Source organism: Pseudomonas sp. Lb2C2 (assembly GCF_052112205.1).
Lineage (GTDB): Bacteria > Pseudomonadota > Gammaproteobacteria > Pseudomonadales > Pseudomonadaceae > Aquipseudomonas > Aquipseudomonas kilonensis.
The window spans coordinates 516,069-560,406 of record NZ_JAUTYW010000006.1; the positions used below are offsets into that span (position 1 = coordinate 516,069).

30 protein-coding genes and 1 pseudogene (1 of these 31 running past the window's edge) are annotated in these 44,338 nt (G+C 62.4%); 8 read left to right on the top strand and 23 right to left on the bottom strand.

From position 1 onward, the window contains the following. Positions 1–124, top strand: the end of a protein-coding gene (locus Q7F16_RS20935; protein WP_046065239.1) for an AAA family ATPase. The gene continues 1,037 nt to the left of window position 1, outside the view; the window shows 124 of its 1,161 coding nt (coding positions 1,038–1,161); the start codon falls outside the window, past its left edge; the stop codon is at positions 122–124. Positions 125–232: 108 nt separating this feature from the next. Here the strand turns inward: Q7F16_RS20935 and Q7F16_RS20940 are convergent, their stop codons facing one another. From Q7F16_RS20940 to Q7F16_RS20955, 4 genes are all read right to left on the bottom strand, one after another. Then, positions 233–1,015, bottom strand: coding sequence for a MetQ/NlpA family ABC transporter substrate-binding protein (locus tag Q7F16_RS20940; RefSeq protein ID WP_046065238.1), 783 nt, complete (start codon positions 1,013–1,015; stop codon positions 233–235). A 189-nt stretch (positions 1,016–1,204) separates the two neighbouring features. Then, positions 1,205–2,140: a sigma 54-interacting transcriptional regulator gene (locus tag Q7F16_RS20945; protein WP_046065237.1), complete on the bottom strand. Its 936-nt coding sequence runs from the start codon at positions 2,138–2,140 to the stop codon at positions 1,205–1,207. A gap of 46 nt (positions 2,141–2,186) precedes the next feature. Further along, complete coding sequence (locus tag Q7F16_RS20950) at positions 2,187–2,768, bottom strand: alpha/beta hydrolase (protein WP_003196600.1); 582 nt, start codon at positions 2,766–2,768, stop codon at positions 2,187–2,189. A gap of 124 nt (positions 2,769–2,892) precedes the next feature. Next, positions 2,893–3,138, bottom strand: a complete 246-nt coding sequence (locus tag Q7F16_RS20955) for a DUF2789 domain-containing protein (protein WP_079301497.1) — start codon at positions 3,136–3,138, stop codon at positions 2,893–2,895. 147 nt (positions 3,139–3,285) lie between these two features. Here Q7F16_RS20955 and Q7F16_RS20960 point away from each other — a divergent pair, with 147 nt between their 5' ends. Together Q7F16_RS20960 and Q7F16_RS20965 are read left to right on the top strand one after the other, a co-directional pair. Next, positions 3,286–3,810, top strand: a complete 525-nt coding sequence (locus tag Q7F16_RS20960) for an NfeD family protein (protein ID WP_046065235.1) — start codon at positions 3,286–3,288, stop codon at positions 3,808–3,810. Between the two features lies 1 nt (position 3,811). Then, positions 3,812–4,573 carry a slipin family protein gene (locus tag Q7F16_RS20965; protein WP_003196596.1) on the top strand — a complete coding sequence of 254 codons (762 nt, stop codon included), beginning with the start codon at positions 3,812–3,814 and terminating at the stop codon, positions 4,571–4,573. Positions 4,574–4,696: 123 nt separating this feature from the next. Here Q7F16_RS20965 and Q7F16_RS20970 read toward each other — a convergent pair whose 3' ends face one another. From Q7F16_RS20970 to Q7F16_RS20990, 5 genes are read right to left on the bottom strand one after another with little or no spacing between them, the layout of a single operon-like run. Then, positions 4,697–5,638, bottom strand: coding sequence for a sulfotransferase family protein (locus Q7F16_RS20970; protein ID WP_409556857.1), 942 nt, complete (start codon positions 5,636–5,638; stop codon positions 4,697–4,699). Beyond that, entirely contained in the window at positions 5,626–6,411 is a 786-nt protein-coding gene (locus Q7F16_RS20975; protein WP_409556856.1) for an aspartyl/asparaginyl beta-hydroxylase domain-containing protein, read from the bottom strand. Before Q7F16_RS20975 ends, Q7F16_RS20970 begins: the two co-directional genes overlap by 13 nt. Positions 6,412–6,423: 12 nt before the next feature. Next, the gene (locus Q7F16_RS20980) at positions 6,424–7,938 is read right to left on the bottom strand and encodes a TolC family protein (protein ID WP_079301500.1); all 1,515 of its coding nucleotides are present in this window, start codon (positions 7,936–7,938) and stop codon (positions 6,424–6,426) included. 40 nt (positions 7,939–7,978) lie between these two features. Then, positions 7,979–15,217: an Ig-like domain-containing protein gene (locus Q7F16_RS20985; RefSeq protein WP_409556855.1), complete on the bottom strand. Its 7,239-nt coding sequence runs from the start codon at positions 15,215–15,217 to the stop codon at positions 7,979–7,981. A gap of 50 nt (positions 15,218–15,267) precedes the next feature. Continuing rightward, positions 15,268–16,113 (bottom strand): sulfotransferase family protein, encoded by an 846-nt coding sequence (locus Q7F16_RS20990; protein WP_014335982.1) that lies wholly within the window; start codon positions 16,111–16,113, stop codon positions 15,268–15,270. 301 nt (positions 16,114–16,414) lie between these two features. On the opposite strand from Q7F16_RS20990, the gene Q7F16_RS20995 reads away from it, so the two are divergent. Both Q7F16_RS20995 and Q7F16_RS21000 read left to right on the top strand, forming a co-directional pair. Then, complete coding sequence (locus Q7F16_RS20995; protein WP_046065230.1) at positions 16,415–17,002, top strand: phage tail protein; 588 nt, start codon at positions 16,415–16,417, stop codon at positions 17,000–17,002. A gap of 46 nt (positions 17,003–17,048) precedes the next feature. Further along, positions 17,049–17,360, top strand: a complete 312-nt coding sequence (locus Q7F16_RS21000) for a DUF6916 family protein (RefSeq protein WP_046065229.1) — start codon at positions 17,049–17,051, stop codon at positions 17,358–17,360. A 131-nt stretch (positions 17,361–17,491) separates the two neighbouring features. Here Q7F16_RS21000 and Q7F16_RS21005 read toward each other — a convergent pair whose 3' ends face one another. The 7 genes from Q7F16_RS21005 to Q7F16_RS21035 form a co-directional block, all read right to left on the bottom strand. After that, positions 17,492–17,983 carry a GNAT family N-acetyltransferase gene (locus Q7F16_RS21005; protein ID WP_041475653.1) on the bottom strand — a complete coding sequence of 164 codons (492 nt, stop codon included), beginning with the start codon at positions 17,981–17,983 and terminating at the stop codon, positions 17,492–17,494. 9 nt (positions 17,984–17,992) lie between these two features. After that, a complete protein-coding gene (locus Q7F16_RS21010; RefSeq protein ID WP_256454037.1) occupies positions 17,993–20,089 on the bottom strand; it encodes a biotin/lipoyl-binding protein in 2,097 nt (698 codons plus the stop codon). Position 20,090: 1 nt separating this feature from the next. Beyond that, entirely contained in the window at positions 20,091–21,410 is a 1,320-nt protein-coding gene (locus Q7F16_RS21015) for an efflux RND transporter periplasmic adaptor subunit (RefSeq protein WP_014335977.1), read from the bottom strand. After that, the gene (locus Q7F16_RS21020) at positions 21,407–22,183 is read right to left on the bottom strand and encodes an efflux RND transporter periplasmic adaptor subunit (protein WP_186652541.1); all 777 of its coding nucleotides are present in this window, start codon (positions 22,181–22,183) and stop codon (positions 21,407–21,409) included. Before Q7F16_RS21020 ends, Q7F16_RS21015 begins: the two co-directional genes overlap by 4 nt. 261 nt (positions 22,184–22,444) lie before the next feature. After that, positions 22,445–24,880, bottom strand: coding sequence for an alpha/beta hydrolase (locus Q7F16_RS21025; protein WP_409556854.1), 2,436 nt, complete (start codon positions 24,878–24,880; stop codon positions 22,445–22,447). Positions 24,881–24,889: 9 nt separating this feature from the next. Then, positions 24,890–26,332 carry a TIGR01777 family oxidoreductase gene (locus Q7F16_RS21030; RefSeq protein ID WP_409556853.1) on the bottom strand — a complete coding sequence of 481 codons (1,443 nt, stop codon included), beginning with the start codon at positions 26,330–26,332 and terminating at the stop codon, positions 24,890–24,892. Further along, positions 26,325–26,813, bottom strand: a complete 489-nt coding sequence (locus tag Q7F16_RS21035) for a cell division protein (protein ID WP_409556852.1) — start codon at positions 26,811–26,813, stop codon at positions 26,325–26,327. The genes Q7F16_RS21030 and Q7F16_RS21035 overlap by 8 nt, the downstream gene beginning before the upstream one ends. A 613-nt stretch (positions 26,814–27,426) precedes the next feature. On the opposite strand from Q7F16_RS21035, the gene Q7F16_RS21040 reads away from it, so the two are divergent. Then, complete coding sequence (locus tag Q7F16_RS21040) at positions 27,427–27,795, top strand: DUF6124 family protein (protein ID WP_409556851.1); 369 nt, start codon at positions 27,427–27,429, stop codon at positions 27,793–27,795. Between the two features lie 296 nt (positions 27,796–28,091). Here the strand turns inward: Q7F16_RS21040 and Q7F16_RS21045 are convergent, their stop codons facing one another. From Q7F16_RS21045 to Q7F16_RS21075, 7 genes are all read right to left on the bottom strand, one after another. Beyond that, entirely contained in the window at positions 28,092–28,958 is an 867-nt protein-coding gene (locus Q7F16_RS21045; protein WP_046065221.1) for an ABC transporter permease, read from the bottom strand. A gap of 12 nt (positions 28,959–28,970) precedes the next feature. Further along, entirely contained in the window at positions 28,971–29,831 is an 861-nt protein-coding gene (locus tag Q7F16_RS21050) for an ABC transporter ATP-binding protein (RefSeq protein WP_046065220.1), read from the bottom strand. Between the two features lie 5 nt (positions 29,832–29,836). Beyond that, positions 29,837–30,862, bottom strand: a complete 1,026-nt coding sequence (locus Q7F16_RS21055; RefSeq protein WP_409556850.1) for an ABC transporter substrate-binding protein — start codon at positions 30,860–30,862, stop codon at positions 29,837–29,839. A gap of 37 nt (positions 30,863–30,899) precedes the next feature. Then, complete coding sequence (locus tag Q7F16_RS21060; RefSeq protein WP_095974133.1) at positions 30,900–31,802, bottom strand: TauD/TfdA dioxygenase family protein; 903 nt, start codon at positions 31,800–31,802, stop codon at positions 30,900–30,902. A gap of 304 nt (positions 31,803–32,106) precedes the next feature. Beyond that, positions 32,107–33,474, bottom strand: a complete 1,368-nt coding sequence (locus Q7F16_RS21065; protein WP_409556849.1) for an HlyD family type I secretion periplasmic adaptor subunit — start codon at positions 33,472–33,474, stop codon at positions 32,107–32,109. Beyond that, complete coding sequence (locus Q7F16_RS21070; protein ID WP_079301425.1) at positions 33,464–35,620, bottom strand: type I secretion system permease/ATPase; 2,157 nt, start codon at positions 35,618–35,620, stop codon at positions 33,464–33,466. The genes Q7F16_RS21065 and Q7F16_RS21070 overlap by 11 nt, the downstream gene beginning before the upstream one ends. A gap of 37 nt (positions 35,621–35,657) precedes the next feature. Further along, on the bottom strand, positions 35,658–37,007 hold the full coding sequence (locus Q7F16_RS21075; protein WP_014335966.1) for a TolC family outer membrane protein: 1,350 nt from the start codon (positions 37,005–37,007) through the stop codon (positions 35,658–35,660). On the opposite strand from Q7F16_RS21075, the gene Q7F16_RS21080 reads away from it, so the two are divergent. Continuing rightward, positions 37,006–37,149 (top strand): hypothetical protein, encoded by a 144-nt coding sequence (locus Q7F16_RS21080; protein WP_018613208.1) that lies wholly within the window; start codon positions 37,006–37,008, stop codon positions 37,147–37,149. The two genes, Q7F16_RS21075 and Q7F16_RS21080, sit on opposite strands and share 2 nt — an antisense overlap. Before the next feature lie 216 nt (positions 37,150–37,365). Beyond that, positions 37,366–44,338 (top strand): annotated as a pseudogene (locus Q7F16_RS21085) (LapA family giant adhesin); the annotation flags it as partial.

The window sequence follows — 44,338 nt, forward strand, 5'->3', positions numbered from 1 at the left end:
CCTGATCGCCGCCCTGGAGCAGGATGAGCAGTGCAATTGCATCGTGCTGGAAAAGGAGCTTGGGCAGACCGGGATTGTCGGGCAGCGGGTGCTGGATGAACCGGCGTGGCATTGGCCGGATTAATCAGCGCCTGATCAACCGAATCGCGAGCAAGCTCGCTCCCACAATAAAAAACGCCGACGCTGTATCAGCCATCGGCGTTTGAAACCGTGAAAGGGTTTAGCGTGCGAATCAGAACGCTGGCAGTACCGCGCCGCTGTATTTCTTCTCGATGAACGCCTTCACTTCAGGGCTGGTCAGGGCCTTGGCCAGTTTCTGGATGGCCGGGCTGTCCTTGTTGTCCGGACGGGCCACCAGGAAGTTGACGTAAGGCGAGTCCGCGCCTTCGATCACCAGTGCATCCCTGGCCGGGTTAAGGCCCGCTTCCAGGGCATAGTTGGTGTTGATCAGGTCCAGGTCGACCTGGTCCAGCACGCGCGGCAGCATGGCCGATTCCAGTTCCTTGAACTTGAAGTTGTGCGGGTTCTTGGCGATATCTTTCGGGGTTGCCAACGCATTTTTCGGGTCTTTCAACTCGATCAGGCCCGCCTTCTGCAGCAGGATCAGGGCACGGCCGCTGTTGCTACCTTCGTTGGGCAACGCGATGGTTGCGCCGTTTGGCAGATCAGCCAATTTTTTGTACTTCTTCGAGTAGCCGCCGAATGGTTCGACGTGAACGCCGATCACGGTCACCAGATGGGTGCCTTTGCCTTCGTTGAAGTTCGTCAGGTACGGCAGGGTCTGGAAGTAGTTGGCGTCCAGGCGCTTCTGATCAACCTGCACGTTGGGTTGGACGTAGTCGGTGAAGACCTTGATTTCCAGGTCCACGCCTTCTTTGGCCAGGGCCGGCTTGATCAGCTCGAGGATTTCAGCGTGGGGCACCGGGGTGGCCGCCACGACCAGTTTCTCCGCGGCCTGGGCCAGGCCAGAGGCCAGGGCTGCCGCCAATGCGGTGAACAACAGAACCTTTTTCATGCAGTGTCCTTATCGAAAATCACGGTCGTCATGGACGACGGCCAAATGTGGAGTGCCAGTGAAGTGCTATCGCTGGCGTGATGCGGACAATACCGATATTTTTTATTCCTTAACAATATCTTTTCTTCAAGTTCATATTCATTTTACTCATATAGAAAATCCCGCTTTTTGTGGCGAGGGAGTCCTGATCTATAGCGTTTGCTCCAGTCGATTGAGCAGCGCCTTGAGGGCTATGCGCTCGGCTTGCGAACCCTGTGCAATGACGTGCGCCACCTGCTGATCAATCAGCTCCAGGGCTGAAGGTTGGGGCGGCAGATTCAAGTGCTCCGGCAAAATCTCATCCCCCGTGCTCACCAGCAACGCGAAGTGAATGACGTTTTCCAGCTCGCGGGTGTTGCCCGGCCAACTGTGCTGTTCAAGGGCTTGCTGCGCCGCGTCACTGATCAGCGGCACGCTGAGGCCGAGTCGCTGGCTGTAGATGCCCAGGAAATATTCGGCCAGGGACAGGATGTCGCCTACCCGCTCGCGCAGGGCCGGCAGTTCCAGTTGGCCTTCGCTCAAGTAGTGGTAGAGCCGTTCGTGGAATTTCCCGGCCGTCACCGCTTGCGCCAGGTCGATGCTGGTCGCTGCCACCAGGCGAACATCCACCGGGCTGGGCTGATGCGCACCCACACGGGTGACTTCATGGTTTTCCAGGGCCGCCAGCAATTTGATCTGGATCGGCAGCGGCAGATCACCAATCTCATCCAAGTAGAGGGTGCCGCCATTGGCCGAACCAAACCAACCGGCCCGGCTGCTGGCAGAACCGCTATAGCTGCCGGCGGCATAACCGAACAGTTCGGCGTCGGCATAGGTCGGGCTGATCGCGCCGCAGTTGACCGAGACAAACAACCCGCCGCGCTCACTTTCACGGTGGATATGCCGGGCCAGCAATTCCTTGCCGCTACCGGTTTCACCGCGTATCAGCACCGAGACCGCACGGGGCGCCAGTTGCTCCAATGCCTGGCGCAATTGCCGCGAACGAGGGTCGACGAACACCAGCGCCTTGGCGCGAATGCTCAGGGGGCTTTTTTCCGCATCGGGAAAGGTCAGCAAGGGCTGACCGAAGGTTTCATGCAAACTCATGGCAGGCTCCCGCCCCAGACCGCCGGGAGACGGGGGGCGCTAAAATTCAGGCGCGGCGCAGGGCGTGATGCTCCATGCGGTTTTGCAGACGATAGAGGTAAGCGAAACCCTGCTCCCAGCGCTGGTGGCCGGACTTCACGTTGATATGCCCCGCTCCCGCCAGGATCCCGGCCTCGGCGCCCCAGTTGCGCGCCAGCTCCAGGGCGCGCGGGGCACTCACGGCGGCGTCGTTGTCGGAGCTGACCACTTGGCTTGGGAACGGCAACAGATCAGTGGGAATCGGCGCGAAGTTGCGCAGCGCCGGGGCGCAGGCCGGCCGTTCGACATCCGCCGGCGCCACCAGCAACGCCCCACGCACCTGCCGCAGAAACTGCACAGGCGCGGTGGCGGCCCAATGGGCCACCGTGATGCAACCCAGGCTATGGGCAATCAGGATCACTGGTGTGCTGTCGGCGGCCACGGCCTCGGCCAGCGCCGCGACCCAGTCTTCACGTCGAGGCGTGACCCAGTCGGCCTGCTCGACCCTGGCACTGTTGGGCAGGCTGTTCTGCCAGTGGGTTTGCCAATGATTTTCCGGCGATCCTTGCCAGCCCGGCACAATCAGGTAGCGAATCGATTCGTTGCGCATGGGTGCTCTCCTGCGTGTCTGTTCCCGGAGGAGTATAGGGAGGAGAGCTATATTATTTAAGGAATAAGAAGCTATTTATTAATAACCATAAAGAATAATAGTTTATCCCCAAAGGTCTTGTGCATCACTCGCTACGCCCCTTGCGCAACAACACATCCAACTGGTCTATCACTTCCGCCCAGTCCGCATCTTCGAGGATCTCGTCGCGCAGCATTTGCCGCTGGCCCTCATTCCAGAAGTACGCATCAGCCAAGTGAAGTTCAGGCTTGAGAGGGGAATGAGTCGCGATGAATTTGTCGATATCAACGGCGGCATCAGACAGGCCCAATTGTTTGAACAGCGCGGGCAGGCTGTGGATCGGGGATTCCATGGGAGGCTCCTGAGGATAAGACGGGTGATTGGGTGCTTTCCCGCAGTCTAGCCCTGAATGACCGCCAGACTGATCAAAATTCAATCAACCCACGACTCGACTAGACTTTGAATAACGTCCCGACGAATACACGTTGCGGAGGGTCCTGTGAACATTCACTGGTTGACGGTTGCGCTGCTGGCGATCAGCGGGCCTGCGTTCGGCGCCGATGGCCTCGTGCTGCCAGGCACCGATCCCCTGGGTTTCTGGCTGGTTGCCGTTGGCGTGGCCTTGCTGGTCTTCGAGGCGGCCCTGCCCAATTATGGCGTCGCGGGGCTGGGTGGGATTGTCCTGTGTGTGATTGGCGCGGTCATCTTGACCAACGCCGATGTACCGGCTCCGCTGATGCTCGGCCTGGGCCTGGTCAGTGCCGTGCTGCTGATCGTCCTGTTGGTCCGTGCGTTGAAAACACGACCGCGCCAACCGGTCAGCGGCGATGCCGCGCTGTTGGGTAGCGTCACGACGGTGACCGCGTTGCAGGCCGGCAATCATCATCATGGCTGGGTCCAGTTGGAAGGCGAACGCTGGCAGGTGGCAAGCGCGACGCCGCTGCGGTCTGGGCAAGCGGTGCGTGTCATCACCCGCAAGGGTCTGCTGCTGGAAGTGGCCCCCGCTGATTCGCAAGGAGTCTGAGATGGGTATGCAAATCGGTTTTACGATGCTGTTGTTGCTGTTGATCGCGTTGGCGGCTTCGACATTCCGGATCCTGCGTGAATACGAACGGGCGGTGGTGTTCCAGCTCGGTCGGTTCTGGCAGGTCAAGGGGCCTGGGTTGATCCTGCTGATCCCAGTGGTTCAGCAGATGATCCGTGTCGACCTGCGCACCATTGTCCTCGATGTACCGCCCCAGGACGTGATCACCCGCGACAACGTCTCGGTGAAGGTCAACGCGGTGCTGTATTTCCGCGTGCTCGATCCACAGAAAGCCATCATCCAGGTCGAAAATTTCCTCATGGCCACCAGCCAACTGGCCCAGACCACCTTGCGCGCGGTCCTCGGCAAGCATGACCTGGACCAACTGCTGGCCGAGCGCGAGCAATTGAACGGCGACATCCAGCAGGTGCTCGACGCCCAGACCGACGCCTGGGGCATCAAGGTGGCGAACGTCGAGATCAAGCACGTGGACCTCAACGAATCGATGATCCGCGCCATCGCCCGCCAAGCCGAAGCCGAGCGGGAACGCCGGGCCAAGGTAATCCACGCCGAAGGCGAGCTGCAAGCCTCGGAAAAACTCATGCAGGCCGCCGAAATGCTCGGCCGCCAGCCAGGTGCCATGCAGTTGCGCTACATGCAGACACTGGGCTCGATTGCCGGGGATAAAAGCTCCACCATCGTCTTCCCCTTGCCGATTGAATTGCTCAAGGGGATGGCGGAGTTGTCGCCCAACAAGGCTTGATCCGCGGAGCGAGCATTTCCCTGTGGCGAGGGAGCTTGCTCCCGCTCGGTTGCGCAGCAACCGCAAAAGCTTGGGGCCGCTGCGCAGCCCAGCGGGAGCAAGCTCCCTCGCCACAAAAGCGTGTTACAGCGGCAATGACTTCAACGCGTCATAAGGCCCCTGCGCCCAGCGCAGCACCCGTTCACGCAACAACGCCGAAGCCTCCCGGCGTTTGTCCTCGCTATCGCCAACAAACGCCTGCGCCGGTTGCTTGGCATGCTGCCCCACTGCCGCGAACACTTGCCTGCCTTGCTCCTCATCGAGCCGGAAAAACGCCGCCAGCCGGCCCGCCATCGCCTCGGGCAGTTCGGTGTAGTTGACCGCCATTGCACCCAATACCTGACAGTGTTCCAAACCCGTCGCCAACAACCGCCCCACCCGGCGCGAGATGAAATCTTCCGGGCTACTGAAGGGCAAATCATCGTCCAGGACACTCGTCCCGATCATCCCCGGCACCATGTGCATGCCGGGACGCCGCAGGTGGGAGACGGCGATTTCCAAGGGGTCGCGGTACAGGAACAGCCAGGGCGTGTCGGGAAAACATTCTCGCAACAGCGCCAGCTCACCGATGTTCCAGGCATCGAGCTTGACCACCAGCCGTTGCTCCACGCCTCGGCGGCGCTGCCCATAGGCCGACATCAAGCCCTTGAGCGCCACGCACCGCTCGGCAGGCGGCAGATCACTGCGCAGCAACGTATCCAGGGGCGGTGGTTCCGAAATGACGATGTGATCGTCCAGTCGGGCGAGCATCTGGCTGATCAAGGTCGAGCCGCAGCGGGAGGCATGGAAAATGAACGCACTGGGCGCCAGGCCCGGGCTTTGTCGTTGCCACTGACCGAGCACGTCCAAGGGTGTCTGCCGACGGAACGCCTGGTTGAAGGGCAAGCGCAGGGCGTCTTCCACGGCGTCGCCGAAGAATGGCTGCGACAGTCGCGCGTCGCCAAACCAGCACCAATCGACCCGCCATTGCCCGGCCTCCTGCCACACGCGGATCGGCAGCCAGCCGTGCAGGTTCAGGTCTTCCACTGGTCTCTCCACTGCTGGCGGCCAGTGCGCATCGCAGCCCGCAATTCTTCCCGGGTGAAATGAAGCCCTTGTTCGGCCCCCAGCGCCAGGGCGGAGTCAATGAAAGCGTCCGGCGCATGCAGGTTCTGCAAGGTTCGGGCGAGATGCGGATCCCTTTCAACGTACTGCTGAAAACGGACAAAGTCGCTTGGCCCGACGCCCGCGGCGGGTGTGGTCGGCAGACCATCGGCAATCTGCTGGGCCAGCCACGGCCCGGGACGACAATCGAGTACCAGATGAACCCGCGAATGAGCACTTCGATTCACAACCCGATGAGGCCGCGCCAGGTCGAGGAACCAGCACTCGCCCGCCGCCATCGGAATGATTTGCCCGTCCAGGAAGAAGTCCACGCCAGGCGAACTGAGCAACGGCACGTGCAGGCGCAGGTCAGCGTCCGGCCCGCCCAGGTCATAATCGCGATGTTCGTGGATGCACCCGCCGGGCCCTAGCCGCAGCAGCCGGGCCGAGACGATTTCCAGGGGCCAGTCGCGCAACGCTTCATGCCAGCGGCCATCCGTCGACCAAGGCGCGCGGTGCAGCGGCTGGCCGTACCCGGGCGACAGCTCGGTGACGGCATCGGCCGCCGAAATCAGCGCCACTCCGCTCCAGTCGCCGCTGTAATAGGCACTGTTGAAATGCCCCTGCCAACGCTCGTCTTCAATGGCCGCCAGTGCCTGCAGCAGCAACGGCAGGTTCACCGCCGCCGGCAGCCGGGAAAACGCCGGGCGCGTCATGCCAACGCCCGGTTATTGAGTCACCGCGGCCGTCGTCGGCACCGTGATATCGCCCTGGGCCCAGGCCGCTTCGCGGTTGGCCAGTGCCGTGGCGATCGACTGGACTTCGGTCGATTGCACTTCGTTTGGCAGCGGATCGAGACCGGCACTGGCAAAAATCTGCCCGTAAGCGTTGCGCAGGTCGGCGTAGGCCAGGTCCCGGCGCAGATCGGCCTGCAGGGTGTTCAGTTCGCCCTGAATCAGGTCCAGCTCACCGATGCCGGCAGCCTGGTGACGGCTGCGCAGCTGACCGACAATCTGCCCGTCGATGTCTGACAGTTGCTGGCTGGTCTTGAACTGGCGCAACGCTTCGCGATAGTTGGCATTGGCGACGTACAACTGCGCCAGCACAGCAATCGACATCGCCTGGCGCCGCGCCGACGCCACTTCTTCACCGGCCTTGGCCACGTCGATGGCCGCCGGGGCGGAAATCACGTTGAACAGGTTCCAGGTGACTTTCACGCCATAGTCGGCCCAGCCCTGCTCCACCAGGAACGAGTTGCTGTCGTAATGCCCGCCGGCGGAAAACTCCAGCCCCGGCAGCAGGCGCAGCATGGCTTTGCGGGTTTCGGCGGCGGTGATGCGGGTCTGGTAATCCTGCTCGCGCAGTTCCGGACGGCTGGCCAGGGCTTCCTGTTCGAGACGGGCCAGGTCGACCTTGAGTTCCGGGATGGTGTATTCATCCTGGGTCGCCAGGGTCAGCTCGGTACCCAAGGGCAGGTTGATCAAGGTCGCCAGTTCGGTCTTGGCCAGGGACAGCGCCCGGCGCTGCTCTTCCAGCTGGCGGGTGGCCTGGATCAGCGAGCGCTGGTAACCCAACGCCTGCACCGGGTCACCGATGCGCTGTTCGCTCATGCTCTGGCTGTTGTCACGCGCCGCTTCGACCCGAACCATCAGGCTATCGATCTGCTTGAGCAGGCGCTCGGCTGCCATGGCGCGCCAGTAGGCCGAACGCACGTCCTGGACGATGGTGTTGATCACCTTGCGCCGGCGCTCCTGCACGATCAACCGCTGGTCCCCGGCCTGCTTGGCGCTGATGTAGCTCACGCCGAAATCGAGCACGTTCCAGACCATGGTCAGGTCCGCCACCTCGCGGTCGCGGTCCTGGGAGGTCGACGGCTCCAGGGACTGGGTACCGGTTTCCACGCTCTGGCTGCTGGAAGCACTGACGTTGTTACGGCCCACGTAGCCGGCGTCCAGGGCCATGCGCGGCAGCATGTCGAAACTGGCCAGGTCCAACTGACGCTTGGCCAGGGCTTCCTCCATGATCTTCAAGCGGCCTTCGAGGTTGTACTTCACTGCCCGGGCCATGGCCTGGTGCAGGGTCAGTGGGCCGCTGAGCGGCTCCTGATCCTTGTACATATTCTGCAGGTCGGTTCGAGCGCGCTGTTCGCTGATGCTACGCTCGATCGGATCACTGGTGACCGCGCATCCACTCACCACCAACGCCAGCACACTCATACCGAATAACTTCTGACTTCTATTCATTCCCTGGATTGCCCCTGGCTGCCCCAATATTTTTTAGAATTCAGGCCTGCACTTGGCTGATGCCGACCTGTCGTAACGCGGTTGCCAGGTTATCGACCTGACGTTGTTCAGTGTCCTTGAGCTGTTGCAGCTGCTGACCCAGGGTGGGCGCCCCGAACATCCCGCGCAGCCCTTGGGACGCATCGCCGCCCTGCATCGACTGGTTGCCGAAGGCCTCCATCGATTCGCCCTCGGAAGCAGAGTCCTGGCCGAACAGGGTCGAAAGCGTGCTGCTGCCGAACACCCCGCCATCGCCCCCACCAAAGCCCAGGAACCCTTGGCCACTGCCATCGCCGGCGGCGTCACTGCTGAAAACCTGGGCGATATAGCTCGGTGCCAATGCGCCATGGTTGATGAAAATATCCCCAATCGGCCGCAGGCCCCCGCCCACGTCCCGTTGCTCGAACAGCGGTGGGAAGCCCAGCGGCGAGCCCAGGTTGCCGGTCGGCGGGGTAAAGACGATCGGTTGCAGCGGCACCTCGGACGGCGGGATAACCGTGACCGGGTCGGAAGTCAGGAACTCCGGCGGCGGCTTCACATCGTTGGGCACCACGGTGTCGATCGCATAGTTGTTGGACACCGCCACGCTGGCCCCGGCGTTGCCCGTCAGGTCGCTGACGTTGCTGGTGTCCAGGGCAATGAAGTTGCTCGGGTCGGTGAGGTTTACCGTCGGTGTAAACGTTGCGGTCCAGGTCTTGCCGCCATCGCTGGTGGTCAGGTTGCTCAGTTCACCGTTGGTGACGCTGAGGTCCGACAGGTCAAAATCCGTCACCGCTTCGCTGAAAGTGAAAGTCACCTGGGTCGTCTCGCCCACTGTCAGGTTCGGGTCAGCGACCACGATGGTTGCCGTCGGCCGGGTGGCGTCGAGTGCATAGTTGGCGGAAATCGCGATGCCCACGCCGGCGTTGCCGGCCAGGTCCTGCACATTGCTGGCGTCGAGCAGGATCAGGTTGGTGGCATCGTTGACGCCGGCAGTCGGCGTCAGGGTCGCGGTCCAGGTCAGGCCACCGTCGCTGCTGGCAAGGTTGGACAACACGCCATTGGCGACACTGAGATCCGACAAGTCGAAACCGGACACCGCCTCGGTGAAGCTGATGGTCACGGTGGTGCTCTGGCCGATGCCCAGGCTGGTATCGCCCACGGTGATGGTGGCGCCAGGGCGAACCGTGTCGATCGCGTAGTTGTTGGAGTCCACCACGCCGACACCGCTGTTGCCCGAGGCGTTTACCACGCCGCTGGTGTCCAGGCTGATCAGATTGCTGGTGTCGGAAATGCTCGCGCTCGGCGTGAACGTGGCCGTCCAGGTGACGCCGCCGTCGGTGGACGACACATTGCTGAGCGTGCCGTTGCTGATGGTCAAGTCGCTGTTGTCGAAACCGCTCACCGCTTCCGAGAACGTAATAGTGACCTGCGAGGTTTCCCCTATCTGCAGCGCACTGTCGGCCACCACGATCGTGGCCGTCGGTACCTGCGTCTCGACCACATAATTGGCCGAATCGGTGGTGCCTGTCCCGGTATTGCCGGCCGCGTCGCTCACGCCGGTATTGTCCAGGGTGATCAGGTTGGTGGTGTCGGTCACTCCCAGGGTCGGCGTGAAGGTCGCGGTCCAGGTCAGGCCGCCATCGCTGCTGCTGACGGCGCTCAGAGTGCCGTTGGCAACGCTCAGGTCAGCGTTGCTGAAACCGGTCACTGCCTCGCTGAAGGTGATGGTCACCTGCGCGGTTTCACCCGGTTTCAACACCGAATCGCTCAGCACGATGGTGGCGGTCGGACGCTGGCTGTCGACGCTGTAGTTGTTCGAATCGGTGGTGCCGCTGCCGGCGTTGCCCGCCAGGTCGGCGACGCCGCTGTTGGCAAGGGTAATGACATTGCTGGTGTCGGTGATGCCAGCGGCAGGCGTGAAAGTAGCTGTCCAGGTGATGCCGCCGTCACTGCTGCTCAACCCGCTGAGCGTACCGTTGGCGACAGTCAGGTCGGCGGCGGTGAAGCCGGTCACGGCCTCGTTGAAGGTGATGGTCACCAGCGAAGTTTCACCCGCGGCAATGGCGGTGTCGGCCACGACGATGGTCGCCGTTGGGCGCACGGTGTCGATGGCGTAGTTGTTCGAATCGGTGGTGCCGACGCCGGCGTTGCCTGAGACGTTGATGACACCGGTATTGTCCAGGGTAATCAGGTTGCTGGTATCGGCAATGCTCGCACTCGGTGTGAACGTGGCCGTCCAGGTGACGCCGCCGTCGGAGGACGACACGTTGCTCAGTGTACCGTTGCTTATGCTCAGGTCGCTGTTGTCGAAACCGCTCACCGCTTCGTTGAAGGTGATGGTCACCTGGCTGGTTTCACCGATGCTCAGGGACGTATCGGCCACCACGATGGTGGCCGTCGGCACCTGGGTGTCGATCGCGTAGTTGGCCGAGTTGGTCGTGCCGGTGCCGGTATTGCCCGCCGCGTCATTCACGCCGGTGTTGTTCAGGGTGATCAGGTTGGTCGCGTCTCGCACGCCAAGGGTCGGGGTAAACACCGCCGTCCAGGTCAGGCCACCATCGCTGCTGCTGACAGCGCTGAGTGTGCCGTTGGCAACGCTCAGGTCCGAATTGTCGAAACCGCTGACCGCCTCGCTGAAGGTGATGGTCACCAACGAGGTCTCACCGACACTGAGGTTGGAGTCGGCCAGCACGATCGTTGCGGTCGGACGTTCGGTGTCCAGCGCGTAGTTGTTGGAGTCGGTGCCGCCGACATTGAGGTTGCCCGCCAGGTCAACGATGCTGCCGCTGTTGAGCGAGATGACGTTGCTGGTGTCCGTGACGCCACCGGTCGGCGTGAAGGTCGCGGTCCAGGTGATGCCGCCGTCGCTGCTGCTCAGCCCGGAGATCACGCCGTTGGCGACCGTCAGATCAGCACTGGTGAACGCCGTCACCGCCTCGCTGAAGGTGATGGTCACCAGCGAGGTCTCGCCGGCGGCGATGGCGGTGTCGGCCACGACGATGGTCGCGGTTGGGCGCACCGTATCGACGGCGTAGTTGTTGGAATCGGTGGTGCCAACACCCGCGTTGCCCGCGCCGTTGATCAAGCCGGTGTTGTCCAGGGTGATCACGTTGCTGGTATCGGAAATGCTAACGCTCGGCGTGAATGTGGCCGTCCAGGTGACGCCACCGTCGGTGCTGCTCATGGTGCTGAGCGTACCGTTGCTGACGGTCAAGTCCGCGTTGTCGAACCCGCTGACCGCCGAGTTGAACGCCACGGTGACCACCGAGGTTTCGCCGATGCTCAACGTGGTATCGGCAATCACGATGGTCGCCGTCGGCACGTTGGTGTCGACCTGGTAGTTGTTGGAGTTGGTGGTGCCGCTGCCGGTGTTGCCCGCCCCATCGTTGACCCCGGTGTTGTTCAGGACAATGAGGTTGGACGTGTCGCTGACCCCGAGGGCCGGGGTGAAGGTGGCGGTCCAGGTGATGCCGCCATCACTGCTGCTGACCGCACTCAGCGTGCCGTTGGCGATGCTCAGGTCCGAATTGTCGAAGCCGCTGACCGCCTCGGAGAAGGTAATGGTCACCAGCGAGGTTTCGCCGACGCTCAGCGCCGTGTCGGCGACCACGATGGTGGCGGTAGGACGCAGGGTGTCGACGGCGTAGTTGTTGGAATCGGTGGTGCCGCTGCCGGTATTGCCCGCGCCGTCCACTACGCCCGTGTTATTGAGCGTGATCAGGTTGGTGGCATCGCTGACACCCGCGCTCGGTGTGAAGGTCGCGGTGTAGGTGATGTTGTCACTGGTGCTCAGGCCGCTCAGGCTGCCGTTGGTGACGCTCAGGTCCGCCAGGGTAAAACCGGTCACCGCCTCGCTGAAGGTGATCGTCACCACCGATGTTTCGCCAATGGCGATGGCCGTGTCGGCGACCACGATGGTGGCGGTCGGACGTGCGGTGTCGATGGCGTAGTTATTGGAATCGGTGGTGCCGCTGCCAGCGTTGCCCGCCGCGTCAGCCACGCCGGTGTTATCCAGGGTGATGAGGTTGCTGGTGTCGCTGGTGCTGGCGCTTGGCGTGAGCGTCCCGGTCCAGGTGATGCCGCCGTCGCCGCTGCTCAGGCCGGTGACCGTGCCGTTGGCGACCGTCAGGTCGGCGGTGGTAAAGCCTGTCACCGCTTCGTTGAAAGTGATGGTCACCAGGGAGGTTTCGCCGACGCTCAGGGCATTGTCGGCCACGACGATAGTCGCCGTCGGACGCTGCGTGTCGACCGCATAGTTGTTGGAGCTGGTGGTGCCGCTGCCGGTGTTGCCCGCCGCGTCCGCCACACCGGTATTGGCCAGGATGATCAGGTTGGTAGCGTCGGTGACGCTGGCGCTCGGGGTGAGCGTCGCGGTCCAGGTGATGCCGCCGTCGCTGCTGCTCAGGCCGCTCAAGGAGCCGTTGGCAACGGTCAGGTCCGCCAAGGTGAAACCCGTGACGGCCTCGCTGAAGGTAATCGTCACCAGCGAGGTTTCGCCGATGTTCAGCGCGGTATCGGCCACCACGATGGTGGCGGTCGGACGCAACGTGTCGACGGCGTAATTGTTGGAGTCGGTGGTCCCACTACCGGCGTTGCCCGCCGAGTCCGCAATGCCGGTGTTATCCAGGGTGATCAGGTTGCTGGTGTCGCTGACGCTGGCACTGGGTGTGAGCGTCCCGGTCCAGGTGATACCACCGTCGCTGCTGCTCAGGCCGGTGACCGTGCCATTGGCGACCGTCAGGTCGGCGGTGGTGAAACCACTCACGGCCTCGGTGAAGGTGATGGTCACCACGGAGGTTTCACCGACGCGCAGCGCGGTGTCAGACACCACGATGGTGGCGGTCGGGCGTTGCGTGTCGACGGCGTAGTTGTTGGAGTTGGTCGTCCCAACGCCTGCATTGCCATTGAGGTCCGCCACGCCAGTGTTATTCAGGACAATGAGATTGGAGGTATCGGTGATCGCCGCATCCGGTGTCAGCGTGGCCGTCCAGGTGATGCCACCGTCGCTGCTGCTCAGGCCGCTGAGCGTACCGTTGGCCACCGTCATGTCGGCCGTGGTAAAGCCGGAAACGGCCTCGGAGAAGGTGATGGTGACCGTGGAGGTTTCGCCGATCCTGAGGGCGGTGTCGCTCACCACGATGGACGCCGTGGGCGCCACGGTGTCGTTGACGATGTAGTTGTTCGAGTCGGTGGTGCCCACGCCGGCATTGCCGGCCAGGTCGGCCACGCCGGTATTGTTCAGGGTGATGATGTTGGTGGTGTCGGCGATGTCACTGGCCGCAGTCAACGTCCCCGTCCAGGTGATGCCACCGTCGCCACTGGTCAAGGTGCCGACGCTGCCGTTCTGCACCGTCAGGTCCGCCGCGGTAAGGCCGGTCACGGCTTCGGAGAAGGTGATGGTGACCGTCGATGTACCACCGGAGTTGAGGTTGGTATTGGCCACCACAACGGTCGCGGTGGGCGGCGTTTCGTCCGGCACATAGTTGGTGTTGATAGTACCGCCATCGCCGTAGACGTTGGCCACCGACGCCGGCGAAACACCCGCGGTGCCCGCACTCGTCCCACCCACGCCGCTGCCGCCGACGTTACCGGCCAGGGCGGCGAAGTTGGCAGCGGTGATAAGGATCGAACCTTTGTTCCAGATGGCACCGACACCGACACCGCCCGCACCACCCGCCTGGAGATAGCTACCGCCAGCCCCGCCGCCGCCACCGCCACCGCCGGCGCCGACGTTGTTGGAAATGGTCGAGTTGCCGATGATCCGCAGGGTCGCGCCGGTATCGTTGTAGATACCCCCCACCGCGCCGCCGCCAGCGCCGCCGATGTCGTCATAACCATCGCCACCGCCGCCACCGCCGATGGACAAGCCTCCGCTGGTGGCCGTGCCGCCGGCCGAACCGGTGCTGTAGCCTGGATAAGCCGCACCGCCCGCACCACCCGTGGTGGAACCGCCACGCCCGCCAATGTTGAAGAAGCCGCCGCCCGCGCCACCTTGTCCGGCCGTGCCGTTGGAACCCGTGGAGTTGAGCGTGTCGCCGCCCTTGCCACCGGTACCGCCGGTGATCGCGCCACCGCCGCCACCGGCACCACCGGCGTACTGCGGCGTCACACCGCCGCCACCACCACCGCCCGAAGCGGCGTTCGCGGTCACCGTGACGTTTCTCAGGGTCAAGGTGCCGGCGTTGTAGATGCCGCCGCCCTGGGACACCAGCGCATCGTCGCCGCCGTTACCACCGTTGCCTGCCACCATGCCCCGGGTGATCACCAGGCCATCGAGGGTGGCCGTGGTGCCGGACGTCACTTGCATGATCTGGGTGCGGTACTGACCGTCGAGGGTCACGTCGGCGACGTTGTCGTTATTGAGGTCGCCATCGATGGTGATGTTGTTGTCGACCACCAGCACCTGGGTCAGGGCGACGGTCATGCTGGTATTGAAAGTGACGATGTCGCCGTTCTGGGCAGAATCCAGAGCAGCGCGCAAAGAACCGATACCCGAATTGAGGTTGTTGGTGGCAGTCCAGGTGGCCAGGCCCCATTGGTACTCGCTCATGGCATTGGCCGAGAGCACGTTGGCGCTTTCGATGGTGCCGGTGGCGATTTCCAGGTTCCAGTCGCCGCCCAGGCCAGTGCGGTCGTCGGAGGCGGCCACGTCTCGGCCGGTGAGCTGCGCCAGCGAGTTGACCAGGCTCAGGCCACGGTCGCCCTCAGCGGTGTAGCAACCGTAGATCAGGATGTCGCCGCCAGCGTTCATGTCCTGGCCGATCTGCGCGAGCACGTCGCTGCGGGCCTGGACGTTGTCCGCCGACAGGTAGCTGTTGCCCAGCCACAAATCACCGGCGTTACCGTGGGCGATGATCTGCACTGAGCTAACGCCCTGGTGGGTGTCCAGGTAATCGGCGATCTGTTGCAAACCGTCTTTGGTGGCATCCAGTTGCACCACATCGGTACCAGGAGCCACACCTTGTAGAAGGCTGCTGGCATCCTTGACCCGGGAGTCGACGAACACCACAGACTTGCCTGGGACGGCAGCCTCGGTGGCGTCAGCCTGACCCTGAGGTGCATGGTTGTCGGAAGTCTGGTCGGCCGTCGGCGCCTTCGCGGCATCAGCGGTCGGCTGCGCGTCCGGTTGCGCGGCGTCGGCCACGGTTGCCGCCACCGCGCCGTCGAACAGCATTCGCGGCTCCAGGGACATGATCATTGGCGATGCCAGGGCCTGTGCGCCCTCGGTTACCCGCGATTTGCCTTTGCTCCACCACATGACGATCACCTGGACTCGAACTTTTTGAACGCAAATGAAAAAAACCGCAATCAGCTGACCGCGGCGTCGGTTTTCATACGAATGACATTGGCGGCGCTTGCGGACCCATCGCGCCAGAACGACAACTCGGCATACTTTTCAAACAGATCCGGCGGCAACAAGGTCCGCCGGGCTTGCGGCGCGACCTTGGGCTTGACCTTGTGCAAGCCGGCAACGCCCAGGGCCTGGTCGAAGGCCGGCGCGTCGTAGGTCAAGTGATTGAAATCGTGTTCGAACCAGGGTTCGCCGATGAACTCGTACACCAGGCGCATCACCCGCTCCGGGGCCTGGCTCAACAAATCGTAATCAACGATCAGCAGCGACTCGGCGTTCTCACCGTAGTAGGCCTCTTTGAGCGCGGTCCAGGCGAACCCCACCAGGCGGTTGCGCTGGGCCAGGGTTTCGCAGCGGCTGTAGACGGTGTTGCGCTCGTCATCGTCGTTGAACAGCTTGGTGTTTTCGAACGGATTGGCGCGGTAGAGCCGCTCCAGGCTGTCGAGCACCCAGGCGACGTTGCGCACACAGGCGATGGTCTTGGCTTGGGGAAACAGATCCTGCAGGGCAGGCAAGCGAGCACACCACTGGCGGTTTGTATCGAAGATGACCGGCTTGTCGGATTTGTCGGCGTAGTAGGAATCGAAGAGACCACGCAAAAGGCGGCGGCGCAGATCGGTGTCGATGACCGAACCGAACTCGCTGCCGGCGCTGCATTGCTGCAGGACGCTGCTGAACAGCGTGCCGACGGGACTGGTCATGCCGGCATGAAAACGCGGGTTCTGCAACAAAATGGCAGAAAGCAGGGTCGAGCCTGAGCGCGGTAAACCGGAGATAAAGTGAAACTGCGGCAATCCCTTCACCTGTTTGTAGTCCCTTTGTACCGCGAAGCGTAGCCGAGGAAACAATCTTCGCCTAGTAGTACTTTGATATCAGTTTCATTCCAAGCTATAAAAAAGATGGACGGTAGAGACGCTCGGGAACCTGAATCGATTAAGCCGTGTCGCGACATTTTTCCGCCCGCTTCGCCCGGCAAAATCAAACATCCCGGTCTACGCTCAGCCGTGCGTGACCAGGCCAGGGAATCAAGGAGTCGGGCTGATCGCACTCTTGTCCTTCACGTCCGGGCACTGCAAGACCAATAACCTGAAGGATGAGGAATCTATGGAAGTATTCATCGGCACTATCCAGTCATTTGCCTTTAACTTTGCTCCCGCTAATTGGGCGTTGTGCAACGGGCAGACCCTTGCCCTTTCTCAATACCAGACCTTGTTCGCCCTGATCGGCGTGACATACGGAGGCAATGGCCAGACCACCTTCATGCTGCCCAACCTGCAAGGGCGCCTGCCCTTGGGCCAAGGCAATGGCCTGGGCCTGACCCCGCGCGTCATCGGTGAAATCTCCGGCACCGAAAACGTCACCGCCACGATCAACAACCTGCCCAACCACACCCACGCCCTCACCGGCATCACCGCCTCAACCACCCTGCAGTTGGCCAACCCGGCCAGCAATCCGGTGAATACGCCCACGGCCACCAACTCGTTCATCGGCACCTCGGGCACCGGGCCGGGCTCGGCGGCAATCTATTCCGACCAGATAGGCGCTTCGCCAGTGCCGCTGCAAGGCGTGACCACCACGGTCAACGGCACGGTCGCCCCCACGGGCGGCAACATGCCCATGGCGGTCATGAATCCGTTCCTGGCAATCAACTTCAGCATCGCCCTTCAAGGCTACTTCCCGTCCCGTAACTGATGAACCGCCGGAGGGCTGCGGTCCTCCGGCCTTTTGGAGTGTCGACATGCTGCAACAGGTTCATAGCCGCCATTTCCAACCGCTGCTGGGCCAGACCAGCAGCCTGACCCTGCCCGACGGCAGTTGCCTGCCGGTGCGCTTCGAAACCCTCGAAGAAACACCTCGGGCCAAGATGCCGAACACCGAGCGCATGCCCTTCAGCGTGGAATTCAACAGCCTGGAAAGCACGGCGTTCGTGGATGGCCTCTGCGGGCTGGAAGTCCCGGAGCTGGGCAAGATAGAAGGGGTGTTCGTGTCGCGGATACCGCCCATGGGACGGGATCCGGCGCTGGGGTATTTCTACATCGCGTTTAACTGAAATCGATGATCTCTTGTGGGAGCGAGCTTGCTCGCGATGGCGGCAGCACATTCAACACTTATGCTGGCTGAGCCTCCGTCATCGCGAGCAAGCTCGCTCCCACATTGAACATGTGCCAAGTCAGAAACTGTTTAGTTGCCTTTCGGATACCAGACCAACCGCTCCGCCGCCGGGTTGCGCTCTTGCACTTCGAAACCCAGCGCCAGGTAGTGCCGGCGCGCATGGGGGTTGCTGGCCCAGACCACGGTCGCCACCGGACAACGGATCTGTTGCGCGGCTTTCTGCACCCCCTGCAACACCGTCCGGCCATAACCTTGCCCACGTGCCTGGGGGATGAAGGCCAGGTACAGCACGCGGATCTCATTGGGGCCAAAATCCGTGCTCAAGGCACCGATGGCGGTGCCGAGTTTTTCCACGACGTAATGCATGGCGTTGGGAAAGTTCTCGCCCAACCCTTGCTCCTGCACCTGGAACTGCTGGGCAATCACCTGCTGCACCTGCTCAGGCTCGCCATCGATCCATTGCAGGTCCGGTCGCGCCGCCTGGTACAGGCTCTGCAGGAACGGCCCATCGCTGACCCGCGATGGACGCACCACCAATCCCTCTGCCGCCACTGAATCCATGCTCACCCCTTAGAACCCGCTTTCCCTGACACCCAACGCCGCCAACCGACGCCAGGCCGCTCCCAATACCGACTCGCCCTTGCCCTGCAACACCGCCACGCCGCGCAGCGGTTGCACCGGAGCCGACGCCTCGTCGACCGCACTCAGGCGCACGCCGTATTGCGCCTGCACCGGCTCGGCCCGTTGCTGCGAGTCGCGGCGCACCGCAATCGGCCCGTGATGGTCGGACGTCAACGCTTGCTGTTCGACCCAAGCCACGCCGTTGGTGTCGATTTCATTCAACTGCACAGCAATCGAGGTGTGCATCGGATCGTCAGCAATGAACCGTCCCGTGGCACCCGGCTCGACCCGCCAAAGCTCGGCTTCGGTCAAGTACCCGCGCAGCCGCGAATCGGTCTGCACCACCCGCGCCAGCGCCTGCGTGGGCGACAACCAGCGCCCTACCGACAGTTGCGGCAACAAGTCGCGCACCTGGCCCGCATGGGGCGCACGCAACAACAAGCGTTCACGCTGGGCGATCAGGCCCCGGTACTCGGCCACCGCTTCGGCCAGTTGCTGTTCGATGATGCCAGCATCGGCGGCGGTTTCGCTGCGCCCGGCCTGACGACGCATCTGCAACTGCTGGATCTGGATTTCCCGACGCACGATCGTCAGGCGTGACGCCATGTCCGGCGACTCCAACTCAATCAACACATCGCCCTGGGCCACGGTCTGACCGTCGCGCACATTCACTTGCTTGACCCGCGCCGCCACCGGCGCGTGCAAGGCACTGGCGCGCCCGGCCTCGAGCATGGCCGGCACTTCCACCGCGCTGCGCCAGGGCAGCAACAGCACCAACAGCACAGCCAGCACGACCAGGCCGCTCAGGAGCACCCGAGCACCATGGGCCTGCTCACGGCGACTCCACCATTGCCGCCATTCATTCACGATGGGCATAAAAATGAACCACACCAATTCCACCATCATCAGAAAAATGCCCAGCACCTTGAAGAACAGGTGATAGACCGCCAGGGCAATCCCGAAAAACAACAATGCCCGCCACAGCCAGGAGCCATAGCCCCACACCAGCAAACGCCGGCGCATCTTCGGCGACCAGGGTTCCGGTGCCGCTGCGCCATAACCGAACAAGGCTTCGCGCAGGCGCCAGCGGCACAGGGCGAACGCACGGCCCTGAAGGTTATCCACCGCCCAGAAATCACTGAGCAGGAAATACCCATCGAAGCGCATGAAGGGGTTCAGGTTGATGATCAACGTCGTGATCCAGGTGGCGCTGGCCAGCATGAACGCAGCGGTGCGTGCCGGCCCGTCGGGCAGCAGCGACCAGGCCAGCAACGCGATGCACGCCAGCAGCAGTTCGGCCAAGACCCCGCCGGCACCGATCAGCAACCGCGCGCGACGATCATTGATCCGCCAGGCGTCGCTGACGTCGGTGTAGAACATCGGCAACAGCACCATGAACGCCACGCCCATGCTTTGCACACGACAACCGGCGCGCTTGGCCATGAACGCATGGCCGAATTCGTGGCACAGCTTGGCGAAGAGCAATGCCGTCCCGAACGCCAGCGCACCACCCAGGCTGAACAGGTGCGGAAACGTCGCGATGAATCGCTGCCAGTCCCGCGACACCAGGAAGATGCCGAGGCCCAGGGTCAGCGGCAAGCCATAGCGCAGGATCCCGGGGCCGAACCGGGCCAACCAGGGCCAGGCCCGATTGAGAAAGGCGTCCGGGCGCCACAGCGGAATGCGAAAAAACAGGTATTGGTGCAGCAGGATCTGCCACAGGCTCTGGCGCTGCGCGGCGGTCTTGAAGAGATAGCTGTCGCGCTGTTGCGGGTCCATTGCGCTGATCAGATCATGGCCGCGCAAGAAACCCAGCAACTGCTCCAGCGATTCGCCATTGAGCGGCAGGCCCGGCTCGCGGTTCGCCGCCTGCAACACCTGTTCCGGATCGCCCAGGGACCAGTGTCGCAACATGCGCATCGCCGCCGCGCCAAGCTTGAAATAGCGTCCGCGCACCGGATCGGCCAAGGTCCACTGCGGCGAACCGTCCGGGTCCGGCGCCGCCGGGGACAATTGCAGGTCCGGCCGCAGGCTCGGCAGGTCCATGCTACAGGCCTACGCTCTGGCGCAGGCCGGCCAGTGGTCGACGCAGCAGGTACAACGCCAGCGGCGCGCGGTCGCCGAAGACCTTCGCTGTACCTCGCAGGCCGATACGCGGCGCTTGAGCATCGAAACGTGCATCCAACCGATACGCCAGTTGCCCGGCGGCGGTCGGCTGCGCTTCATAGGCCGAACGTTCGAGCCAGGCCAGGTGTCGCTGCAACGGGTCGCTGTCGAGAAACAACGCCACTTGCGCACCGGGCTCCAGGGCAATCGCGTCGCCCACCGCCAACTCAATACGCAACTCGGCCTGGTTCGGATCGGCGATTTCCATCAGCCGCTCGCCGGTCTGCACGGGCTTGCCGAGCCAGCGCTCGGCGTCGGCAAACACCGCGATGCCGTCCCGCTCGGCGCGTACTTCACTGCGCTTGAGCAGTTCAAGGGCGTAGTTGCGCTCGGCGCGTTTCTGTTCGACGCGGGCGGCCAGCAAGTCAATCTTCGAACTCGACTCCGCGTCGGCAAACGAGCGCTGGGAGTTGGCCTTGAGTTCCGCCTCGGCCACGCCCAACGCACGCTCGGCCACATCGGCCTGGGCCTTGAGGCTGGTGCTTTCGAAACGCAACAGCAGGTCGCCGTTCTTGACGGCCTGGTTGGGCTTGACCAGGAATTCGGCGATCACCCCATCCAACGGCGCCGCCACCACCTGCCCGCCCAGCGGCACCACTTCGGCCGGGGCCAACACCGACTGGCGCACAGGGATCAGCAAGCCCAGCAGCAACACCGCCACCAGGGCAACCTGGCGCTTGCGTGTCCAGCGCAGGCGCCACGGCTTGCGCGGTTGCAACGCCAGCCACGCATGGCTGTAGGTGTCGCCCAGTTGCGACAGCAGCACTTGTTCGGGCGGGGTCCAGGGCAGGTCGCGGGCCAGCCACAAACCACCGAACACCTGGCCCTGATGATCGATCAACGGCAGCCAGAACACTTGCCCGGCCGACAGGCTTCGCCAATCTGCCCGGATGGACTCGCTCACCCCATCGGCGGCAATCACCCGGGCCTGCTTCAGCACCCCCTGCTTGAACAACTGCGCCACGGCCTGCTCGACAAACGCCACGAACGGCGCATTCGGCTCCACGGTGCTGACGCCAGTCACGGCCTGGACCTTGCCGGCGATCAATAACGCGGCGTGGCGAAACCCGAACAGCGCCTGGCCGTCGTTGACCAGGCTGTAGCTCAATTGCGCCGGCGTTCGTGCGGCCCGGGTCTGGCGTTCAAGGTCGAGGAAGCGGGCAAACACCTGCTCGGCGCTGCCCGATATCGGCGCGTTCACTTAGGCTCCGCGAAACGCGCTGTGCCGCTCATGCCCGACAGCAGGCCGCTGGCATCCGGCACGTTCGCCACCAGCAGCAAGGTCTGGCTGCCCTCGTCAATGCGCGCGCCCAAGCGCTTGACCGTCGCCTGCAACGGCTTGCCGGTCTCATCGGGAACAAAGGTAAAGGGTTGACCGGGCTTGAGCCTGTCCATCCAGCGTGAAGGCACCAGCAGGTGAATCTCCAGAGTGCGGTTGTCGACCACATCCAGCAACGGCGCGCCGGCTGCGACGCTTTCATAACGCTGGACCTTGCGCGCCACCACTTGCCCGTCGAAGGGTGCGATCACGCTGCAGCGCTTGACCTGGACCTGATACACCTGGGACTGCGCCTGGGCCTCGCTGAGCCGGGCCTCGGCCCGCGACACTTCAAACCGCCCGACAGACTTCAACGCCGCCAACTGTCGGTTATGCGCCAGCTCTTCGCCGGCCCCACGGCTGGCCGCCTGGGCCGCATTGAGCTGGGCCTGATAGGCCGAGCAATCGAAACGCGCCAGGGTGTCGCCCTTCTTGAACGACTCGCCCTCACTGAACGGCAACTCGACAATCCGCCCGGCCAACTCACTGGCCAGCACCGCCTGATCCCGCGCCCGAAGCACCCCTCGCGCCTCGTTGCCAGACGCACTGGCCGAAACGTTGCTCTCAAGCAACGGATCGTCGGAAGCCGGCGTTTGCGCCTGGACCCCGCACGTTACAAAGGCCAATCCCACAACCCAACTACTTAAACGTCGCATGACCGTTACTCCCTGACGGATGGGCGGAGTCTACGACAGCGGTGGGGGGCGTCAAGGGAGTAACCGTGAGAGGTATGAAATCTGCTGGTCATACACACCCTGTGGCGAGGGGATTTATCCCCGCTGGGGCGCGAAGCGGCCCTGAAAACAGTCATCTCGGTGTATCAGGGTGTTGGTCTTTAACCATTTAGGTCTGCTGCGCAGCCCAACGAGGATAAATCCCCTCGCCACAGGTTATGTGGTTGGCAGACATCGCGCTGCCTACTCCACCAACCTCAACTTCCCATCGCAATACACCACCTCACGCCCCAACCAACCCACATCCACCTGAGGCAATACCGCCGAAGGTTTGCGCAATTCACGCAGCAACGTCGAGCCATGTGAAAGACGTCCACCCATCCGCGCGATCACAGCCCGGGCGCTTTGATAGTGGGCATGGCGGCCAGGGTCCAGGGTGTCTTCCAGCAGGATGTCCTCGCCCAAAATACCTTGGGCCTGCCCTGGGTAGATCAAGAACCCACTCGCCTGTTCGGTGCCTTCACGACCGTCCTGCCAGAAGCTGCCGTCGCGGCTGCGGATATCCGGGTGCGGCGCGAACCAATGCGCCCGGTCCATCGTCGGCATGGCGTGGTGCAGACGGAAGAAAATCCGCATCAGGTTGTCGCGATACCATTCGCGCACTTGCAAGTAGTAACCGCGCAAGCCTGGCAGACCGGTCGAATGGGCCAGGCGAATCGTCAGGGGCCATTGTGGGAAGGCCTGCAGCGGCAGCTCGGTCGGTGCCGGGCGTGGCGTCGCTGGGTCGGTTTCCCAGGGCAGCCGATGGGGGCTGTGTTCAAGATTGTCATAGGCGGTTGGTGGCCGGCCCAGCCAGTCACCGCCGCTGCTGGCCAAGGCACTGGCGATGCACAGATTGCCTTGCACCACGAACACGTAGAAACGGGTAAACCAGTCGGCCAGTTGCTGGCCGTCTGCGCCTTGTTCGGTCAGTTCGTGCAGCTCTCGGTCAAAACGTCGCAAGCCGTTTTCCAGCGTCAGCAAATGCCCGCGGGCAATGCGTTGCATACGCAGGAACAACGGCAGCGAACGCAGCAGACGTAGCGGCCGCCAAGGCAGGTGCGGTGTCGCGCCGCCGACCTCGCCGGCGTAGCTGCTGGCGCTGATGCCCCAGTCGGCCAGCCGGGCGAGAAACAGGTCGTTGTTGATATACGAAGCACCGCCAAACACCGCCGTGAAAGGCTCGTTGTCTTGCAGTACCCGCGGATCCCAACGCGCCATGATCGCCGGAATGCTCGCCGCCGCGCGGCGCTGGGCGTACTCCACCAACACGCTGGGTTGCGGCGGCAGGATCTCGGCGATGTTGGCGGCGGTCAGGTGGCGGCGCCAGCCGTAGTCGCTGATCGGCCGGTACTGCAGCAGCCAGAGTTGCGTGCCGTCCCAGGCCCATTCAACGTCGCCGGGTACGTAATGAAAGACCCGCAATACGCCTTGGAGAAACCGCCACAGCAGGTCCGCAGTCAGGCCGTGGGCTGGCTTGAATGTATCGCTGTTCCACGCCGCGCCAAGACGGGAAATGATCGCCCGCTCCGGGCTCACCTTACCATCGGCCAACGATTCCAGATGCCCTTCGACCCATTCCAGTTCGACTGACAGGTGACGCACGAAGGCAATCCCGGACAGCCGTGGCGTGATGAAGCGCTGCACCACCACTTCCTCGACACCTGCCGCACTCAACTCGGCAATGCGCGCCGGCACGTTATGCGTCGGCTCGCGCAGGAACGTGGTACTCAAGCCGGCATTGGCCGCATCGGCCTGATCCTCCCCATAACTGGAGGAGCGCACTGCCCAGATAGCGTCCGGCTGGCTCTCCAGAAAGTTTGGCAAGCGCGGGTCAGCGCAATCGTTGAGCGACAGCGCCGCAGGCACCGGCTGCCCAGCCAGCGCCGCCAGGCGCAAGCGACCGCCTTTGGTGTGCGCGACGAAACCACGTTCGCCCGACTCCAGCCACGCCGCGAATTCAGCGGGTGAGTCGATCCACGGGTAATGGCCCCAACCAGGTTTCAGGCTGATGGTCAAATCGGCACGGGCGAGAATGGCCGACCAGGCCGCCGCTTGGGCGACGCCCAGTACCTTGTCCTGATCGCCCCACACCAGTTCGACCGGGTCGGTGATCCACTCCAACAATGGCAAGGCGGTGTCGGCACGCACCAAGTCCCAGTGCGGCACAAAGGCGCGGCAGCGAGCATAGCCGGCGCCCATGCGCTGGTACTGCGCGGGCGTCCAGGCCTGGCTGGAAAACTTGTGGGCAAACAGCGTCGGTTTGTTCGCCAGCAGCCAGTGAATGGTCTTGCGAATCGGCAGCGGCGACATCAACGCCGGCAGCCGTCGTTGCCACAAAAACGCACCCACCGGCGCCAGCAACACACTGCGGCAAAAGTGCCCCGGCTGACGTTGCAAGGCGTGCAGCACCAGCAAGGCGTTGACCCCGACCGCCATGATCGCGCTGCCCTTGTCCGTTGCCGCCAGCAATGCCTGGGCGTAGGCCGCCAGGTCTTCGCAGGGAGCCTGAGGGTTGCTGCCAAAGCCAGGCAGCTCCAGCGGCACCACGTCGTGGTGTTGAAAATGCGGCAACGCGTCGTCCCACCAATCCGCGGCGCTTCCGTTGCCGGCCAGCAGGTACATCCGGGGCTTGCTCATGGGCGCTCCTCAGGCCAAGTCGCGCAGGGCAGCGTCGAGCGTCGGGTAACGGAACGTATAGCCCGCCTCGACGAGACGACTTGGCAGCACACGTTGGCCGTCGAAAAACAACTGGGCCATTTCGCCTGCCAAGGCACGCACCGGCGCGGCGGGAATGTGGAACCACACCGGGCGCTTGAGCACCTTGCCAACGCTTTCGGCGAACAGCGCCTGACTGACCGTTTCTGGCGCCACCAGGTTGTAGGTGCCGCTCAGGCTTTGGTCATCGAAGGCCCGGGCGATCACCTGGATCACGTCGTCGCGGTGCACCCAACTCATGATTTGCCGACCATCACCCATCCGCCCGCCAAACCCCAGGCGAAATGGAATCAGCAACGGCAACAAAGCACCGCCCGGGCCAAACACCACGCCCAGGCGCATCACCACCTGGCGCACACCCAACTCCGTGGCAGGCCGAGCCGAGGCTTCCCAACGCACACAGAGTTCAGCCATGAAACCATCGCCCTGGGCGGCACTTTCATCGAGGCTTTCGCTGGCGTCACGCACGCCATAAAAACCGACGGCCGAGGCCTGTATCCACAACGCCGGTTTGTGCCGGGCGTTTTTCAACCAGGTCATCAAGGCTTCAGTGGTATTGACCCGACTGGCGATGAGTTGCGCCTGGCGCGCGGGGCTCCAGCGCGGCCCGGCCACCGGTGCGCCTGCCAGATTGATCACCACATCAAAGGTTTCGTCATGACCCAACTTGCCCAGGGAGCGCAAGCAACGGGCGCGGCCATCAAACAGATAGGCCGCTTTCAACGGATCACGGGCCAGCACGCTGACCGTGTGCCCGGCGTCGAGCAGTTGATTGACCAGGGTCTCGCCAATAAACCCAGTGCCCCCGGTCACCAGCACGCGCTTGTAGGCACCACCGGCAAACGGGTTGGCGGGCTTGCCCGCGCGTTGCATGCGCAGGGCCGCCAAGCCGTCGCGAATCCCCGAGGCCGTAACCCCGATGGCGAACAAGGTCAGCAGCCAACCGCGCCAGCCCAGGTCGATCGCGCTCAGGCCGGTGGGCAAACTCGCCCACTGCGCCAGTTGCACGCCGTACAGCGCGAAGAAGGCCCCGCCGTTGACCGCCAGCACCGTGTGCATGATGCGCTCGATGGCGGGCAGCTTGCGGCTACGGTCCTCGACCACAAAATCCCAGAGCGTCAGGCCGATCTCCAAGGCGAACAGCAGCGCGATGACGATCGCCCAGGTGCCTTCGAAGGCCAAGTGCGCCATGCCCAGGAACAGGATCCCGTAGAAGCACGAGCGCAGGGCGTGGATAGAGAGTTCCAGCCGAGCACTGTGGCGATAGGGCAAGGCGACGGTGAGTTCGTGGTGATACAGGGTATCCAGCGCACCGAGGATCGCCTGGGCAATCAGCAGGGTGATGGCCCAGTCCAGCAGTGAAAAGTCAGGCATGGTTTGAATCACTCGACGCGTTGTCAGTCAGGGAGGTGCGGCGGTCGTGGCGATAGAGCCAGAACAGCGGCGGCAATAAAACGAGCAGGGCGACGCTGTCGAACCACAGGTGCGACCAGACCTGGGCCTGGGCGGAAATCAGCATGTCCTGGGGCGCCCACAGCAGGATGCCGGCGATTAACCACCCCCACGGCATGGCGCGCTTCAATCGATTGCCGATATGGACGAGGGCGAGCATATACAGCCCATAGCTCTGCAATGTGGCGCCGAACAAGGCCAGCCACCAGACCTGTTGCGCGCGGGCCGTGACGGGCACTGAGTCGGCTCCCCAGAACGCCTGTTCGATATTCTGCAGATAACCGTCGAGCAAGCCCGAATGACCGGCCCAGGTCAGCGTGACGCCAGCGAGCAGATGCATCAGAGCGGCGGCATATAACCAAACGACCAGGGCTTTGCGAAAGGGACTGTGAGGGGGTGGCATTCCATGTCCTGAAGGCTTGCTTGAGGGCGGCCAGTCTAAAGGAAATGGAGAGGGCTTTACTTGGCTAATGGGCCGGGCAGCGATAAATAAAATCCGCCGTCTGGAGCGCCCGAGACCTAAGCCAAACACAGTTGTGGCGAGGGGATTTATCCCCGCTGGGCTGCGCAGCAGCCCTAAAGCCAGTCAACTCGGTGTGTCAGGTTGTTGGTCTTCAGCCCATTTGGGGGTTGCTTCGCAGCCCAGCGGGGATAAATCCCCTCGCCACAGGTTTGGTGTGCTGCTTGCGTACAGCAGCGTCCTAGGAGATTTCCTTCAAGTTGCGGCGATGTTGGTGAACTTGTCCGGCTCGGGGCTCACCGCTAGTCTGGGTTTGTCACTGAAAAAACGGTGACACGGACGTGCAAGTCCGGGTAAAAGAACGCCAAATAATGCCACCAGCCATTTAATGAGCATTCGTGCCCGTGTTTTATGGCGGCTGTGTGTGGGGAGACCTTCGGGTCTGCCGAGGTTTTTTTGGAGTTCCTACTCGGTCTTGCACACCCTCACATAGCTGCCACCCTTATATCGCGTGCAAGCGAGCTAGGGCGGCTCTGATTGAATAGGAAGCCAAAACATGTTCAAGGTAACTCCGAATCCGCCAGGAAGCCCTGGCAACTCCGACAAGTCCTCAAAAACCAAAAAACTCGACGAAGCCGCCGAGCGCGTCCTCGACTACTACCTAAATCCCAAACCCACCGATGAAGCCTCGGGCAAAACCCAAACCGCCCAACTCTTCATGGTCGCCCCGGACATCGACACCGAAACCCTGTTGGCCAATGCCTCCGAAGATCTGCTGTCCATCAGCGCCATCGCCGCCGACCTGGCCGATGATATCGACGGTTCGCGCCGCAGCGTCATCCTGGCAATCAGCCGGATGGCCGATGGGGTGCATTTGTTGGTGGAAAGGGCGATGGATCGGCTGGAGGTTCAAGCAGCTGGCTGACAGGCCTGTGGTGAATTGAGGATTGCCATCGCGAGCAAGCTCGCTCCCACACTGGATCTGTGTCGAACAGAAATATCGAGATCAACGCCGATCAACTGTGGGAGCGAGCTTGCTCGCGATGACGTCAGCCCAGACAACCCAAAACCCTGTGGCGAGGGAGCTTGCTCCCGCTGGCCTGCGAAGCAGGCCCCCAGCATTCCTTCAGGCAAACCGCATGGCCCGGTTTTGCGACTGCTGCGCAGCCGAGCGGGAGCAAGCTCCCTCGCCACGGGTTCGGCGTATTACTTCAGAACGGTTCACCGCTGCATCCCCCAGCGCTTCACCGTCACCCGCTCCAAACTGTCGAACACCAGGTTCTCCACCAGCAACCCGATCAGAATCACCACCGCTAACCCGGCAAACACCTTGTCGGTGTACAGCTCGTTGCGGTTCTGGAAGATGTACCAGCCCAGGCCGCCCTTGCCGCTGGTGGCACCGAACACCAGTTCGGCGGCGATCAGGGTGCGCCAGGCGAAGGCCCAGCCGATTTTCAGCCCGGCGAGGATCGACGGCAGCGCCGCCGGGATCAGGATGAACAACACAAACCGCAGGCCCTTGAGCCCGTAGTTGCGCCCGGCCATGCGCAGCGTTTCCGACACGCCGAGAAAACCCGCATACATGTTCAACGCCAGTGCCCACAGCACCGAATGCACCAGCACGAAAATCAGGCTGTTCTGCCCCAGGCCGAACCACAGCAGCGCCAACGGCAACAGGGCGATGGCCGGCAACGGGTTGAACATCGACGTCAGGGTGCTGAGCAAGTCGCGACCGAACTGGGTCGACACGGCCAGTGTGGTCAAGCCAAACGCCAGGACGATCCCCAGCAGGTAGCCCTTGAGCAGCACTACCAGGGAAATCCACACCTTGCCCAGCAGCTCGCCGCTGAGCAAACCGTCGTACAACGCGCTGGCGGTCTGCAGGAAGCTCGGCAGCAGCAGGTCGTTGTTCTGGTATCGGGCCACACCCTCCCACACCAGCGCCAGCAACAACAGGATCAGACTTTTGCGCAGCCAACCCTGTTGCCAGAGGCGCTGGCCCAAGGGCAACTCGCGCTCCAGTGGCACATGGGTCAAGGGTTGTAATTGGACTTCGTATTCTTCGCGCGCAGGCGATAACTGGCTCATGGAACGCTCCCCTTAATACGCGATACGGATATCGGCGAAATCCAGCTCACGCTCGGTGTCCGGCGACTGGTTTTCATCGAACAGCAACCGATGAATCCGCCGCGCCGTGTGCTGGAACCCCACGCCGCCGAGGCTGTGCAGATCGTATTGATGGCTGTGGATTTCCGCCCGTACCCTTCCTGGGTGCGGCGACAGCAGCAGGATGCGATTACCCACCACCAGCGCTTCTTCGATGGAGTGAGTGACGAACAACAACGTGAAACGCACCTCCTCCCAAAGCAGCAGCAACTCTTCCTGCATCTTGCGTCGGGTCAGGGCATCGAGGGCGGCAAAGGGCTCGTCCATCAGCAGGATCTTCGGCTGCATCGCCAGCGCTCGGGCAATCGCAACGCGGGCCTTCATCCCACCGGACAAGGTATGGGGGTAGGCATCGGCAAACGCCGCCAGGCCGACTTTGTCGAGGTAGTGCAACGCCCGCTCCTCGGCCTCGCGACGCTTGAGCGTGCCGGATGCCAGCAGCGCGAACATCACGTTCTGCTTCACGGTTTTCCAGGGCGGCAGTTGATCGAACTCCTGGAACACCACGATCCGGTCCGGGCCCGGGGCGTTGACGGTCTGGCCTTGCAAGCGAATCTCGCCTTCGCACGGCGTGATGAAGCCGCCAATGGCCTTGAGCAAGGTGGACTTGCCGCAGCCCGATGGGCCGAGCAATACGAAACGGTCCGCCGGGTCGACTTCGAAACTGACCTCGTGGGTGGCGCGCACCACGCGTTGCGGGGTGCGGTATTCCAGGCTGACGTTATCCACCGACAACAACGCCGTGCCAGTGGAGGTGGGGTTGCTGGCCGCGTGGCCTTGCAAAAGCGCGTTCATGACAATCAGCTCCCCTGCAACGGTTTGGCGTCCTGGAAGAAATAGTCTTCCCACGACGCCGGCTTGTTCTTGATGGCGCCGACGCGGTAGAGGAATTCCGCCAGCGGGTAGGTGTTTTTTGGGCTGACGGTGAATTCGATCTGCGGGTTGTCGATGATCTTCAGCAACGTCGCCCGGTCGATCTTGGCCTTGGTTACCCGTAGGTAGGTGTCCGCCGCCTCACCTCTGTCCTTCTGGGCGAACTCGGCCGCTTCGGTCAGCGCCTCGACGAATGCCTTGTAGGTTTTCGGGTTTTCATCGCGGAATTTCTCGGTGGCGAACAGCACCGTGGGTGAATTCGGTCCGAGCACGTCATAGGAATTGAGTACCACGTGGACGTTGGGGTTTTGCAGGGCCTGGTCCTGGAACGGCGGGTTGGAAAAGTGCCCGGTCAACTCGGTGCCGCCGGCAATCAACGCCGCCGTGGCGTCCGGATGCGGCACCGCCAGGGTGTACTTGTCGAGGCGGTTGAATTCCTTGTCGCCCCACTGTTTCGCAGCGGCGTATTGCAGGAAACGCGACTGCACCGAAACACCCACCGCCGGCACCGCGATGCGGTCCTTCTCGGTGAAGTCGGCGATGGTCTTGACGTTCGGGTTGTTGCTCAACAGGTAATAGGGAAAGTTGCCCAGGGAGGCCACGGCCTTGACGTTCTGCTTGCCACGGGTGCGGTCCCAGGCCGTCAACAACGGCCCGACGCCGGCCCCGGCAATGTCGATGGAGCCCGACAGCAACGCATCGTTGACCGCCGCGCCGCCGGACAACTGGGTCCAATCGACCTTGATCTCGATGCCCTCCTGTTTGCCGTATTTTTCGATCAATTGTTGATCGCGGACCACGTTCAGCAGCAAGTAAACAATGCCGAACTGTTCGGCGATACGAATCTCGCCCTCGGCGTGGGCGCTGGCCGGCGTGACCAGGCTGCCGGCCAGCAAACTCAATCCCAGGCCGATGGCGGCGGCCAGCGGTGCAAAAGCAATGCGTTTGGACATGGTGATACTCCGGGCTCTTTGCGCGAGGCGCAGCCGATCAGAAAGGGGCGTCGCCCTGGATGGTGGTGCGATACAGCTTGCGGCGCAGATGACTCGGGCAACCGGCGGCCAAGTGGATCAACGAGCGGTTGTCCCAGAACACCAGGTCATGGGGCTGCCATTGATGGCGATAGATGTTCTGCGGCAGCACGCTGTAGGCATACAACTCGGCCAGGATGGCTCTGCTTTCGTCCTCCGGCAGACCGACGATGCGGGTGGTAAACCCCTCGCTGATGAACAACGCCTTGCGCCCGTTTTCCGGGTGCGTACGCACGATCGGATGCACGACTTCGGCAACCTGGGCCAGTTGCTCTGGTGTGAGCGTCGGGCGCCAGTTGCCTTCGAATTTGGTCTCGCTGTAGCGCGCCGTGTAGGAATGCGCCGCCGAACGGCCTTCCACGGCTTTACGCAGCGTTTCGGGCAGACCGTCCCAGGCTTTGTGCATGTCGGCAAACAACGTGTCGCCGCCTTCGCTCGGCAGCTCCTGGGCGTGAAGCATCGAGCCGAGGCTGGGCAGTTCCTTATACGAAAGGTCCGAATGCCAGAACTTGCCGGCATCGCCGAGGCCGATGGATTGGCCGTTTTCGATGATGTTGGAGACGATGAGGATTTCCGGATGCCCGGCCAACAGGAACTGCTTGAGCACATGGATCTGCAGCACGCCAAAACGGCGGCTGAAGGCGATCTGTTGTTCCGGGGTGATGCGTTGGTCGCGGAACACCACGACGTGATAGTCCAGATGCGCGCGATGGATGCGGGCGAAATCCTGGTCGTTGATCGGTCGGGACAGGTCCAGCCCGACGATTTCGGCGCCTACGGCATCGCGCAACGGACGGACGTCGAACGACTGCGATGCAATGTTCGCGATAGGTGAATCTGGAGAATAAGAGACGGCTGACATACATCACTCCCACGCACGACGCGCTTGAACAGGCGCGCAATCGATCAAAACTCACGGCGTTACCGTGTTGGTTTATGTCGTGCGGCGCGCCGATTGGTCGGCAGGTACGCAGGGGGATGACTTTAAAGGTATAAGAACAGTAATTTAAATACCGTTAACGAATAACGATATGACCTGGAGTTTTGCACCGCACCGCTGTGGGAGCAAGGCTTGCCCGCGATGAAGACAACGCGATCTTTCAGGAACCGAGGCGCCTGTTTCGCGAGCAAGCTTTGCTCCCACACATGGGAATGTAGCCAGGGTGCTACCGCTCGTGCAATGCCTCGGCCCGGGCCTTGATGATTGGCTTGAGCAGGTAGCTGAGCACGGTTTTCTTGCCGGTGATGATGTCCACCGACGCCACCATGCCCGGAATGATCAGCAGGGGTTTGTCATCAGTGCCCAGGTGGCTGCGTTCGGTGCGCAGCTTGATGATGTAGTAGGTGGTTTTCTTGTCTTCATCGGTGATGGTATCGGCGCCGATCTGTTCCAGCTTGGCTTTCATCCCGCCGTAGATGGTGTAGTCGTACGCGGTGAACTTCACCGTGGCGTCCTGGCCTGGGTGCAGGAAGGCGATGTCCTGGGGACGGATTTTCGCTTCCACCAGGATGGTGTCGTCCAGCGGCACGATTTCCACCAGGTCGCTGCCGGGCTGGATCACGCCGCCGATGGTGTTCACCAGCAACTTGTTGACGATGCCACGCACGGGCGATGTCACCAGGGTCCGGCTCACCCGGTCTTCCAGGGCTTTGCCGGTGGCCTGGGCCTTGTTCAAGTCGGTGCGAGCTTCGTTGAGCTGGGTCAGGGCGTCGCTGCGGAACTTGCCGCGGGTCTCGTCGATCTTGCGCTGCACTTCCTTGATCGCCGATTCGGCACGCGGGATCGCCAGCGTCGTGGCGTCCAGTTGCCCACGGGTCTCGACCTCGGCGCGCTTGAGCCGCAGCACTTCCACCGGCGATACCGCGCCCTGGGCCACCAACGGCTCGGACATGTTGATTTCCTGGCGTTGCAGCGCCAGGCCGGAGCGGTACTGCGCCTGCTTGGACACGAATTCGCGCAGTTCCTGCTGGCGCTGGATCAACTGCTCCTGCAAGCCGCCGATTTCATCGTGCAACTGCTGGCGGCGGCTGATGTACAGCGACTCCTCGCTGGCGGCCTGGCCCGGCACCGCCTTGAGCACATCGGCCGGGAAGTTCAGCGGCCGGTCATCGACCTCGGCACTCAAGCGCTCGACCCGCAACAGCATGGACTGGCGGTCAGCCTCGGTTTCGCCGACATTGGAGACAAACCGGGTGTCATCCAGGCGAATCAACGGCGCGCCGGCATCGACGATCTGCCCTTCCGTGACGAACAACTCAGCGACGATGCCGCCTTCCAGGTTCTGGATTTTCTGGACCTTGGACGAGGGAATCGCCTTGCCGTCGCCCTTGGTCACTTCGTCGATCACGGCGAAGTTGGCCCACAACATCAGGAACACAAAGAAACCGATGATGCCCCAGATCGTCAAGCGCACCACCCGGGGAGCATCCTCGATCAGGGCTTTGTTGACCTCGGGCAGCGGTTGGCCGTGCAGCGAGTCGGAACCTTTGAAATAACGGCCCACCGCGCCCTTTAAACCGGATTTAAGCAACACTGATCTGCCCCTTCTTCAACGCTTCCATGACAGCGGCTTTCGGGCCGTCGGCGAGGATCTGTCCACGGTCGATCACCAGCAGGCGGTCCACCAGCGACAGCAAGGAGGCCCGGTGCGTCACCAGCAGCACAGTCTTGTTTTCCACCACGGCAGCCAGGCGCTGTTTCAAGCGTTCTTCACCGGTGTTGTCCATGGCGCTGGTGGGTTCGTCCAGCAACAGGATGGGCGGGTTGAGCAGCAGCGCGCGGGCCAGGGCGACGTTCTGGCGCTGACCACCGGACAGGTTCTGTCCACGCTCACCGACTTGCAGTTCATAGCCTTGTGGATGCAGGCGGGCAAACTCATGCACGCCTGCCAGTTCTGCGGCCTGGAGCACCAACTCATCTTCGACGTACCGGGCGCCGGAAGTCAGGTTGTCGCGCAGCGTACCGGCCAGCAGCTGGATGTCCTGGGGCACGTAGCCTATGTTGTAACGCAGCTCGCTGACGTCGATCTGGCGGATGTCCACACCGTCCACCAGCAAGGCACCGTCATCGGGTTGGTAAAGCCCCACCAGCAACTTGGCCAGGGAACTCTTGCCCGAGCCGCTGCGGCCAATGATGCCGATTTTCTCGCCCGGCTTGATCACCAGATTGATGTTCTTCAGCGCGGCGTTCTGCTGGTTCGGGTAAGTGAAATTCAACTGGCGGCATTCAATGGCGCCCTGCAGGACCTTACGGCTCAGCGGGCGCTCGTCGAAATTACGCTCCTGGGGCAGCTCCATCATCTCGTCGACCGAGGTCATGGTCACCCGCGCCTGCTGGTAGCGGGTCAGCAAACCCGACAACGACGCCAATGGGCTGAGGGCGCGACCGCTGAGCATGTAGCAGGCGATCAGCCCGCCCATGCTCAAGCTGCCAGCGATGATCTGGTAAACGCCGAAGACGATCATGATCACCCCGGCCAATTGCTGGATCAGCAAGGTGATGTTCATCGCCAGGCCGGACAACATCTTCACCCGCAGTTCGAGGCGACTGAGGGTGCCGATGGTCTGCTCCCACTGATACTGGCGCTCGCTCTCGGCATTGTTGACCTTCACCGCGTCCAGGCCGGACAGGGTTTCGATCAGGCTGGATTGGCGCTCGGCGCCCAAGGCCATGGTTCGCTCCATGGTCGCCACCAAAGGCTTCTGCAACGCATAACCGATCAGCAGGGCAATCGGGAACGCCAGCACCGGAATCCACACCAGGTGCCCGCCGAGGATCGCGATGACCGCGAAGATCAGCAGGGTGAACGGCAGGTCGATCAGGCTGGTGAGGGTCAGCGAGGCGAGGAAGTCCCGCAGGCTCTGGAATTCATGGATGTTCTGGGCAAAGCTGCCGACCCGCGCCGGGCGGTATTTCATGGCCATGCCGACGATGCGCTCGAACAGCGTCGCCGAAATGATCAGGTCGGTTTTCTTGCCGGCCAGGTCCAGGCACAGGCTGCGCAGCATCTTCAGGATCAAGTCGAACACATAGGCGCCAGTGATACCGACAGCCAGCACCCACAGGGTCGCTTCGGCCTGGTTCGGCACCACGCGGTCGTAGACGTTCATCACGAACAGCGGCGCGGCCATGGCAATGATGTTGATCAGCAGGCTTGCCGCGATAGCATCGGCATACAACCAGCGGGACCGCTTGAGGGTGTCGCGAAACCACGAACGCGCCCGGGGAATCAGCGTGCCGTGGTTCACGTCAAATTTATGCTGCGGCTGGGCGAAGAACACCTTGCCGCTGTAGTCATCGGCCAGCAGGTCACGACTGACCGTGACTTCACCACCATCGCTTTCGCTGAGCAGCAGCCGCGCCTGGTCATCGCCGACCCAGCCCAGCAGCACGGCGCTGCGGCCGTCCTTGAGCAGCAACAGCGCCGGCATGGCGATGGCCGGGATTTGCTCGAGCTTGCGTTGCAGCACCCGGCCTTGCAGACCGGCGCGGGCCGCCGCGCGCGACAATAATTCGACGCTCAGCCGTTGCTTGGGCAGCGGCAGGCCGGTGGTGAGCATTGCCGCGCTGGCCGGCTTCTGATGCAGCATGCAGAGCGCCAGCAGGCCGTCCAGCAGCGGGTCGTCGTGCAGCGTGCGCGGGTCATGAACTAGTTCAACTGGACTGACTTCTGATTCCACGCTCGGCACTCTGACTGATTAAAACGGGTGGTAAAACTCAATTCATCCCAGGCAACTGGACCTTGGGTTTCACGTCGGTTTGCACAACCGATGCCAACGGTGCGACCACACCCTGGCTTTTCAACAGTTGGCCCATGGTTGCCTTGATACGGTATTGGGTGAACAACTGCACGTTCTTGATTTCCGCCAGGCGTCGGGAAGCGCTGAACAGCTCGTTTTCGCTGTCGAGCAAGTCGAGCAGGGTACGCTCGCCGAGGCTGAACTGCTTCTGGTAGGCGGTGCGCACATTGGCGCTGCGATCTACGTATTGCTGGGCGATCGGCACCTGGGCGTTGGCGTTGTTCAAGGCGTTCCAGGCCAGGCCCAGTTCTTCATTGAGCTGGCGCAGCGCGTTGTTGCGGATATCCAGGGCCTGATTGGACAGGTATGACTTGGATTCCAGGTCCGCCTTGTTGCTGCCCCCGGCATACAGGTTGAAACGCATGCGCAGCATGGCTTGCCATTCATTGTTGTGGCCGTTCTGGCCGTCCAGGTCGTTGTCGGCGGTGCGGCCCAGCTCGGCGTCGAAGCGTGGGTAGAAGCTCGACTTGGCGGCTTCGTACTGTTGCTCGGCCGCGGCGATGTCGGCTTCGGCCGAACGCAGCACCGGGCTGTTCTCCAGCATCTGGGCGCGGGCTTCGGTCAGGTTGGCCGGCAGCAACGCCAGAAAATCGGCAGGACGCTCCAGTTGATCGGGCAGTTGGCCAACGGCGCTGAGGTAGTTGGTCTCGGCATCGGCCAGGTTGGTTTGTTCGGTGATCAGGTTGTTGCGAGCCTGGGCCATGCGCGCTTCGGCCTGGTCCAGGTCGGCGCCGCTGCCCACGCCACGGGAAGTGCGCAGTTTGATCTGGTCGAAGATGCGCTCGTGGCTCTTGAGGTTTTCCTCGGCCAGACGCACGAACTCGCGACGGGTCAGCACGTCCAGGTAGACCTGCGCCACCGTCAACCCGGTACGCTCGGAGGCGTCCAGCAACGAGTAGGCACGGGCATTGACGGTGGCTTGTTGACGCCCCACTTCGCTGGACGTCGCAAAACCGTCAAAAACCATTTGCGACAGGCGCAGGCTCGACTCGCTGCGGTTCAGGGTTTCCCAATGATTGGTACCGCCCGACCGGGTGGTGACGCTGTCGGTGCCTTCACGGCCGTATCCGGCTGCAAGGTCCACTCTAGGCAGGTAGCCGCCCTTGGCCGCCTTGAGCTGGTAATCCGCCGCGAAGCGGCTGTTCACGCCGGCCTGGATTTCAGGATGGACATCCAGCGCCTGTTGCATGGCCTGCGGCAAGGTTTGTGCTTGTACGAAACTGGCGGCGAGGGCAAAGGGTAAAGCCTTGAACAGGTGCAGACGCATGGTGGATTTCTTCCTGAAACACTTGTCTTGGATCACAGCGAAACGTGGCGCTGCATCGGATGATGGCAACCGGAATGACCGTATGTCGGAAAGTTCAAAACAGGAGCTGGAACACGCACTGAAAGAACAGGTCGCCGCTTAAATATCAATGTGACATTACCTCGGCGATTGTTTAGGATGGCCGGCAGAAGGTCAATAGTTTGGCACAAACAAAATAATCGAGAAGACACAGCCAAAATATTGACATGGTAAAGCGTCAAATAACCTTACTTTGTGAACATGTACGTCCAGACCGCTGCGGCCTACAAGCTGCCGGGTCCATGGAAGTCTACTGAGCGTGGCACCCGGAGAGTCTTCAATGAGCAGTGTTATTGCCGTTGTCAAAAGCATTGTTGGTCAGGTTTTCGTCGTATCCCCAGAAGGCATCCGACGCGTACTCATTGAAGGTGATCGCCTGTACACGGGCGACCAGTTGGACACGGGCCCGTCCGGCGCCGTCACATTGGATCTGGCCGATGGCCGCACCCTGGACCTGGGCCGCGACACCCAGTGGAGCGCCAATGCCCCGGACTCTTCCACCGACCTGGCACAAGCCACTGCCCAGGCCGCGCCGTCGGTAGAAGAGCTGCAGCAAGCCATCGCCGCGGGCGTCGACCCGACGACCGCCCTGGAAGCCACCGCCGCCGGCGCCACTGCCGCGGGCACGGGGGGTGCCGCCGGTGGCGGCCACAGCTTTGTGGTGCTGGATGCCACCGCTGGTAGCGTTGACCCTACTGTCGGTTTCCCAACGGAAGGTTTGAGCACGGCCGCGGCAACCGACACAGACATCACTGCTCTCGACACCGATACCACAGCCAACGCAGTGCTCGACGCGACGCTGACCCTGAGCGCCACCCCGACCCTGACCGAGGCCGGTGGCGTGCTGGTGTATACCGCGACGGTCACCCAGGCGCCCCAGACCGACCTGACCGTGACCCTGTCCAACGGCTCCGTGATCGTGATTGCTGCCGGACAAACCACCGGCAGCGTCAACGTACCACTGGCACCGAACGACACCGTCTACAACGACGCCACCCAAATCAGCGTGACCGTAACCGGCACTACCGGCGGCACCGGCATCGCCGTGACCTTGCCCACCACGCCGGCCGTGACCCAGATCACCGACACCGTCGACACCACCACCGTCACGCTGAGCGCGGGCAATACTGTCACCGAAGGCGGCCAGATCACCTATACCGCGACGCTGACCAACCCGGCTCAAACTCCAGTGACCGTGACCTTGAGCAATGGCTCGGTCATTACCATCGCTGCTGGCCAGACCACTGGGACCGTCAACGTCGATACCCCGGCTAACGACGTCTACAACAACGGCAGCACGGTCAGCACCACCATTACCGGTGCGACAGGTGGCAACTTCGAGAGTCTGGTGCCGAGCACTGCGCCTGCGGTCACCACAATCACTGATTCGGCCGACACTACTGGCCTGACCCTGACCGCCAGCAACACCATCACCGAAGGCGGTTCGATTGTTTACACCGCGACGCTGACCAACCCGGCCCAGACTCCGGTGACGGTGACCTTGAGCAATGGCTCGGTCATCACCATCGCCGCGGGGCAGACTACCGGCACCGTTAACGTCGAGACGCCGGCCAATGACGTCTACAACAACGGCAGCACGGTCAGCACCACCATTACCGGTGCGACCGGTGGCAACTTTGAAAACCTGGTGCCGAGCACCGCGCCTGCGGTCACCACAATCACTGATTCGGCCGACACTACTGGCCTGACCCTGACCGCCAGCAACACCATCACCGAAGGCGGTTCGATTGTTTACACCGCGACGCTGACCAACCCGGCTCAAACTCCGGTGACAGTGACCTTGAGCAATGGCTCGGTCATCACCATTGCCGCCGGCCAGACTACCGGCACCGTCAACGTCGAGACGCCGGCCAATGACGTCTACAACAACGGCAGCACGGTCAGCACCACCATTACCGGTGCGACCGGTGGCAACTTTGAAAACCTGGTGCCGAGCACTGCGCCTGCGGTCACCACAATCACTGATTCGGCCGACACTACTGGCCTGACCCTGACCGCCAGCAACACCATCACCGAAGGCGGTTCGATTGTTTACACCGCGACGCTGACCAACCCGGCTCAAACTCCGGTGACAGTGACCTTGAGCAATGGCTCAGTCATCACCATTGCCGCCGGCCAGACTACCGGCACCGTCAACGTCGAGACGCCGGCCAATGACGTCTACAACAACGGCAGCACGGTCAGCACTACCATTACGGGCGCGACGGGTGGCAATTTTGAGAATCTGGTCCCGAGCACTGCACCTGCGGTTACTACGATTACCGACTCGATAGACACCACCACGGTGACGCTGACTGCCACACCGACCGTAAATGAAAACGGCACGATCACTTACACCGCCACGCTGACTGATGCCAACGGCAACCCGGTCACCGCGCAGAATGGTCCGGTCACTGTGACCCTGGACAGCGGCAAAACCATTACCATCGCAGCGGGCGCAAGCTCGGGTGTATTGGACGTAGCCGTCGGCAACGACGTCTACCAAGGTCCGACCACCGTCACCGAAAGCATCAGTACCGCCACTGGTGGCAACCTTGAAGCCATCGCGCCTAACACCGCGCCGGTCAGCACCGTCGTCAGCGACGTCAACGACACCACTACCGTGACGTTGACCGCGACACCGACCGTGAATGAAAACGGCACCATCACTTACACCGCCACGCTGACTGATGCCAACGGCAATCCGGTCACCGCGCAGAATGGTCCGGTTACCGTGACCTTGGACAGCGGTAAAACCATCACCATCGCTGCGGGCGCAAGCTCGGGCGTGTTGGACGTGGCTGTCGGCAACGACGTTTACCAGGGGCCTACGACTGTCACCGAGTCGATTGCTTCGGCATCCGGCGGCAATCTGGAAGCCATCACACCGAACACGGCTCCAGTCAGCACCATCGTCAGCGATGTCAACGACACCACCACCGTGACGCTCACTGCCACACCGACAGTGAACGAAAACGGCACCATCACTTACACCGCGACCCTGACCGATGCCAACGGCAATCCAGTCACCGCGCAGAATGGTCCGGTCACTGTGACCCTGGACAGCGGCAAAACCATTACCATCGCAGCGGGCGCAAGCTCGGGTGTATTGGACGTAGCCGTCGGCAACGACGTCTACCAAGGTCCGACCACCGTCACCGAAAGCATCAGTACCGCCACTGGTGGCAACCTCGAAGCCATCGCGCCTAACACCGCTCCGGTCAGCACCATCATCAGCGACGTCAACGACACCACCACCGTGACGTTGACTGCTACTCCGACCGTGAACGAAAACGGCACCATCACCTACACCGCCACGCTGACCGACGCCAACGGCAACCCGGTCACCGCGCAGAACGGTCCAGTCACCGTGACTCTGGACAGCGGCAAGACCATCACCATCGCGGCGGGCGCAAGCTCGGGTGTATTGGACGTAGCCGTCGGCAACGACGTGTATCAAGGTCCGACGACGGTGACTGAGTCGATTGCCTCGGCATCCGGCGGCAACCTCGAAGCCATCGCGCCAAACACCGCTCCGGTCAGCACCATCATAAGCGACGTCAACGACACCACCACCGTGACGTTGACTGCTACTCCGACCGTGAACGAAAACGGCACCATCACCTACACCGCCACGCTGACCGACGCCAACGGCAACCCGGTCACCGCGCAAAATGGTCCGGTCACTGTGACCTTGGACAGCGGCAAGACCATCACCATCGCCGCGGGCGCAAGCTCGGGTGTATTGGATGTCGCTGTGGGTAACGATGTTTACCAAGGGCCAACCACGGTGACTGAGTCGATTGCCTCGGCATCGGGCGGTAACCTGGAAGCCATCGCACCGAACACGACTCCGGTCAGCACCATCGTCAGCGACGTCAACGACACCACCACGGTGACCTTGACCGCGACACCGACTGTGAACGAAAACGGCACGATCACTTACACCGCGACCCTGACCGACGCCAACGGCAACCCAGTCACGGCGCAAAATGGTCCGGTCACCGTGACCTTGGACAGCGGCAAAACCATCACCATCGCGGCGGGCGCAAGCTCGGGCGTATTGGACGTGGCGGTCGGCAACGACGTGTATCAAGGCCCAACCACCGTCACCGAAAGCATCAGTACCGCCACGGGCGGTAACCTGGAAGCCATCGCCCCGAACACGGCTCCGGTCAGCACTGTCGTCAGCGACGTCAACGACACCACTACCGTAACGTTGACCGCTACACCGACCGTGAACGAAAACGGCACCATCACTTACACCGCCACGCTGACCGATGCCAATGGCAACCCGGTCACCGCGCAGAATGGTCCTGTGACGGTCACCCTCGACAGCGGCAAAACCATCACCATCGCGGCGGGCGCAAGCTCGGGTGTATTGGACGTAGCCGTCGGCAACGACGTGTATCAAGGTCCGACGACGGTGACTGAGTCGATTGCCTCGGCATCCGGCGGCAACCTCGAAGCCATCGCGCCAAACACCGCTCCGGTCAGCACCATCATCAGCGACGTCAACGACACCACCACCGTGACGTTGACTGCTACGCCGACCGTGAATGAAAACGGCACCATCACCTACACCGCGACCCTGACCGATGCCAACGGCAACCCTGTCACCGCGCAAAATGGTCCGGTCACCGTAACCCTGGACAGCGGCAAGACCATCACCATCGCCGCGGGCGCAAGCTCGGGTGTATTGGACGTAGCCGTCGGCAACGACGTCTACCAAGGCCCAACCACCGTCACCGAAAGCATCAGTACTGCCACCGGCGGTAATCTGGAAGCCATCGCACCGAACACGGCGCCAGTCAGCACCATCGTCAGCGACGTCAACGACACCACCACGGTGACCTTGACCGCGACACCGACTGTGAACGAAAACGGCACGATCACTTACACCGCGACCCTGACCGATGCCAATGGCAATCCGGTCACCGCGCAAAATGGTCCGGTCACTGTCACGCTCGACAGCGGTAAGACCATCACCATCGCCACCGGCGCGAGCTCTGGCGTATTGGACGTGGCTGTAGGCAACGACGTGTATCAAGGCCCAACCACCGTGACTGAGTCGATTGCCTCGGCATCCGGTGGCAACCTGGAAGCCATCGCGCCGAACACGGCGCCAGTCAGCACCGTCGTCAGCGATGTCAACGACACCACCACCGTAACGCTGACTGCTACGCCGACCGTGAATGAAAACGGCACCATCACCTACACCGCGACCCTGACCGATGCCAACGGCAACCCTGTCACCGCGCAGAACGGTCCTGTCACCATCACGCTCGACAGCGGTAAGACCATCACCATCGCCGCGGGCACAAGCTCGGGCGTATTGGACGTGGCGGTCGGCAACGACGTGTATCAAGGCCCAACCACCGTGACTGAGTCGATTGCCTCGGCATCCGGTGGCAACCTCGAAGCCATCGCGCCCAACACCGCTCCGGTCAGCACTGTCGTCAGCGATGTCAACGACACCACCACCGTGACGCTCACTGCCACACCGACAGTGAATGAAAACGGCACCATCACCTACACCGCGACCCTGACCGATGCCAACGGCAACCCGGTCACCGCGCAGAACGGTCCTGTCACCATCACGCTCGACAGCGGTAAGACCATCACCATTGCTGCAGGCGCAAGCTCGGGTGTATTGGACGTGGCGGTCGGCAACGACGTGTATCAAGGCCCAACCACCGTGACTGAGTCGATTGCCTCGGCATCCGGTGGCAACCTCGAAGCCATCGCGCCCAACACCGCTCCGGTCAGCACTGTCGTCAGCGATGTCAACGACACCACTACCGTGACGCTCACTGCCACACCGACAGTGAATGAAAACGGCACCATCACCTACACCGCGACCCTGACCGATGCCAACGGCAACCCGGTCACCGCGCAGAACGGTCCTGTCACCATCACGCTCGACAGCGGTAAGACCATCACCATTGCTGCAGGCGCAAGCTCTGGCGTGCTCGATGTTGCTGTGGGTAACGATGTTTACCAGGGGCCAACGACTGTCACCGAGTCGATTGCCTCGGCATCGGGCGGTAACCTGGAAGCCATCGCTCCGAACACCGCGCCAGTCAGCACCATCGTCAGTGATGTCAACGACACCACCACCGTGACCTTGACCGCCACACCGACCGTGAACGAAAACGGCACCATTACCTACACCGCGACTCTGACCGACGCCAACGGCAATCCGGTCACCGCGCAGAATGGTCCGGTTACCGTGACCTTGGACAGCGGTAAAACCATCACCATCGCCGCGGGCGCGAGCTCCGGCGTGCTCGATGTTGCTGTGGGTAACGATGTTTACCAGGGGCCAACAACTGTCACCGAGTCGATTGCTTCGGCATCCGGTGGCAACCTGGAAGCCATTGCTCCAAATACGGCGCCGGTCAGCACCGTCGTCAGCGACGTCAACGACACCACCACCGTGACGTTGACTGCTACGCCGACCGTGAACGAAAACGGCACCATCACTTACACCGCCACGCTGACCGATGCCAACGGCAACCCGGTCACCGCGCAGAACGGCCCGGTCACCGTGACCTTGGACAGCGGCAAAACGATCACCATCGCCGCCGGCGCAAGCTCAGGCGTGTTGGACGTCGCGGTCGGCAACGACGTGTACCAAGGCCCAACCACCGTGACCGAGTCGATTGCCTCGGCATCCGGCGGCAACCTGGAAGCCATTGCACCGAACACGGCTCCAGTCAGCACCATCGTCAGTGATGTCAACGACACGACCACCGTGACGCTCACTGCCACACCGACCGTAAATGAAAACGGCACGATCACTTACACCGCCACGCTGACCGATGCCAATGGCAACCCGGTAACCGCGCAAAACGGGCCGGTCACCGTCACCCTGGACAGCGGCAAAACGATCACCATCGCCGCGGGCGCGAGCTCGGGCGTGTTGGACGTGGCCGTTGGTAATGACGTGTACCAAGGCCCAACCACGGTGACTGAGTCGATTGCTTCGGCATCCGGCGGCAACCTGGAAGCCATTGCACCGAACACGACTCCGGTCAGCACCATCGTCAGCGACGTCAACGACACCACCACGGTGACCTTGACCGCGACACCGACTGTGAACGAAAACGGCACCATCACTTATACCGCCACGCTGACCGATGCCAACGGCAATCCGGTCACCGCGCAAAATGGTCCGGTCACCGTCACGCTCGACAGCGGCAAAACCATCACCATCGCCGCCGGCGCAAGCTCGGGCGTGCTCGATGTAG

Bases quoted from the DNA above. Each gene is read 5' to 3' on its own strand.
- Q7F16_RS21020 (WP_186652541.1), bottom strand. From the start codon at position 22,183: ATGCGACGTTTAAGTAGTTGGGTTGTGGGATTGGCCTTTGTAACGTGC.
- Q7F16_RS20965 (WP_003196596.1), top strand. From the start codon at position 3,812: ATGGGTATGCAAATCGGTTTTACGATGCTGTTGTTGCTGTTGATCGCG.
- Q7F16_RS21055 (WP_409556850.1), bottom strand. From the start codon at position 30,862: ATGTCCAAACGCATTGCTTTTGCACCGCTGGCCGCCGCCATCGGCCTG.
- Q7F16_RS21035 (WP_409556852.1), bottom strand. From the start codon at position 26,813: ATGCCACCCCCTCACAGTCCCTTTCGCAAAGCCCTGGTCGTTTGGTTA.
- Q7F16_RS21030 (WP_409556853.1), bottom strand. From the start codon at position 26,332: ATGCCTGACTTTTCACTGCTGGACTGGGCCATCACCCTGCTGATTGCC.
- Q7F16_RS21060 (WP_095974133.1), bottom strand. From the start codon at position 31,802: ATGTCAGCCGTCTCTTATTCTCCAGATTCACCTATCGCGAACATTGCA.
- Q7F16_RS21045 (WP_046065221.1), bottom strand. From the start codon at position 28,958: ATGAGCCAGTTATCGCCTGCGCGCGAAGAATACGAAGTCCAATTACAA.
- Q7F16_RS21080 (WP_018613208.1), top strand. From the start codon at position 37,006: ATGGTGGATTTCTTCCTGAAACACTTGTCTTGGATCACAGCGAAACGT.
- Q7F16_RS20975 (WP_409556856.1), bottom strand. From the start codon at position 6,411: ATGACGCGCCCGGCGTTTTCCCGGCTGCCGGCGGCGGTGAACCTGCCG.
- Q7F16_RS21025 (WP_409556854.1), bottom strand. From the start codon at position 24,880: ATGAGCAAGCCCCGGATGTACCTGCTGGCCGGCAACGGAAGCGCCGCG.
- Q7F16_RS20950 (WP_003196600.1), bottom strand. From the start codon at position 2,768: ATGCGCAACGAATCGATTCGCTACCTGATTGTGCCGGGCTGGCAAGGA.
- Q7F16_RS21075 (WP_014335966.1), bottom strand. From the start codon at position 37,007: ATGCGTCTGCACCTGTTCAAGGCTTTACCCTTTGCCCTCGCCGCCAGT.
- Q7F16_RS21010 (WP_256454037.1), bottom strand. From the start codon at position 20,089: ATGGACCTGCCGAGCCTGCGGCCGGACCTGCAATTGTCCCCGGCGGCG.
- Q7F16_RS21050 (WP_046065220.1), bottom strand. From the start codon at position 29,831: ATGAACGCGCTTTTGCAAGGCCACGCGGCCAGCAACCCCACCTCCACT.
- Q7F16_RS20945 (WP_046065237.1), bottom strand. From the start codon at position 2,140: ATGAGTTTGCATGAAACCTTCGGTCAGCCCTTGCTGACCTTTCCCGAT.
- Q7F16_RS20985 (WP_409556855.1), bottom strand. From the start codon at position 15,217: ATGTGGTGGAGCAAAGGCAAATCGCGGGTAACCGAGGGCGCACAGGCC.
- Q7F16_RS20995 (WP_046065230.1), top strand. From the start codon at position 16,415: ATGGAAGTATTCATCGGCACTATCCAGTCATTTGCCTTTAACTTTGCT.
- Q7F16_RS21000 (WP_046065229.1), top strand. From the start codon at position 17,049: ATGCTGCAACAGGTTCATAGCCGCCATTTCCAACCGCTGCTGGGCCAG.
- Q7F16_RS20940 (WP_046065238.1), bottom strand. From the start codon at position 1,015: ATGAAAAAGGTTCTGTTGTTCACCGCATTGGCGGCAGCCCTGGCCTCT.
- Q7F16_RS21005 (WP_041475653.1), bottom strand. From the start codon at position 17,983: ATGGATTCAGTGGCGGCAGAGGGATTGGTGGTGCGTCCATCGCGGGTC.
- Q7F16_RS20955 (WP_079301497.1), bottom strand. From the start codon at position 3,138: ATGGAATCCCCGATCCACAGCCTGCCCGCGCTGTTCAAACAATTGGGC.
- Q7F16_RS21040 (WP_409556851.1), top strand. From the start codon at position 27,427: ATGTTCAAGGTAACTCCGAATCCGCCAGGAAGCCCTGGCAACTCCGAC.
- Q7F16_RS20980 (WP_079301500.1), bottom strand. From the start codon at position 7,938: ATGAATAGAAGTCAGAAGTTATTCGGTATGAGTGTGCTGGCGTTGGTG.